Origin of the sequence: Amphritea sp., assembly GCF_016744155.1 — a bacterium.
In the GTDB taxonomy this organism is placed as follows: Bacteria; Pseudomonadota; Gammaproteobacteria; order Pseudomonadales; family Balneatricaceae; genus Amphritea.
Genome location: NZ_JADGEW010000005.1, coordinates 1 through 57,671, shown reverse-complemented (window position 1 = coordinate 57,671; position 57,671 = coordinate 1). Strand labels below are relative to the sequence as shown.

General features: G+C 45.9%; 53 protein-coding genes, 1 tRNA gene and 1 riboswitch (1 of these 55 running past the window's edge). Of the genes, 24 read left to right on the top strand and 30 right to left on the bottom strand.

Annotated elements, in window-relative coordinates:
* From cobO to QZZ54_RS06090, 7 genes are all read right to left on the bottom strand, one after another.
* A protein-coding gene (gene cobO, locus QZZ54_RS06120) for a cob(I)yrinic acid a,c-diamide adenosyltransferase (protein ID WP_290700295.1) crosses the window boundary here: on the bottom strand, positions 1-396 show its 5' portion. It extends 246 nt beyond the left edge of the window; 396 of the gene's 642 nt are visible here — the first part of the coding sequence; it begins with the start codon at positions 394-396; the stop codon falls past the left edge of the window.
* Positions 393-971, bottom strand: coding sequence for a hypothetical protein (locus QZZ54_RS06115; RefSeq protein ID WP_290700292.1), 579 nt, complete (start codon positions 969-971; stop codon positions 393-395). The genes cobO and QZZ54_RS06115 overlap by 4 nt, the downstream gene beginning before the upstream one ends.
* A 21-nt stretch (positions 972-992) precedes the next feature.
* Positions 993-2,816 carry a TonB-dependent receptor gene (locus QZZ54_RS06110; RefSeq protein ID WP_290700289.1) on the bottom strand — a complete coding sequence of 608 codons (1,824 nt, stop codon included), beginning with the start codon at positions 2,814-2,816 and terminating at the stop codon, positions 993-995.
* Positions 2,817-2,980: 164 nt separating this feature from the next.
* Positions 2,981-3,210, bottom strand: a riboswitch (cobalamin riboswitch).
* 322 nt (positions 3,211-3,532) lie between these two features.
* Positions 3,533-3,910: a RidA family protein gene (locus QZZ54_RS06105; protein WP_290700286.1), complete on the bottom strand. Its 378-nt coding sequence runs from the start codon at positions 3,908-3,910 to the stop codon at positions 3,533-3,535.
* A gap of 178 nt (positions 3,911-4,088) precedes the next feature.
* Complete coding sequence (locus QZZ54_RS06100; protein WP_290700284.1) at positions 4,089-5,669, bottom strand: BCCT family transporter; 1,581 nt, start codon at positions 5,667-5,669, stop codon at positions 4,089-4,091.
* A gap of 102 nt (positions 5,670-5,771) precedes the next feature.
* Positions 5,772-6,758 carry a dipeptidase gene (locus QZZ54_RS06095; protein ID WP_290700282.1) on the bottom strand — a complete coding sequence of 329 codons (987 nt, stop codon included), beginning with the start codon at positions 6,756-6,758 and terminating at the stop codon, positions 5,772-5,774.
* Between the two features lie 36 nt (positions 6,759-6,794).
* On the bottom strand, positions 6,795-8,240 hold the full coding sequence (locus QZZ54_RS06090; RefSeq protein WP_290700279.1) for an aldehyde dehydrogenase family protein: 1,446 nt from the start codon (positions 8,238-8,240) through the stop codon (positions 6,795-6,797).
* Positions 8,241-8,374: 134 nt separating this feature from the next.
* On the opposite strand from QZZ54_RS06090, the gene QZZ54_RS06085 reads away from it, so the two are divergent.
* The 6 genes from QZZ54_RS06085 (at position 8,375) to QZZ54_RS06060 (ending at position 15,186) form a co-directional block, all read left to right on the top strand.
* Positions 8,375-9,277, top strand: a complete 903-nt coding sequence (locus QZZ54_RS06085) for a LysR family transcriptional regulator (protein ID WP_290700276.1) — start codon at positions 8,375-8,377, stop codon at positions 9,275-9,277.
* Between the two features lie 504 nt (positions 9,278-9,781).
* Positions 9,782-11,503, top strand: a complete 1,722-nt coding sequence (locus QZZ54_RS06080) for a hypothetical protein (RefSeq protein WP_290700274.1) — start codon at positions 9,782-9,784, stop codon at positions 11,501-11,503.
* A complete protein-coding gene (locus tag QZZ54_RS06075; RefSeq protein WP_290700272.1) occupies positions 11,503-12,252 on the top strand; it encodes a DUF3726 domain-containing protein in 750 nt (249 codons plus the stop codon). Before QZZ54_RS06080 ends, QZZ54_RS06075 begins: the two co-directional genes overlap by 1 nt.
* Before the next feature lie 266 nt (positions 12,253-12,518).
* Positions 12,519-13,367 (top strand): sulfite exporter TauE/SafE family protein, encoded by an 849-nt coding sequence (locus QZZ54_RS06070; RefSeq protein WP_290700270.1) that lies wholly within the window; start codon positions 12,519-12,521, stop codon positions 13,365-13,367.
* 58 nt (positions 13,368-13,425) lie between these two features.
* Positions 13,426-14,253 carry a DUF817 domain-containing protein gene (locus QZZ54_RS06065; protein WP_290700267.1) on the top strand — a complete coding sequence of 276 codons (828 nt, stop codon included), beginning with the start codon at positions 13,426-13,428 and terminating at the stop codon, positions 14,251-14,253.
* 288 nt (positions 14,254-14,541) lie between these two features.
* Positions 14,542-15,186, top strand: a complete 645-nt coding sequence (locus QZZ54_RS06060; protein WP_290700265.1) for a hypothetical protein — start codon at positions 14,542-14,544, stop codon at positions 15,184-15,186.
* A 124-nt stretch (positions 15,187-15,310) separates the two neighbouring features.
* Here QZZ54_RS06060 and QZZ54_RS06055 read toward each other — a convergent pair whose 3' ends face one another.
* The 3 genes from QZZ54_RS06055 to QZZ54_RS06045 form a co-directional block, all read right to left on the bottom strand.
* Positions 15,311-16,564, bottom strand: coding sequence for a glycine betaine/L-proline ABC transporter ATP-binding protein (locus QZZ54_RS06055; protein ID WP_290700262.1), 1,254 nt, complete (start codon positions 16,562-16,564; stop codon positions 15,311-15,313).
* Positions 16,557-17,456 carry a proline/glycine betaine ABC transporter permease gene (locus tag QZZ54_RS06050; protein WP_290700259.1) on the bottom strand — a complete coding sequence of 300 codons (900 nt, stop codon included), beginning with the start codon at positions 17,454-17,456 and terminating at the stop codon, positions 16,557-16,559. The genes QZZ54_RS06055 and QZZ54_RS06050 overlap by 8 nt, the downstream gene beginning before the upstream one ends.
* 91 nt (positions 17,457-17,547) lie before the next feature.
* The gene (locus tag QZZ54_RS06045) at positions 17,548-18,546 is read right to left on the bottom strand and encodes an ABC transporter substrate-binding protein (RefSeq protein ID WP_290700638.1); all 999 of its coding nucleotides are present in this window, start codon (positions 18,544-18,546) and stop codon (positions 17,548-17,550) included.
* Positions 18,547-18,721: 175 nt separating this feature from the next.
* On the opposite strand from QZZ54_RS06045, the gene QZZ54_RS06040 reads away from it, so the two are divergent.
* Positions 18,722-19,231, top strand: coding sequence for a MarR family winged helix-turn-helix transcriptional regulator (locus QZZ54_RS06040; RefSeq protein ID WP_290700257.1), 510 nt, complete (start codon positions 18,722-18,724; stop codon positions 19,229-19,231).
* Positions 19,232-19,260: 29 nt separating this feature from the next.
* Here the strand turns inward: QZZ54_RS06040 and QZZ54_RS06035 are convergent, their stop codons facing one another.
* Both QZZ54_RS06035 and trpE read right to left on the bottom strand, forming a co-directional pair.
* Complete coding sequence (locus QZZ54_RS06035; protein ID WP_290700255.1) at positions 19,261-20,280, bottom strand: GTP-binding protein; 1,020 nt, start codon at positions 20,278-20,280, stop codon at positions 19,261-19,263.
* 972 nt (positions 20,281-21,252) lie between these two features.
* Positions 21,253-22,737 carry an anthranilate synthase component I gene (gene trpE, locus QZZ54_RS06030; RefSeq protein WP_290700253.1) on the bottom strand — a complete coding sequence of 495 codons (1,485 nt, stop codon included), beginning with the start codon at positions 22,735-22,737 and terminating at the stop codon, positions 21,253-21,255.
* Between the two features lie 724 nt (positions 22,738-23,461).
* On the opposite strand from trpE, the gene nhaR reads away from it, so the two are divergent.
* Positions 23,462-24,376 carry a transcriptional activator NhaR gene (nhaR, locus tag QZZ54_RS06025; protein WP_290700251.1) on the top strand — a complete coding sequence of 305 codons (915 nt, stop codon included), beginning with the start codon at positions 23,462-23,464 and terminating at the stop codon, positions 24,374-24,376.
* Here the strand turns inward: nhaR and QZZ54_RS06020 are convergent, their stop codons facing one another.
* Entirely contained in the window at positions 24,377-25,066 is a 690-nt protein-coding gene (locus tag QZZ54_RS06020) for a phosphoglycolate phosphatase (protein WP_290700249.1), read from the bottom strand.
* A gap of 14 nt (positions 25,067-25,080) precedes the next feature.
* Positions 25,081-25,749, bottom strand: a complete 669-nt coding sequence (gene rpe / locus QZZ54_RS06015; RefSeq protein ID WP_290700247.1) for a ribulose-phosphate 3-epimerase — start codon at positions 25,747-25,749, stop codon at positions 25,081-25,083.
* Between the two features lie 116 nt (positions 25,750-25,865).
* On the opposite strand from rpe, the gene QZZ54_RS06010 reads away from it, so the two are divergent.
* Positions 25,866-26,927, top strand: coding sequence for a DUF3530 family protein (locus tag QZZ54_RS06010; RefSeq protein WP_290700245.1), 1,062 nt, complete (start codon positions 25,866-25,868; stop codon positions 26,925-26,927).
* 27 nt (positions 26,928-26,954) lie between these two features.
* On the opposite strand, the gene djlA is transcribed toward QZZ54_RS06010, so the two are convergent.
* Genes djlA through QZZ54_RS05995 form a run of 3 tightly spaced genes read right to left on the bottom strand, consistent with a single transcriptional unit; the run spans position 26,955 to position 29,534 of the window.
* Positions 26,955-27,800 carry a co-chaperone DjlA gene (gene djlA / locus QZZ54_RS06005; protein WP_290700243.1) on the bottom strand — a complete coding sequence of 282 codons (846 nt, stop codon included), beginning with the start codon at positions 27,798-27,800 and terminating at the stop codon, positions 26,955-26,957.
* Positions 27,790-28,482: an N-acetylmuramate alpha-1-phosphate uridylyltransferase MurU gene (gene murU, locus QZZ54_RS06000; RefSeq protein ID WP_290700241.1), complete on the bottom strand. Its 693-nt coding sequence runs from the start codon at positions 28,480-28,482 to the stop codon at positions 27,790-27,792. The genes djlA and murU overlap by 11 nt, the downstream gene beginning before the upstream one ends.
* Positions 28,482-29,534 carry a phosphotransferase gene (locus tag QZZ54_RS05995; RefSeq protein WP_290700238.1) on the bottom strand — a complete coding sequence of 351 codons (1,053 nt, stop codon included), beginning with the start codon at positions 29,532-29,534 and terminating at the stop codon, positions 28,482-28,484. The genes murU and QZZ54_RS05995 overlap by 1 nt, the downstream gene beginning before the upstream one ends.
* Before the next feature lie 132 nt (positions 29,535-29,666).
* Between QZZ54_RS05995 and QZZ54_RS05990 the strand changes: the two genes are divergently transcribed.
* Genes QZZ54_RS05990 through QZZ54_RS05950 form a run of 9 tightly spaced genes read left to right on the top strand, consistent with a single transcriptional unit; the run spans position 29,667 to position 38,812 of the window.
* Positions 29,667-32,297 carry an LPS-assembly protein LptD gene (locus tag QZZ54_RS05990; protein WP_290700234.1) on the top strand — a complete coding sequence of 877 codons (2,631 nt, stop codon included), beginning with the start codon at positions 29,667-29,669 and terminating at the stop codon, positions 32,295-32,297.
* Complete coding sequence (locus QZZ54_RS05985) at positions 32,287-33,579, top strand: peptidylprolyl isomerase (protein ID WP_290700231.1); 1,293 nt, start codon at positions 32,287-32,289, stop codon at positions 33,577-33,579. The genes QZZ54_RS05990 and QZZ54_RS05985 overlap by 11 nt, the downstream gene beginning before the upstream one ends.
* A gap of 5 nt (positions 33,580-33,584) precedes the next feature.
* Complete coding sequence (gene pdxA / locus QZZ54_RS05980) at positions 33,585-34,592, top strand: 4-hydroxythreonine-4-phosphate dehydrogenase PdxA (protein ID WP_366645158.1); 1,008 nt, start codon at positions 33,585-33,587, stop codon at positions 34,590-34,592.
* Entirely contained in the window at positions 34,585-35,391 is an 807-nt protein-coding gene (gene rsmA / locus QZZ54_RS05975) for a 16S rRNA (adenine(1518)-N(6)/adenine(1519)-N(6))-dimethyltransferase RsmA (RefSeq protein WP_290700228.1), read from the top strand. The genes pdxA and rsmA overlap by 8 nt, the downstream gene beginning before the upstream one ends.
* Positions 35,392-35,402: 11 nt before the next feature.
* Entirely contained in the window at positions 35,403-35,789 is a 387-nt protein-coding gene (apaG, locus tag QZZ54_RS05970; RefSeq protein ID WP_290700225.1) for a Co2+/Mg2+ efflux protein ApaG, read from the top strand.
* 10 nt (positions 35,790-35,799) lie between these two features.
* The gene (locus tag QZZ54_RS05965; protein WP_290700223.1) at positions 35,800-36,621 is read left to right on the top strand and encodes a symmetrical bis(5'-nucleosyl)-tetraphosphatase; all 822 of its coding nucleotides are present in this window, start codon (positions 35,800-35,802) and stop codon (positions 36,619-36,621) included.
* A complete protein-coding gene (gene glpE / locus QZZ54_RS05960; protein ID WP_290700221.1) occupies positions 36,621-36,941 on the top strand; it encodes a thiosulfate sulfurtransferase GlpE in 321 nt (106 codons plus the stop codon). Before QZZ54_RS05965 ends, glpE begins: the two co-directional genes overlap by 1 nt.
* Positions 36,942-36,944: 3 nt before the next feature.
* On the top strand, positions 36,945-38,075 hold the full coding sequence (locus QZZ54_RS05955) for a hypothetical protein (protein WP_290700219.1): 1,131 nt from the start codon (positions 36,945-36,947) through the stop codon (positions 38,073-38,075).
* A complete protein-coding gene (locus tag QZZ54_RS05950; protein WP_290700217.1) occupies positions 38,072-38,812 on the top strand; it encodes a pteridine reductase in 741 nt (246 codons plus the stop codon). The genes QZZ54_RS05955 and QZZ54_RS05950 overlap by 4 nt, the downstream gene beginning before the upstream one ends.
* A gap of 25 nt (positions 38,813-38,837) precedes the next feature.
* Here QZZ54_RS05950 and QZZ54_RS05945 read toward each other — a convergent pair whose 3' ends face one another.
* Genes QZZ54_RS05945 through QZZ54_RS05925 form a run of 5 tightly spaced genes read right to left on the bottom strand, consistent with a single transcriptional unit; the run spans position 38,838 to position 42,614 of the window.
* Complete coding sequence (locus QZZ54_RS05945; protein ID WP_290700214.1) at positions 38,838-40,730, bottom strand: M48 family metallopeptidase; 1,893 nt, start codon at positions 40,728-40,730, stop codon at positions 38,838-38,840.
* Positions 40,731-40,748: 18 nt separating this feature from the next.
* On the bottom strand, positions 40,749-41,345 hold the full coding sequence (locus tag QZZ54_RS05940; protein ID WP_290700211.1) for a LemA family protein: 597 nt from the start codon (positions 41,343-41,345) through the stop codon (positions 40,749-40,751).
* Positions 41,346-41,382: 37 nt separating this feature from the next.
* Positions 41,383-41,892, bottom strand: coding sequence for a 2-amino-4-hydroxy-6-hydroxymethyldihydropteridine diphosphokinase (gene folK / locus QZZ54_RS05935; RefSeq protein WP_290700208.1), 510 nt, complete (start codon positions 41,890-41,892; stop codon positions 41,383-41,385).
* Positions 41,892-42,248: a dihydroneopterin aldolase gene (gene folB, locus QZZ54_RS05930; protein ID WP_290700205.1), complete on the bottom strand. Its 357-nt coding sequence runs from the start codon at positions 42,246-42,248 to the stop codon at positions 41,892-41,894. Before folB ends, folK begins: the two co-directional genes overlap by 1 nt.
* 51 nt (positions 42,249-42,299) lie before the next feature.
* Positions 42,300-42,614, bottom strand: a complete 315-nt coding sequence (locus QZZ54_RS05925; protein WP_290700203.1) for a hypothetical protein — start codon at positions 42,612-42,614, stop codon at positions 42,300-42,302.
* 105 nt (positions 42,615-42,719) lie between these two features.
* Here QZZ54_RS05925 and plsY point away from each other — a divergent pair, with 105 nt between their 5' ends.
* On the top strand, positions 42,720-43,310 hold the full coding sequence (gene plsY, locus QZZ54_RS05920) for a glycerol-3-phosphate 1-O-acyltransferase PlsY (RefSeq protein ID WP_290700201.1): 591 nt from the start codon (positions 42,720-42,722) through the stop codon (positions 43,308-43,310).
* A 12-nt stretch (positions 43,311-43,322) separates the two neighbouring features.
* Here plsY and tsaD read toward each other — a convergent pair whose 3' ends face one another.
* Entirely contained in the window at positions 43,323-44,357 is a 1,035-nt protein-coding gene (gene tsaD, locus QZZ54_RS05915) for a tRNA (adenosine(37)-N6)-threonylcarbamoyltransferase complex transferase subunit TsaD (RefSeq protein ID WP_290700198.1), read from the bottom strand.
* A 216-nt stretch (positions 44,358-44,573) separates the two neighbouring features.
* On the opposite strand from tsaD, the gene rpsU reads away from it, so the two are divergent.
* From rpsU to QZZ54_RS05890, 5 genes are all read left to right on the top strand, one after another.
* Positions 44,574-44,789, top strand: coding sequence for a 30S ribosomal protein S21 (gene rpsU / locus QZZ54_RS05910; protein WP_019622914.1), 216 nt, complete (start codon positions 44,574-44,576; stop codon positions 44,787-44,789).
* A 46-nt stretch (positions 44,790-44,835) separates the two neighbouring features.
* Entirely contained in the window at positions 44,836-45,285 is a 450-nt protein-coding gene (locus QZZ54_RS05905) for a GatB/YqeY domain-containing protein (RefSeq protein WP_290700185.1), read from the top strand.
* Between the two features lie 42 nt (positions 45,286-45,327).
* Entirely contained in the window at positions 45,328-47,274 is a 1,947-nt protein-coding gene (gene dnaG, locus QZZ54_RS05900; protein WP_290700182.1) for a DNA primase, read from the top strand.
* A 218-nt stretch (positions 47,275-47,492) separates the two neighbouring features.
* A complete protein-coding gene (rpoD, locus tag QZZ54_RS05895; protein ID WP_290700179.1) occupies positions 47,493-49,313 on the top strand; it encodes an RNA polymerase sigma factor RpoD in 1,821 nt (606 codons plus the stop codon).
* A 146-nt stretch (positions 49,314-49,459) separates the two neighbouring features.
* Positions 49,460-49,536, top strand: a tRNA-Ile gene (locus QZZ54_RS05890).
* 546 nt (positions 49,537-50,082) lie between these two features.
* On the opposite strand, the gene QZZ54_RS05885 is transcribed toward QZZ54_RS05890, so the two are convergent.
* The 7 genes from QZZ54_RS05885 to QZZ54_RS05855 all read right to left on the bottom strand — a co-directional run bounded on the left by QZZ54_RS05885 (position 50,083) and on the right by QZZ54_RS05855 (position 57,657).
* A complete protein-coding gene (locus QZZ54_RS05885) occupies positions 50,083-51,804 on the bottom strand; it encodes a nucleoside-diphosphate sugar epimerase/dehydratase (RefSeq protein ID WP_290700176.1) in 1,722 nt (573 codons plus the stop codon).
* 227 nt (positions 51,805-52,031) lie between these two features.
* The gene (locus QZZ54_RS05880) at positions 52,032-52,580 is read right to left on the bottom strand and encodes a sugar transferase (protein ID WP_290700173.1); all 549 of its coding nucleotides are present in this window, start codon (positions 52,578-52,580) and stop codon (positions 52,032-52,034) included.
* 1 nt (position 52,581) lies between these two features.
* A complete protein-coding gene (locus QZZ54_RS05875) occupies positions 52,582-53,532 on the bottom strand; it encodes an SDR family oxidoreductase (protein ID WP_290700170.1) in 951 nt (316 codons plus the stop codon).
* Positions 53,529-54,299: a glycosyltransferase gene (locus tag QZZ54_RS05870; RefSeq protein ID WP_290700168.1), complete on the bottom strand. Its 771-nt coding sequence runs from the start codon at positions 54,297-54,299 to the stop codon at positions 53,529-53,531. Before QZZ54_RS05870 ends, QZZ54_RS05875 begins: the two co-directional genes overlap by 4 nt.
* A 160-nt stretch (positions 54,300-54,459) precedes the next feature.
* Positions 54,460-55,236 carry a glycosyltransferase family 2 protein gene (locus tag QZZ54_RS05865; protein ID WP_290700165.1) on the bottom strand — a complete coding sequence of 259 codons (777 nt, stop codon included), beginning with the start codon at positions 55,234-55,236 and terminating at the stop codon, positions 54,460-54,462.
* Positions 55,233-56,243 carry a glycosyltransferase family 2 protein gene (locus QZZ54_RS05860; protein WP_290700162.1) on the bottom strand — a complete coding sequence of 337 codons (1,011 nt, stop codon included), beginning with the start codon at positions 56,241-56,243 and terminating at the stop codon, positions 55,233-55,235. The genes QZZ54_RS05865 and QZZ54_RS05860 overlap by 4 nt, the downstream gene beginning before the upstream one ends.
* Positions 56,236-57,657, bottom strand: coding sequence for a hypothetical protein (locus QZZ54_RS05855; RefSeq protein WP_290700158.1), 1,422 nt, complete (start codon positions 57,655-57,657; stop codon positions 56,236-56,238). The genes QZZ54_RS05860 and QZZ54_RS05855 overlap by 8 nt, the downstream gene beginning before the upstream one ends.
* Positions 57,658-57,671: the final 14 nt, after the last annotated feature.

Here is a 57,671-nt window from a genome sequence, read left to right as displayed (position 1 = left end):
GAGTTCTTCAGATTGCTTCCATGCTTTAGTTGCAGCGGCAATATCACGTTCTTTATCTTGTGTTTCCCAGGTGAATCCTTCACCCATCACGTAATACTGTACTTCGGGGAAGCGTCTGAAAAATGCTTCTTCGCCTGTACTGAAAGCGCCTTTAATGAATTGCACAACACCAACCTGCATATTGTGACCTAACGCCCGCGCGACCATACCAAAGGCAGAACTACTCTTACCTTTACCGTTACCAGTATGAACAAGGCATACACCGCGGTCCTGATCAGCACGAGCGATAGATTGATCTATCACCTCTTTTTTACGTTTCATACGTGCCTGATAACGCATTTCTCGTTGTTGCTCTTCAGACTGCTCAGATGAGCCTGGCAAGTTTTTATCACTCATAGCGTTTCAGTTCCGGAGTGACGAGTACGGTTAAACCAGCTCAAGAACAAGTGTGCAGCAATAGCACAACCTACATAGAAAAAGACCGCTTCAAATTGCGAAGGCGAGTATTTAATTAAACGATTAACCATTTCAGCCATAGTCGGATCAGAATATCGGCCAGAGTAAAAGTAAAAGCTGCCACTGGAGATAAGCTGACAGACAGCAGTACCAACCATCAAACTACTGAAAAGCGTTAGTAAACTACTCCAGCGTTCCTGGTGATGCTTCGCATACCAACGCCCTGCCCACCACATCGACGCATAAGCTGGGACAAGCATAATATAAGTAGGTGTTACGCAAAACGAGCTAACACCACCAAAAGTGATCGCAGCTAAATCAAGACAAAACGCTTCCAGAATCAGCAACGGAAAAGCCCACAAAGGTTTAAGGTAAATACCTGCCAAGAAAAAAACAGCCCAGGAAGCACTCGGCAAATGCTCGATAGATGCGAAGTGATGGCCACGGGTAATCGCCATCAATAAAATCAAAAATGTACCGATCATCAACTGTGACCGTTGTGAAATATTCATCATGGCAAGTATCTCTTGTTCACGTTATTGAGGCTGATAAGCCAGTGTAAATAAGGCGGTTAAGCCAGACTGGTTATAACCGCTAACTGTTTGGTACTGTTTTTCTAGTAAGTTTCCAAGCTTTGTCCGCACTTGCCATGCAGCGGCTAACTGATAAGCAGCACGCAGATCTACAGTCCCGAAGCCTTCTAAAGAGTCGGTATTACTGTCGTTGGTGTAACGGCGACCTTCAGCATGTAATGTTGCACCTAACGCCAGCGCACCAAAGTCACGGTCGATATTTATATTCGCGATTCTATCGGCGCGACGCTTTAAGCGATTACCTTTATTTACACCTGAACGGTTTTCAGGATCAATGAAAGAGACATTTCCATTTAAAGACCACTGCTGCCATTGATAATCAGCACTGAGTTCCAGACCACGGATGCGGGCTGAATTAATATTGCTAGGTTTCCATGTATAAGAACCAGGAGCAATCGGTGCCCAGGCAATCATATTTTCAAAGGATGTTTGGTAAATCGAAGTCTGCCAGTTAACCCCTTTGCGCTTCCCTTTTAGACTGAGTTCATATGTATCAGACTCTTCTGGTATCAACTCAGTATTGCCACTACCCGGGTAATACAGATCATTGAAAGAAGGGGCTTTAAAAGCCGTGCCGTATGACGCGATAACATTAACATTATCGTTAAGTGGAATACCCCAGGCGAATCCGCCTGTCGTATGTGAGCCAAATTGCTCGTTATCATCAACACGTACACTGAATTGCAAATCAGACGTGCCCAGTGCTAATTGATATTGGGCAAAACCTGCCCAGTTACTGCGCTCAGTCTCAGCATAAGTATTGTTCGAATCAACCTGATCTTTGAGGTAATCCAAACCAAAAATAAGCTGATTATCATCACTGACAAGCACATCATTTTGAAGACTAAAAGAATCACGTATTGTTTCAAAACGGCTTTTGAAAACGTTACCGGTAAATGATGTGCTTTGGTTCAGACTACGACCTGCCGACAGGTCAACAAGCCAGCTGTCAGACACAACAATTGTGCCACTAGCAGCTAGCACCTTAATTAGCTTATCGCCACGATCGGGACTTGTTGCGTAAGTACCATCAAACTCGTTTGCGGAATCGGTGATGGTGAAAAGCCCTTCAAGTTCATGACCACCATCAAAGCGCTGCCCTACTCTCAGCAGCAAACCCTTATTATAGTAACCGTCATCGTCGTCATCACCCGAGGTTTTCGCATCAAATCCCTCAGTGTCAATACCTGATGCTGCTACATTGAACCAACGGTTCTGATCCCCACCCTGTAAACCAATTTTTGCTATTGAGGTACTGTCTGATCCTGCTGAAATAGTAAAGGAAGGTGTAAGCTTACCAGCACCACGTCGAGTGAAAATTTGAATAACACCACCGGCAGCATCAGAACCATACAAAGAGGAACGTGGGCCACGAACAATTTCGATACGGTCAACCTGACTAAGGTTAAGCTCCTGAACATTTACTTGCCCTTGCGTAGCTGAGCCGATACGGATGCCATCAATCAAAATCAACAGATCTTTAGTTGATGTGCCGCGTAGGTAAACACTACTCGCTTTACCAATACCACCACTGTTGGTGATCACGACACCTGGCGTTTTCTGCAATATATCAGCCACAGTAATTGCCTGTGAACGTTCAATATCTTTTCGTGTAATCAAGGTAACTGAAGCCAACGTTTCATCTACCGACTGAGCAGTACGAGAAGCAGTTACAAATACTTTATTGAGGGTCGTTGTTTGCTGAGCTACAACCAAAGAGGAATAACAACACGCCGCTGCTAGAATGGCGCTGGATAATTTTTTCATGAGTCAGATGGTGTCCTGTACGTGCCCGCCGCACGTCAATTAGATTAACGGCACTAACAAGCAGGAATGAACAGAAACACGAAAACCGCAAGACATGAACTAGCTAACAAGCCAGAACGAAAACCACAGGAATGTGCTGCCGTTGCATTAGCCCTCCGCTATGCCGACTGAATAGTGTTTGAGGCCGGTCTCCGGACTTTCGAGTGGAAAGAATCCCAACATTACGCCTTCCCATGTATGACACAGTGGCTTTTGTAATGTCTTAACTCGATTACCGTTGCGGGGGCAGTGTAGGCATTGCCTGTTTAAGCATTCTTGCTAAAAAACAGTACGCACCAACTTCCCGTTTAAAATCCTATTTTACAACAGGATTACCAAAAACTGAGTGCATTCTAGGGAGATGAGACGGGGGGGTCAATATCAACAGCCATGAATAAAATTAACGATCAATCACGCTCTATTCATCTGCAACCATTATCAATGGCTTATAAAAAAAACTTACTTAAAAGGAGATGCAAATAGTCATTATAAATAACTAAGAAACCTATATTTGATCCACAAAAAAAGGCGCACCGGTTAACCAATGCGCCAACAGCCTATCGGCAAGGGACAATCTGGGATAAAACGCTAAAGCCAGAACGCTGTTTCTAGCAAGGACAACGAAGTTTTCCGTCTAGCCACTAGCAGTAGCGTAGCGACGTTCTAGCTACTCCCGCTTAGCGAGGCACTGCCGCATAGGCAACAACTTCACACAGCATCTCTTCACGGGCCAGACCGGCAACAATCATCGCCGCACGGTTCGGGTATGGTGCTTCAAAGTAGTCAGCGTAAACTTTGTTGAATACTGGTAACTGGCTTCGATCAGTCACATAGATCAGTACCTGGGTTACATCAGCCATGGTCAGCTCAGCCGCTTCAATGGTGTGCTTAAAGTTTTCCATCGTCTGACGTGCCTGCGCCTCAATGCCACCTTCAACAACCTGGCCTTCAGCATTAATAGGAATCTGCGCAGTAGACAGCTGACCGTTAGCGATAACAGCCCATTCCAGTGGCGCCTTAGAGGCGAACAGTTCAGTCTTTACAGCTTGTTTCATAGTAATTCACTTTTATAAAAGATAGAGATCCGAAGCCCGAACGCTACGCTTGTCCGACGTTGCCGGAGTCAACTTGTCCGTTAAAAGCAGAAACCCGCCCCCTGCGCCTGTCCGTTTTTTCGGACCTCGGACAAACGCAGTGAGCGGACAAGTGAAACGATCGGACTTCAGTTATTAATTAAAGCCCCTGCTCGTCGGCCATCTTGCGAGCGATCTGCGGTGCCGTCCAAAGCGATGGTAGCAACACCAAAGAGACAGGGACCGCCGTCACTACAATGAACGATTGCAGCGCAGAGATACCGCCGGAGCCGATAGAGATCAACAGTGCAGCAACGACACCCATCATGATGCCCCAGAACACACGAATAGACGGTTGTGGATGATCGGTACCGGTCATAACCATCGATACTGCGTAGGTCATGGAGTCACCGGTAGTGGCTACAAAGATTGTCGTCAGGATTAAAAACAGAACCGAAATCATGAAGCCCATCGGTAGCTGTTCAGTAATTGCCAACAGTGCTGCTGGTAGATTAAAACCGGTGAACGGTTCAGAGATTACGCCTGGATTAGCCAGTTCGTATGCCAGACCGCTACCACCTACAATAGTGAACCAGAAGCAAGTGATAATCGGTGCAACAACAGAGATCAGCAGTATCATTTCACGGATCGTACGACCTTTAGAAATACGCGCAACGAACATCGCCATCAGTGGACCGTAACCCAGGAACCAACCCCAGAAGAATACTGTCCACCAGTCCAACCAGCCAGGGCTAGCACGGAACGTTGCCATCGGAATGAACTGATCTAAGTAGATGCCGAACGAATGCAGGTAGCCGTCAATAATAAACGCGGTAGGCCCAAAGATCAGAATGAAAGCCATCAGGACAACCGCCAGAATTACGTTGGCACGGCTGAGAATCTGAATCCCTTTGGTAACACCACTAACCGCAGAGATGGTATAGATACAGATCAAGCCGACCAATATCATTACCTGAGTCATATAGGTGTTAGGAATACCAAAGAGTTTTTCCAGACCGAAGCTCACCTGCAGGCCAAGGAAACCGATCGGCCCCACCGTACCCGCAACTACTGCCAGTACACAGCTTGAGTCAACGATAGCACCCAATGGGCCGGTCATAACTTTGTCACCAAACACCGGGTACAGCAGCGTACGGGGCTTCAGCGGCAGACCTTTTTCATAGTGCAGGTACATGTACACGATACCGGTCAGACTACCCAGAATCGCCCAGGCTAGAAAGCCCCAGTGCATGAAGCTCTGTGCCAGCGCGTTGTAAGCGGCATCAACAGAACCTGCTTCAGTACCCGAGAATAATGGCGGTGCTGAAGTGAAGTGTGCCATCGGCTCAGCCGCAGCCCAGAACACGCCACCACCGGCAAGCAGGGTACACATGATTACTGAGATCCACTGGAAGGTTGGCATCTCCGGTGACTTAACACCACCCAGAACCACAGAACCAGTACGACCAATAGTCAGAAACAGACCGATCACAAAGGTCAGTAGTAATAGCACCTGCCAGTAGGCGCCAAAATATTTAGTTGAGGTAGCAAATGCGCTATTAACCCAGCCAGACATCATGTCGATATCGTACAGAGCCAATGCGGCGAACAGCACCAGTACTCCACCACTAATAAAGAATACCGGCAGGTCGACACCTGCTAGAAATTTGTTATTGGCCATAGAGGCCTCGGGTGTTGCTGTCTGTTGCCGGGCAACAGCAGCCTGTGTTGTATTACTCATTATAGTCTCCTGACGGATCTTTATATTTATTAGTTATCAGGTAAAGCAATGGCTCAGACTGAACTCTCAACGGACTGAGCCATATAGGTTATAAAAACAAGGTTATTGCGGCTTTAGCCCTTCATCGAGAAAGTTAAGCCAGTTCAGACCCATGATCTTAGCCACGTCTTCATTGCTGAAGCCTCGCGCCTGAAGACCATTAGTCAGATTCGGGAAGTCACGGCTATCGCGGAACCAGGACAACGGACGTGGCCAGTCGGCATTCGCCTTAGAGCCCTCGCCGTAGTCCATGGCTTTTGACCAGCGACCATTTCGCATCCACTCCAGAATTGACAGTGGCTGCTCCTGGCACAGGTCAGTACCGATGCCGATCTGCTCAATACCCATCAGATCAGCGGTACCGGCAACCATGTCGCAGAAATCGTCCAACGTGCAATCCGGGCCGTTCTTAAGGTGGAACGGATACAGACTGAAGCCCAGCAGACCACCGGATTCACCCAGCGCCTTCAGTACCTTGTCGGACTTATTGCGCTTGGCTTCGTGGAAGCTTAGTGGGTTAGCATGGGAGATCACTATCGGACGCTCAGAAATATCTATCGCATCTAAAGTGCTGCGCTCGCCGCTATGGCTCATATCGATAATCATGCCGACCCGGTTCATCTCTTTGATCGCCTGGCGACCAAAGCGAGTGACACCACTGTCTTCCGCTTCGTAGCAACCGCAGGCCAACAGGCTCTGGTTGTTGTAGGTCAGCTGCATGATCATCAGGTTTAGCTCACGCATCACCTCGACCATACCGATATCATCTTCAATCGGAGAACAGTTCTGAGCGCCGAACATGATGCCCACTTTGCCCAGCTGCTTTGCCAGACGGATATCTGCTGCGCTTCTGACCGGCATGATCAGATCGCTGTTCATTTCAAAGTGACGATTCCACTCGGAAATACGCATCAGAGTTTCACGAATTTGTTCGTGGTAAACGATGGTGGCATGCACCATCGTTACGCCACCTTCGCGTAGCTGTTCGAAGATCTTGCGGTTCCAGTTGGAATACTGGAGCCCGTCAATTACGATCATTTCGTTATGCATAGCAATACCTCCTGGCCTAAGCTCGTAAATAAAGCGTTAAGCGCTGATGTAGGTTGTCTTCACAACGGTGTAAAACTCTTTGGCGTAAGTTCCCTGTTCCCGTGGGCCAAAGCTGGAATCCTTACGGCCACCAAATGGAACGTGATAATCGGTACCTGCAGTTGCCAGGTTAATCATCACACAACCCGTCTTGGCGTTACGTTTAAAGTCAGACGCATATTTCAGTGACTGCGTGCAAATACCCCCGGTCAAACCGAAGTTGGTATCATTCAGAGTCGCCAGCGCTTCTTCATAATCCTTAACCTTGATAATGCAGGCGATCGGCGCAAAAGCTTCTTCACGGTTAATGGTCATAGCGTTAGTGGTTTCGGTGAATAACGCAGGCTGCATGTAGTAGCCTTCGGTCTCTTCAGTCAGTACATCGCCACCGTAAACCAGCTTGCCACCTTCGGTTTTAGCCGTTTCCAGGTAGCGTAGGTTCTGCTCCATCTGGCGGGCATCAGCAACGGCACCGATATGTACACCCGCTTTCAGTGGGTGGCCCACAACCAGCTTCTTCATCCGCTCAACCATCGCCTCAACGAAACGGTCGTGGATACCTTCAGTAACGATCAGTCGGGAAGATGCCGTACACTTCTGCCCTGTACCACCAAACGCGCCACCCACGGCACACTCAACAGCGTTATCCAGATCTGCATCATCGAGAACGACCAGCGCATTCTTACTGCCCATTTCTAATTGACACTTCACCAGGTTAACCGCCGTTGCCACGGCAACCTTACGACCCGTTTCTAAAGATCCGGTGAAGGTCAGAGCATTGATACCACGAGAGTTGATCAGCACATCGCCAACTTCCGCACCCGGCCCCATGACCAGATTTAAAGTGCCGGCAGGCAGTCCCTGACGGGAGATAATTTCAGTCAAAGCCCAGGCAGACGCAGGCACCTGATTAGCAGGTTTCCAAACGACAGCGTTACCAAACGCCAGCGCCGGAGCAATCTTCCAGGCACCGGTTGCCGTTGGGAAGTTCCACGGCGTGATGATACCGACAACACCTACCGGCTCGCGGCGAGTTTCAATTTCGATACCCGGGCGAACAGAATCAGCAGTTTCACCCATCTGACGCAGAACTTCCGCGGCGTAGTAATGGAAAAACTGACCGGAGCGATAAGTTTCACCCGCGCCTTCAGCCTGAGTCTTACCCTCTTCACGAGCGAGGAGTTCTCCCAGTTCATCTTTACGGGCGATCAACTCATCACCGATGGCCATTAATACTGAGTAGCGCTGTTCCAGACCACTTTTTTGCCACTCTAGCTGGCCAACTGCTGCTGCAGCAATCGCCGCTTCAGTCTGAGCTTTATCAGCCTGAGCATACTGGCCGATCACATCGCTGATATCGGCGGGGCTAATATTTGCCACGTAGCCTTTGTTACCTTCGACCCACTCACCTGCAATGTAATTACGAAAAACTGAATCAGACATTTTTGATCTCCTGCATGTATATGGATCAATCATAGGGCCTGTGCTTTAATAAAAATAATTAATAAATAATATTCCGCGATAAGGTTTTCTTATCGGGAATTTGTAACCGTTACTAAATCATCACAGGAGGCTTTATGCTGCCGGAATTCAAGATTGCCCAATTGCGTCACTTTGTCTGGGTTTCTGAGCTGAAAGGATTTCATGCTGCAGCGGAGAAAGCCCACCGCACCCAACCGGCAATCTCGCTGTCGATTCGTGACTTGGAGAACAAGCTGGGTGAGTCGCTCTTTGAAAAGCGCAACGCTAAGACCGCCAAGACAGAGCTGACCCCTTTCGGACAGTATTTTCTGCCCAAGGCAAAGGAGCTGATTGAACACCACGATCGTATATCCCAGGATATGACCCTGTTAGCGGAACACAAAACCGGCCATCTGCGACTCGCATCTGTACCTTCTATTGCCAGTCAGGTATTACCTGAACTGTTGCTTGAATTTGTTAACGACACGCCTGAATTGCACATCAGCTTCTTTGATGATAATTCCGATGCGGTCTACAAGATGGTAGAAAACCAACAGGTCGATTTCGGTATCGCTCATCTGTTCCACGAACAGGAACATAGTGACAAAACCTTTATCCCGATCTGGGAAGATCAGATCGGCGTAGTCTGCCCAAAAGATCACCCGCTGGCTGAACATAAAGAGTTACATTGGAAAGAACTGCGTAACTACCGGCTAATAAGTAACGGTACCTCCCGCCTGCTGGAAGACAGTGAAGCCAGACCTCTACTGGGCCACTCCCAGTTTTATATCTCAAATATGATCTCGTTGATTGCGATGCTTGAAGCGGGCTTTGGTGTGACCACTTTACCCCGCTATGCGGTACCCAAAGACAGCGAAACGCTGTGCTTTATTCCATTAAGTACGCCAAGAGTGGTGCGCCGCATCGGAATTGTTAAGCTCACTAATAAGTCATTAACACCACCGGCCCAAGCACTGGTCGACTTTATTCTGGCGCGTAACAATCCAGCAAAAACATAAAATTTTTAACCTCCGCGGCGATTTACAACAGGGCTGGAGACATAGAAAAAATAATAGGTTGAGCTATTTTGATAAGTTTCTCTTATTAAGCGATATAACCTTCTGATTTGTGCGCGATCAGCTTTCTGCCCCATGATAAGTGGCATACCGGAAGGCTGGCTGTTCAGATTCTGATCTATCCGCAGAACTGAGCCATACTTATCTACTATGTTGATAAGACAGCCTGACCCTTCCTCGTATAGCTCTGCATATAACCATTACAAACGAAACCAGCAGAGCAAATAAAAAAGAGGTTTCGAACACATCTATGCTGCTAATAAAAAAAACAAGATGTGCCGAGAAAGTATGGAAACGTTATAAGCGAAGGCTGAGCGAGGCGAAAATAATCGAGAATGCGGAGTTTACTGCTGTAAACAGGCACTTTTAGACTATTTTTAACGAAGTTCAGGCAAGCGCAATAGTTTCCACTCAGTCTCGAATCGCTATTTAACGAGGAAAACAATAATGACCACGCCAGCTGCTATACAAGCTGCCCTGAGAGGCGACAACGCACTACCATTGCGCCCGATCAACCAGGTCATGGACCTGGAACGACTGGGCGCTATCCATCAGAGTCGACTTAGTTTTATGCGTACTCTGGTGCGTCGGATTATGCGCGAGCGCTGGCAGATTGAACCAGCCCGTTTTGAACTGGATGAGCTGGGCTACGGTACTGTCGTCTACGAGATCACTACACCTAATAAGCTTTACAGCTTTGTACTGTTCTCCGATTATCTCTCGCCGGATGAGCGTAACGACCGAGTAATCGCCACCAAGTGGGACCTGACAATGGCCCTGGTGGACGGCGAAGTTGATGAAATCTATCTGGAAAAACTGCGTCAGAATGTGCCTAAACAGGAAGCAGGCCGGGTCGATGCCCGGGTCTTTGTTCTATCCCGTGCCAACCGTAGCGCCCGTAACTTTGATTATGTAGTCGATCAGTTGGCCAACGGCAAACAGCCGGATGTGGCGCAGATCGCTAAAGTAGGTTACCTATACCGCACCACCGCCGTATATGGCAGCGGAAAACTGGGCATGGCCGACTGGGAAAAAGTGGCTAGCCGCCATGCCGATTTTGCCCGCCCTTTTTCGGCTGAGATGTTTGTTTGCCTGATGCTGCGAAACTTCAGCCTGCTGCAGGCGGAACATATCGCACAGCACAAGACACCCGAAAGCTATAATCCGATGCAGCCTGACATTAAGCGTTTCTTCGGCATCGGTAATTCCACCGGCCTAGGTATGGCGCCATACCTGATCAACCACCCATTACTGATTAATCAGTGGGTCGAGATGCGTGAACTGGCACTGGCTCGAGTCCGTGTTCTCGGCAACATCAATCACCGTATTCAGCAACAGTTCCCTGAGCTGCTGGAGCGCTGCGCAGTGCACACCGCAGAAACGGTTACCGAAGATGAATGGCAAACAGCCAACAATCAGCAGGTACTGAAAGACCTGGACGCGATTCGCGAACATACCCGAAACGGCTTCGATAGCTGGGAAGCACTGCTTCAGTGGAGCGAAATCAATTGCTCGCTGCAAGGCCAGGAAATGTTAGTTTCGGTGATGTTAGAACTCTATCCAGAGTTGGTCGACGACCTGGAAGACTATCATTCCGCAGAAGAGTTTCAGGATCTTGATCCGGTAATGCCGCTGCAAGAGCTGAAACAGGTTATCGAGAACCGCTATCAATGGGCCCTGGGGTTCGATTTCGCCGCTGAAGGTGCCAAGGATACTTTCTGGTACCGTTCGGAAGAGAAGATGGAGCCCCGTCTGGGCGATATCCGCGACGAGAATGGTAAAGATAAAGAGATGGCATTGGGTGTCGCTTACGCAGTGCGTAGATGCTACGACCAGCTGTCTGAATATATGACTGAGCACCCTGAACATAGCACTGCCCGCTTTATGGTTGCACAACCTAAACTGCGCGGTATCGTACGCCGTATTCAGAGCATGAACCGCTGCATCTACGGCGACATTCAGGCTAATCTGCTGGACCGCGAGATCCTACCGATGCACCTGTTACGTGCCAAACTGGCATTCTTCGGTGTCGGTAAGTTTGATCCACGTTCCAAGCTATGGGTCCGTAACACAATGTTCCAGGGCGCGCCGCTGCTGGAAGATATCGGTAGAACATTCAACGACGACTGGTTTATGCCACTGGCACCACAGCAGGAAGGAGAATTCTGATGCATGTTTCTATGATCGAACTGAAAGCTGCCCTGCGCCGCTGCTTTGAAGCCACCGGTTACTATGTTGGTAACTATGAAGATGCCGCCAATATGATTCTGTGGCTGGAAAAGCACGGTCTCAATGGACTGACTGAATTGCAGCGGGCACTACCCTACATCAGTGAAGACAGCACTAAGCCGCTGAGCACAGTCATCTATGAAGACAGTACTTCGGCGATTATCGATAGTAATGGCCGCAGCGCACTCAATTGTATCGCCGCCTCCGTCGACCTGGCTCACGCCAAGGCACTTGAAAACGGTATCGCTACAGTAACGGTGCATAACTGCCATAATCGAATGTTTATCCTTAAAGCGCTAACCGATTGTGGTCGCCGTGGTATCAGCGTTGCTGCCTACTGGCAGAACGGTAGCCAGACGGTAACCGAGCACACCGCCGCGATCAAAGCAGGTGAGCGTTACCCTAGCTACAGTGAAGCGATGACGACTCTGACTTCTAATCAAGAAGACAAGCAGGCGTTGACCATTATCTGTAGCTCCCGGGTCGACCTAACCTCTTCCTTGCAGCGTTCGAAGGGCAATCGCAATGCCAGCTACATCAGTGCTGAACAGGTTGAGTTAAACAAGGAACACAGTGTTGATCACGGCATCGATATCGATGAAGACCTGTGGGCCCGGATCAATAAAATCGGTGAAGGGGTGCTGGTTGAAAACAGTGACCGTTCACGACAGGGAGCCGGTGGTCGCTGAATTAACACTCTGCTTCGCTAAAAATTAGGTGCTATCGATACTATAGAGGTGTAACGATATCACTTGATACAAACGACCCTGCTTCTGATTTGCACCAATCGGAAGCGGGGTCTTTTTTTATTACTAAATCACAGTGCAGAAACCCTCCTGAGCTAGAACAACCAGACGTCGCTGCGGACTCACTTCGCGAAAACTCAATGCCCAGCATTCATAGTAGAGAACGTTATAATCTGAATTTCTCCTCGCTTCATTAATAACAGCAAGCTATGCTGCTGGTTCTTTCTAGCAAGGAAAACCTAGTTTTCCATCTAACGACTAGCTGGAGCCTAAGGCTCTGTTCTAGCGACTCTATTTTCGATATGGATACGATGCTTTATACCTTTCCCGAACTGACAGCGCTGTTGATTGTGACCTGCGGAATTGTGCTGCAAACCTGGTTTGGTATCGGTTTTGGTTTGGTGGCAGCGCCGCTGCTGTTCCTGATTAATCCTTCTTATGTACCCGGTCCGATTCTGATTTTAGGGACCAGCCTATCTGTATTAGTCGTTTCGCGGATAACGCTGATGAGTAACCAGGGTGAGCTGAACTGGCGCAGAATAGCGCCGGCAATCATCGCCCGCTTACCCGGCGCATGGCTAGGTGCACTGCTCCTGGTCTCTATTCCAGCCTGGAGCCTGAGTCTGCTGTTCGGTGCCTCACTGCTATTAGCGGTACTACTGACCTGGAAAGTATTCAAAGTACAGACCTCAAAAATCAGCCTGATAATTGGTGGTTTCTTCTCCGGATTAATCGGTACCGCAACATCTGTCGGTGGCCCGCCCATGGCGCTGGTGTATCAGGAACAAAACCGCATCACCATCCGTAACGAACTGGCCGCCTTCTTTTTAATCGGCACACCCTTCTCCATACTTGCCCTCATGCATCAGGGCAACATCGATACCGAAATAGCGATGCTAAGCCTTAAGATGCTACCCGGCGTACTTATCGGTTTCTGGCTGGCCCATAAAGTAGATGGCAAGATTCGCGCCGAAAGCGCCAAGCCGGTACTCTTAACCGTCTCAGCTGTCTCGGCAATTTTTGTTATCTATAAAGGAATTTCAGGCTGGCTTGGATAAGTTGCTAGACGCGGCTTCGCCGCTTGCTCGATAAAAACAAAAAGAGATACGTCTATTGATGATAAAAGCATTTATTCATGAACTATGGCTTTTTGGTCTAAAGCAAGCGAACGCCTGTATCTTTGGCGGTTTCCTACTGGCAGTAATGATCACAACCAGTTTCTGGTATCCGTTAGACAGTATTCATCGCTATGACTTCATCTTTTTATCAGCCATCGCTTTCCAGGGATTTCTTTTAGTCTTCAAATTTGAAACCGGCCGAGAGAGCATCGTGATTATTGTTTTTCATCTCGTTGCCACGGTCATGGAGCTATTCAAAACATCTGACGCAATTGGTTCATGGACCTATCCTGAAGAGTATTTCTTTGGTATCGGCAACGTGCCTCTGTTCACTGGATTTATGTATAGTGCGGTAGGTAGTTACATCGCCCGGGTATGGCGAATATTTGAATTTGAGTACTCCTACTACCCCTCTAGACTGGCTACTATTGTGCTGGTTAGCTTAATTTACGCGAATTTCTTTACCCATCACTATATATGGGACCTGAGATGGTTACTTTTAGCTGCCACCGTACTTCTTTTTTACAAGACAGATATCTACTTCAGAGTTATAAATACACACCGTAAAATGCCAATCCTGCTCGGTTGGTTTCTGGTGGCTTTATTCATCTGGTTTGCTGAGAACATTGCCACCTATACCAACGTATGGATCTATCCAAATCAGACAGTTGAGTGGCAGATGGTATCAATAGCAAAACTCAGCTCTTGGTTCTTACTGATGCTTCTGAGTTTCGTCTTAGTTTCAATCATTAACAATATCCAAATACGGAAAACCGGAACTAAGAAAGCGGCAATAGCTGTATCAATAAATGATGCCAATCATTAAACAAAAAATCCGCCTAGCGGCGGTTTTTTAATGGTCTTTCTAGCTGGAAGAGCCGTTTAAACCTTCTCGTATCTTATATACTGTTCATCCGACTTATATCAATTGTCAGATCGACGGTCTTTTGGCACTATCAATAAAATAAGGAAACGTGCTCAACGTCACGACTAATCAATAAGTTACTCATTATCAGGGACGAGAATGTAGCAGCTGTCGCTTTTATCTCAAATTCACTGATGCCCTTTGAAATCCTTGTGACCTTGCAAGGGCTAGCATTTAATGGATGTAAATATGAATCAAATTAAAAAACTTATTCTTGGAATTTTTACCTTATCGACATTGTTGCTAAGCGGGTGCAATTCCGTAAAAAACGTACCAATTAACTACAACCTCAATTCCAATTCTGATAAAGGTGTTCTATTGACCTCTTTGACATACCACGGAGGTTATTCGGGTTACTCCATGAGATACAGAAAGGTTGGTAGCAAAGACTGGAGTAAATTGAAGATAGGTTCTGGCACTTCGATGATCCCCCCAGGAATGCTGGATTGGGATATTGAAAAGCCAGGGTTAAGGGGTAACTTATTTGCTGTTGAACTAGAGAAAGGGGACTATGAGTTTTCATCATGGTCAGTATCTAGTGGCCCTGCATTGGTACTCCCAGTTAATACATTTAGTATTAAATTTAAGATACTACCAGCACAGGCACTCTATATTGGAAACTTCCATTTTTTAAGAGAGTCGAGCATCGGTGCAACTGTCACTGGGGTTAATGTTAGCTATAACGATGAATTAAAAAGAGATATACCTCTTATTAATAAGAAGTACTCCTCTATCGATCCTTTAATTATCAAAGCAAATACTCAAGGTTTTTCATCTATAAATAGACTAGGGGATGGCAACTCAACATCAATATTTTTGCCTATAATTCAATAAAGAAATAGAACCTCAAAAAAAACCGCCTTACGGCGGTTTTTAAAATGCTTTTCGAGCAAGAAAAACGAAGTTTTCCGTCTAGCAACGAGCAAGTCGCGAAGCGACGTTCTAGCTACTTATTTAGCTATCCCGCCTTCCTCTCAGTCTCTTCCACTGACTCAGAAGAATCTGCAGTTTCATTACCCAGCACCTCAGCAAGCGTGCTTCTAGAAAGCATACCCGTAAACTCTCCATCTTCATCCACTACAGGCAATGAATACTCAGAGTTCAGAGTCTCGGGGATAACGGTTTCCAGTACGGCATCGGGCGAGATTGAATCCAGATCTTCACAGCATTCGGAAGTCATCTCAGCATTGTTATCTTCAGCATAGGCATCTTCTAATGCCTCTTCTGTAACGACTCCTTGATAGCCATCATCATTGATGTAATAACCGTAGTCCTCTTTGAAGCCGCGCATCTGTTTCAGCGCTTCTTCGATAGTATCTGCAGTAATCCGATAAGCCGGATCTTTCATAACCGTTTCTACCGTCAGTGCCCGGGCGCGGTTTACATCGCGAACGAAAGCTTCGACATAGTCAGTCGCTGGATTCAACAGAATTTCTTCCGGCTCGCCCTGCTGTACCATTTCACCATCTTTCAGAATCGCGATGCGGTCACCGATACGCAGTGCTTCATCTAGATCATGAGTAATGAAGATAATGGTCTTTTGCAGTTTTTGTTGCAGTTCAATTAATTGATCCTGCATCTCTGAGCGAATCAATGGATCCAAAGCAGAAAAGGCTTCATCCATTAGCAGAATTTCTGCATCAGTACACAGTGCGCGGGCCAGGCCTACGCGCTGTTGCTGTCCACCGGATAGTTGTGCAGGGTACTGTTCTTCATAACCTGCCAGACCAACGGTTTCCAGCCACTCTTTAGCTTTCGCGGTGCTCTCGCTTTTGCTTACACCCTGAATTGACAGACCATAAGCAACGTTATCCACAACTGTTTTGTGGGGCAGAAGACCAAAGCGTTGGAAAACCATCGACATTTTATGACGACGAAACTGCTCAAGTTCTTTAGGCCCAAGCTTCATCACATCGGTGCCTTCCATTTCGATCACCCCCTCGGTGGGATCGATAAGGCGATTAAAGTGACGAATCAATGTCGATTTGCCAGAGCCAGAAAGCCCCATAATCACAAAGATCTCGCCCTTATTGATGGTCATATTGATATCTTTCAGGCCAAGGGTATGACCGGTAGCCGCAAGAATCTCATCCTTGCTTTTACCCTCATGAACCAGCGGCATATACTTCTTTGGGTTTTTGCCAAAGAGTTTGTATAAACCTTCTATCTTAATTAGCGCAGTTGGCTGTGTTTCGATCTTAGCCTCAGCCATTGTCCAGACCCTCCATATGTTGCTGGCTGCGTTTCGCATAAGCCTGCGATACCCGGTCGAAGATAATTGCCAGAGCAACAATCGCCAGGCCATTCAACAGACCCAGAGTAAAGTACTGATTTGTGATAGATTTCAGTACCGGTTGACCCAACCCTTTAACACCGATCATCGAGGCGATTACCACCATCGATAGGGCCATCATAATGGTCTGGTTGATACCGGCCATAATTGTAGGCATCGCCAAAGGTAACTGTACGCCCATCAACCGCTGCACTGAATTTGCACCGTAGGCGGTTGCAGCTTCCAGTACATCTTTATCTACCAAACGTATACCTAGGTTGGTCAGTCGTATGACCGGCGGTATAGCGTAGATGATTACCGCAATAACACCCGGAATTTTACCTATCCCCAGCAACATAACGACAGGTATCAGATAAACGAATGCGGGCATGGTCTGCATAATATCGAGCATCGGCGTGACGGTTGACTGAACCCGGTCGGACCGGGCCATCGCAATACCAATGGGAACCCCGAGCGCTATGGCCATCATGGTACACACCAGAATGATACTCATGGTGCGCATGGTATCGTCCCACATGCCGAAGTAACCGATCATAAAGAATGAAACCACGACCCCTAGAACGAGTTTCCAGGACCGGCTGGCTATCCATGCCAAACCTGCTATAACGGCTATAACTAAAAACCATGGACTCGCCAGTAGTAACTTCTCAAACCACACCAGAAACGCAAGCAGCGGATCAAACAACGCTTCAATTGTTTCACCGTACTCCCGGGAGAAATCCCGATAAATACCATCAAGGCCTTTACGGATATCCCGCAACTCACCCCGGCTCAGCTGAGGAATCTCACTCAACCAGCTTGTTTCAGCCATACAACACCTCTTTAAAACAACCTGTTTAATAACAACAAAGCCCGGTTACCTAATGATAACCGGGCTGTTGATCAGGCTGTGTAAACTAAACTCACTGCAATGCAGCTTTAACTTTCGCGGCTACTTCAGGGCTAACCCAGGCAGTCCAGCTTGATTCATACTCTGTCAGGAAATGCTCCGCAGCAACTTCACCGTCAGCCTGATTATCTTCCATCCAGGCCAGCAGACCGTTCATCTGATTATTGGTAAATGAACGATTTGCTACATAGTCATATGCGGTTGGCGACTTAGCAGCAAAGGTTTCAGTCGTTACTGTCTGCACGATTGAAGGTGGATACATAGTCGTCTTTGGATCCTGACAGTCTTCAGACGAGGTGCAATTAACAAACTCATCTTTATCAACACCGGAACCGAAGTCCACTTTCACCATTTTGTACTTACCCAGAACGGCTGTTGGTGCCCAGTAGTAGCCAAACCAAGCTTCTTCACGAGTAAAGGCTTTAGCGATAGAACCCGCAAGACCAGCACCTGAACCTGGATCGATCATCTCAAAACCAGAATCTTCCAGTTTCATTGCGTTAAACAGGTTACCTGCAGAGATCTGACAGTTCCAGCCAGCAGGACAGCCGTAGAATGCATAACGGTCTGGATCTTCAGGATGGGTAAACAACTTAGCGTGTTTCTTTACACCTTCGATAGTAGCCAGCTCAGGATACTTATTTACCAAAAACTCAGGTACCCAGAAGCCTTCTTCGCCGCCATCAGACAGGGAGTTACCGGCATAACGCAAGCGTTTCTCAGCAACACCTTTATCCAGCGCATCCTTCATGGAGTTACTCCACATTTCAGGCGCTATATCCGGCTCACCTTTTTCAATCATGGCTGTACCAGTCGGCATTGTATCGCCAGGCACCAGTTCAGCTTCACAACCATAGCCGTGTTCCAGAATAAAACGGTCGACGTTAGCAATCAGAGTGGCTGAACTCCAGTTCATATCGGCAATCGTCACTTTGCCACAATCATCAGCTGCCTGTGTAAATGAGCTTGCCAGTAAAAACGGTGCCGCAGCTAATAATGCTGTTTTAGCCATTCGCTTCATGTTGCCTCCAGTCCTGCTTAGGAAATTTATATTTTTAATTATTTAAATTTTTAGCGTTGATCTAATCATCTTACAGCCCTAATATTTAGAGTTCAAACTATTACAGCACTAATATTTTAGATTATGCTTACTTAATCCCGACTGAAGTAACTAACTGATAACAAATATGAATAACACACCATACTGGCAAGAAATACTTATCTCCCTGCGACGTATTATCAGGGCAACTGATTTGCAGTCTAAACGAGTCGTAAAGGCCTGTAGCCTGACAATCCCTCAGGTAATGGTGTTACGTTCAATTAAAACCTTAGGTGATGTAACCGTAAAAAGAGTGTCCGACGAGGTGTCCCTGAGCCAGGCAACAGTGACAACTATTTTGAATCGTTTGGAAGATCGAAAATTGGTAGAGCGGGTACGCAGCACCAGCGATAGAAGGATAGTAAATGCTCGTCTGACAGCGGAAGGGGATACCGTACTTGAAAGCGCCCCACCCTTGCTACATGAGGCCTTTATTGATCGATTGGATAACCTGGAGAATTGGGAACAAACTCAGATCCTGTCATCCTTGCAGCATATCGCCAGCATGATGGATGCCGAAGGTCTGGATGCAGCACCACTGCTGGACATTGCAGCACCATCAAACCAGTCCTGCAACACTAAAGATAAACAAGCCTAGACTTTAAAGCAGGCGCTTAATTTAAGGATTTAGAGACGTATGCTGTGCTTCAGTAGCTGAGTTTCCAGATCCAGCCAACTCTCCGGTTTCTGGCCGATGACTTCAAGACGACTATCCATTACTTCGTCGAGCGCCTGGACCTTAAGTACTGAATCAGCCAGATTATACGCAAAAACACCTTCATCACTAATCATTACCGCCTTCAGTCGCTCGACATCCAGTCCCATAAACAAGCTTTCCATGGCGCTACAGCTGAACTCGAATTCTGGACTAAATACCCAGCCACTACTGAAAAAACCCTCACCTTGATTATCCTTACGCAGATAACCGCACTCGGGAAAGCAGTCAGGCTCTTGCATTGCAGTCATATGATTATGCCCTTCCTGACTGCGTCCCTCTTTTATCACTGCACTTATATCAGTACTTATTTCTATTTTATGTCTAGAAGGAGCAATCAACCACTCAGGTTCAAGTTTACCGTTACTACAATTCGTGACCGCAGCATCGCAATCCAGCGTCATCAGGTATTCAGATAACCGCTCAGCTTCGGCTCCCTGATAAAGATCAGTCTTATGGGCGACCACCAGATCAGCAATCTTAATCTGCTGATTAAAGGTCTCATGCTCGGTATAACGTGAATCTTCTAACTTGCGGGCATCTACCAGCGTAACCGTAGTGCAAAGATCCAACACATCGGCATACTCTGGCTGCTGTAGTGTCGCGATCACTTCTTTAGGATGCCCCAATCCAGTAGGTTCGATCAGTAAACGATCAGGACGGGCTTGGCGAATCAACTGATTCAACGCAATTTGCATAGGCACACCGGCGGTGCAACACATACAGCCACCAGGCACCTCTTTTATAAAGACTCCCGGCACCTCACTTTCATTATTCATCAGTCCCGCGTCTATACCCACTTCACCAAACTCATTCACCAACACCGCCCAGCGTTCATTGTCAGGCTTATTAGCGAGAAGGTACTGAATCGCGGTGGTTTTACCGACACCGAGAAACCCGGTAATTATATTGGTAGGAATCTGACTAAACATAGGAAAGGTCTGCGACTGGCTAATTTGTTATAATATAACAAATTAATACTTTTTCGTCACAACTATAAAGCCGGTAGCAATAAAATAGGGCAATTTTAATATCCAGATACACACAGTGAGTGCTTGGTACGAAGACATCATAATGAAGCGATTCTAAACTAAATCTATATCTAACTGATGTAGATAAGGGAATTACGAACTCGTTGAGCCAAAAGCCAATCTGTATGCCTTTTGAAGGTTTTAAGAACCACCAGCCTCAAAAACTTGAAGCGCTATATAAAGCATACAGAGAGCAAATAGTTTCTCAGCGACGGCTACCACAGCTCCCGCTTAGGGATACAATTAGCTTGCCGGAAAAAACCGATCTTTATCTCTTCATCACTAAACTTAACATATGATCGAAGTACGCTAAAATCGAAAACTGAACGTTTATCCATCATTACAGAAGCAGCAATACCACATCCACCTGATTGTGCGTTTCCCAACCCAACACCCTCTTGCCAGGCGCTATATTGAGATCTGTTTGACGCACACCCAGCCATTAAAACAGCTACAAAGAGTATGCCTAAAGTTCTCATCTTCTTTACCTCTACATAAAGATGAGCACCCCCCCACTGTTATGGCGTTCCCTGAAAATACCTAAATACCACTCCCTGATACATTCAATCTATGCCCCAAGCCATGACACAACTAAAGTTTACGAGTAGCGAAAACAGATGAAAAGAAAACCACTACCCAAGTTGGGTTTTCTTATAAATCAGATAGTTAGGAACGAAACATTGTTTCAGTAAATATTAATCTCATACAAAACAAGTGTTTATAAAACACTAACAAGAACCTAATCTGGAAAGAAAAAAACAAAATGGGTACACCTCTAGAAATAGAACCATGTCTGAAGAAAATATTATGAACCCTGATAACAAACAATAAAAAAACCTCCAAAAGGAGGTTTTCTATCGATCAAAACAGCAATCAGAGATTGTCTAACCCTTGTTCGACCATGGCCACAGCCTTAAAGATAGCCCGACCCTTATTCATAGTTTCATCCCACTCGGAGGTAGGCACAGAATCAGCAACAATACCGGCGCCTGCTTGTATATGCAGCTGACCGTTTTCAATCACAGCGGTACGAATCGCTATAGCCGTATCCATATTACCGTTCCATGATAGATAACCAACAGCACCACCATAGATACCGCGCTTTACCGGTTCCAATTCATCTATGATTTCCATGGCCCGCACCTTAGGCGCTCCACTCAAAGTGCCGGCAGGCAGGGTAGCACGCAATACATCCATAACCGATACATCCGGTTTCAGATGGCCTATCACGTTAGAAACGATATGCATTACGTGTGAATAACGTTCTACAGCCATCTGAGTGGTCAGTTCAACTTTGCCAATCTCCGCAACACGACCTACATCATTACGTCCCAGGTCGATCAGCATTAAGTGTTCAGCGATCTCTTTAGGATCAGCCAGCAGGTCTTGTTCTAACGCTTTGTCCTCGGCCTCGGTTTCTCCCCGTGGACGAGTTCCGGCAATTGGCCGCACCGTGACTAATCTATCTTCTACCCGTGCAAGAATCTCAGGAGATGATCCCACTACATGATGGTCTCCCAGATGCAAAACATACATGTATGGCGAAGGATTAAGACAACGCAGTGCGCGATAAAGATCCAGAGGGCTGCTGGTAAAAGGGATAGTCATTCGTTGAGATATAACGGTCTGCATCACATCACCGGCGAGTATGTACTCTTTGATGCGATCAACTGAATCCTTATATTGCTGCTCACCGAAACTGGACTTAAATTCTGATTCAGAAACTTCACGGCGCTCTGTCGGTTGGGTATCTTGGTGAGGCACAGAAAAACGTAAGCGACTTACCAGCTCATCCAGCCTCAACTCAGCTTCACCTAAAGCATCTTCTACTGCTGGGTCTGCATGACTGATCAATATCAGTTTGCCACTGAGGTTATCAAACACTACGACTTCATCGGATACCATCAGTAAAATATCAGGTGTGCCAATTACATCTTCTGGAACACTCTCTGCCAGTCTTTTTTCCACATAACGAACACAGTCATAGCCAAAATAACCCACCAGCCCGCCGTTAAAACGAGGCAGGCCCGGTAATTCCGCCGCCCGATAACGGGCCTGGAATTGCTCAACAAACTCAAGAGGGTCAGAAACCTCTGCTTGCTCAACAACTTCACCGTCAGTTTCTACCCGAATGCTATGGCCAAATACTTTAAGAACGGTTCTGCAAGGCAGACCGATAATGGAATACCGCCCCCACTTCTCACCGCCCTCAACTGACTCCAGCAGATAACTATAGGGCTGGTTTGCCAGCTTCATATAAGTGGACAAAGGGGTATCCAGATCCGCTAATACTTCACGAACAACAGGGATACGGTTGAAGTTTTGAGCTGATAACTCTGCAAATTGTTCAGGATTCATGGTTTGTACTCGTCGCTATCCTGAGGTTTGATCAACAGGATATTTGAAATATATTCCGTATGCTTTTTCAAAGCAGGCCGGATGTAATAACTGATATGCGGGGCTCAGTTACGCCATCGCCAACGCTCACCGCCATAACGGGTAAGCAGAATTATCTCAATGGGGGCTAGCAAATCTGACACAGTGTTTCCAGACAATCGTTAATTCAGAGTCTCAACTTTATAGCAGCCTCACCCCTGAATCAACTGAGACAAGAGCACCAGAGTAACTTTATTAATCCAACTAAATGCTGTGAGGATGCAAATGAGTCCAGCCGACTCTATGCGGGCAAGGAAATAGGCAGCGTGCGAAATAAAAAGATAGCCGAAAGCTATATCTCGCTTTCTCATTTGAGAAACACAGCCCACGCCTGTTTACTAAAAAACAGGCAAAAAAAACCGGCCTTGGGAGCCGGGATAATGTTTGGATGAGAGTCCACTTACTTTAAGGCATGAGGAAAACCTTACAACTTGCTTACAACAACTTACTTAACAACTTTTTACAATCTTAACCTTTACATCCTTGCTAACAACTCGCTTACCCTGACCTGTTAGGGGAGAACCAGAGAGGTCATGACAAACTCGATAAGTCACAGTATAGTCGAGTAAATCATAAATAAAATACGAATTTACTATAAAGATAGTAAGATTTTTACGAAGTAATTTTCTTAATAACTGGCACTCCTATGAATTTCAAACATCTGCGTTACTTTCTTGTAGCTGCTCAGGAAGGCAGTATTAACCGGGCCAGCGAGAAACTTCATCTAACCCCTCAAACGATCAGTGGCCAGATAAAATTACTCGAACAGGAGCTGGGAGCCCCTCTATTTAAAAAACGCGGGCGAAACCTGAAGTTAACTAAAGCCGGACAGCATGCACTTAACTATGCTGAGGATATATTTCTATTAGGAGATGAACTAAAACAGAGTATCCATAACCCGGCTACCCTCAAGCAACAGCGCTTTAACATTGGCATTGCCGATGTACTGCCAAAATTAATTACTTATCATCTTTTAGAGCCAGCTTTAAAGCAGAGTGACCCCAGCCGGTTAATCTGCGAAGAAGGGCCACTACCCAGCCTTTTGGCTGATCTGGCAACCCAAAAGCTGGATCTGGTACTGGCTGACCGTCCCTTAGATGCTAGTTTTCATATTCGTGGTTATAACCATCTCTTAGGCGAATGTGGTCTTAGTTTCTTTGCCACTCCGGACGTTGCGGCAACTTACCGGGCAAACTTCCCAGCGTCTCTTGAAGGCGCTCCGATGCTCATGCCTTCAGCCGAAACTGAACGGGGAATAGGCCTTAAACGTTGGTTTGAGCGTCACAAAATCCGACCAGATATTCAGGTAGAGTGTGCCGATACGGCATTGATTGAAGCCTTTGGACTTTCCGGTGCCGGTATTTTTTGTGCGCCAACGGTTATAGCCCAACAGATGACCCGCCAATATGGCGTTGAAGTTATCGGTCGTATGGATGATATACGGGAAAGGTTTTATGCCATATCACTGGAACGCAGGGTCAGTCATCCCGGAGTACTTGCGGTATGTAACTCAGCCAGAACGGCTCTTTTCGATGAACTGGATGAAGCTGTAAATAACTGATCAGTTAATCAGCTCTGCCAGGTTATCAACAATCAGATCTGGAGCATAACGGGCAACCGGTTCGCCATGATTATAACCATAGGTAACAGCGACCACTTTACAGCCTGCTGCCTGGGCCGCTTCAATATCGCTGCGGGAGTCACCCACCATTAAGGTTTTTTCAGGGCCGACACCCGCCTTTTCCATCGCATACAGCAAAGGTAAAGGATGTGGCTTTTTCTCAGTCAGACTATCACCACCTAAGATGATTGGAAAATAGTCATTAAGGCCAAAGTCATCCATCAGCGTTTCAGTAAAGCTGATCGGTTTATTAGTAATCAGCCCCATCTCTACCTGTGCTGACTGCAAAGCAGTCAACAGCTCAATAGCACCTGAATATAGTTTGCTTTTTTCTGAACAACAGGCGCTATAGTGCTGTAAGAATAGTGGAAACGCCCGATCAAACAGTGCAAGTGCAAGCTCAGGCTCACTTCCCACAGGAGAGTCGAGGCCGACCAGAGCACGTTTCACTAGCATCTGAGCGCCATTGCCGACCCAGTTACGTACTCTGTCTTCACCCGCTTCCGGCATCCCCATAGCGGTCAGCATCCGATCAACAGCTAGCGCCAGATCAGGGACACTGTCCAGCAGAGTACCGTCAAGGTCAAAGAGAACCAGCTGGGGTAACTCCCCCTTAAATAGCGATTTCAATGCCGCTATCTTGTTCAGACTGTAGCCAACTCAGCACGCATCTTATCGATAGTCGCTTGGTAGTCATCCGTATTAAATATTGCTGAGCCCGCGACGAAGGTATCTGCACCCGCCGCAGCAATCTCAGCAATATTGGCCACTGTAACTCCACCGTCAACCTCTAGACGGATATCGTAGCCACTCTGATCAATTAACTTACGGGCCTGCTTCAGTTTATCCAGGGTCGCCGGAATAAACTTTTGACCGCCAAAACCCGGATTTACTGACATCAGCAGAATCATATCAACTTTATCCATTACGTAATCCAGATAGCTCAATGGCGTTGCCGGATTAAACACCAATCCAGACTTGCAGCCACCCTCGCGAATCATCTGCAATGAACGATCGATATGTTCAGAACCCTCAGGATGAAAAGTAATAATACTGGCGCCAGCTTCAATAAAGTCACCGATCAGACGGTCCACTGGCTTCACCATCAGGTGCACATCAATCGGCGCTTCAATGCCATGATTACGCAATGCTTTACATACCATAGGACCGATCGTCAGGTTAGGTACATAGTGATTATCCATTACATCGAAATGTACGTAGTCAGCACCGGCGGCAAGGACGTTATCTACCTCTTCACCCAGACGGGCAAAATCTGCAGATAGAATAGATGGAGCAATCTTATAATCAGCCATTAGCATAACTCGGAAAGTAATAGAGAGAGAAGAATCCGGCTATTGTACTTTCCCCGCTTTGAAACTCAACCAGCTTTGTTCTTGCTAATATCTGCTGGCTCTTTAATAATCGAAACATGAAACTGATTAAGCCACTGATTTTTACACTTTTTTTAAGCTCTGTAACCGCACTGCCTGCAGCAGAGGATACCGCTGTAGAAAATTCAGTACCCGCCTCAGATAGCATTGAAAACAGTGAGGCTGATACTACACCTGCGCGCGCCATGCCTGATCCTGCGCAACAACGCCAGACAGACCTGGCTAAAGCACAAGATTCTGAGACAGCAGTAATATGGCTGGAACTCAACGATCAAAAACAGCTGGCCCTACTGCAGAAAGCAGCAAGTCCATCACCTGTCGGTAGCATTCTAATCTTTCCTGACAGAGATACCGGCGCAGACTGGCCATCAATAGTGCGTCCTCTTCGCACTCAAATGACTGAATACGACTGGAACACCCTGAGCCTAACCTTGCCAGAACAACCTGCTAAGGCTATCCCAGAGCGCACACTCCCGGTCCTGCAGGAGAGAAGTCAGATTCAAACGACAACTGAGGGTGCTGAAGAGCCGCCAGAATCACCGGTTGAAGATACAATTTCAACTCCGGAAACAACGTCAACAAATGCCTCTGAGGAAATCAATGATTCTGACTACAACAAACTAGTTACCGAGCTGGGGCAGCTAGCCTCTGACCAGCTCAAGAATCTGGATGGAAACTTGACCGTCATACTCGGGATTGGTGAAGGAGCGACCTGGGCCATGCACTACTTTTCTCAGGATGAAAACCAAAAGGATCGTTATTTAGTATTGCTTGATCCGGTTCAACCTATAGACAGCTCAGCGCCAAAGTTGATTGAGATGCTCTCTGAAACCAAGGCCCCAGTACTGGATCTATGGTTTAACAGCAATCAAGTTAAGCAGCAGCAAGCAGCACTACGCAAGCGCACTATTCGCCGAAGTGGCAATAACGGCTATCAGCAAATACGTCTGAATCAGCGCACTAATGACCCGCGGAGAGAACCTCTATGGCTTACCCGACAGCTGCGAGGCATTTTAAAAAACCGGATTATCGATAGACAGGCAGAAAAATCACCCGCAATGCCTAAAGTTGAGCCGATGGAACTCGCCCCTGGAAGCTGATTTCTTTTATACCACTCACTCGAACCATTAATGCTTTTTACGAGCGGTTTTAATGCGATCGTACGCGCCCTGAATCTCCTGAGTTTTTTCCTTTGCTAGCTGCATCATCTCTTCTGGAAGGCCTTTAGCAACTAATTTATCCGGATGATGCTGACTCATCAGGCGGCGATAGGCTTTTTTCAATTCAGCATCTGAGGCAGATTCTTTTACACCTAGAACCCCGTAAGATTCTGTCAGCAGCTGTTGCTCGGAGACAAAACCTCCCTGATGCGACTGGTAACTGTGTTGCTGGTATGAGAATTGCGATTGCATACGCGCCATCAACGCGGCCATTTCGGCTTGTGACATCTGTAACAAACCACAGACTTCACGAATAATAATTGTCTCAGCCTCGCTCACCTGGCCATCAGCCATTGCCGCTTGCAACTGAATTTCGACAAACATCAACTTCAGAGGGATACGAAAGCGGATCAAAGCTCTCAGTGGTCGCATCACTTCAGCTATATCAAAATCATTCTCCTTGCCTAGCGAGAACAGCTCCATCGCCTCTTTGCGGCGTTCTTCGCTCAACCCCATCCGGTTCATAACTTCCCGGGCGTACTGGATCTCTTCCTGACTGACCCGGCCGTCAGCTTTAGCCAGCTTCCCCATCACAGTGAAGGTCGCCTTAAAAAAGGCATCCTGAGGGTTCAAGGCTTGCCCCAGCGCATTTTTCAGTGCGGCTGAGATTGCCACACCTATACCCGCACCGAATAACAGCCCGACAAGTCCGCCGCTGAAGAGTCCGATTAAACCACCAATCACAAGCAACGTTCGATTGCGTCGAATTAACTGACCCAGACTAAAACCTGCTTTTTCACTTTTAAATGCCATCTATCCGACCTTTCTCAATATCTTCACTGACCTCCTGAAGCCGTTCAGGAGTGCCTATATCCCGCCAATAGCCGGAAAAAAATTCACCGCTTACCTGCCCCGACTGCATCGCACTGCGTAACAACGGCGCCAGTGGGAATTTACCGGCTGAGCAGCTATCAAACAATACTGGTGACAGCACACTAACACCACTAAATGTCAGACAATCATCGCCATTCTCGAAAACATGATTCTCCTGCAGCTGAAAATCACCTCCCGGATTATGCTCAGGATTTGGCACCAATACCAGATGGGCCAACCAATCTTCTGGGATATTGTGATTCAGCAACCGCTCAAACGGATAGTTAGTGAACACATCACCATTGATTAAGATAAAGGGAGAACCATCTTCACTCAGCTGCGGCAAAGCCTTGAATATCCCGCCTCCGGTTTCCAGAGGTTCAGCCTCCGCAGACCAGGTAACCTTTGCGCCAAAGCGTGAGCCATCACCAACATAGGCCTCGAGTTTCTCACCCAGCCAAGCATGATTGATTACCACTTCTGTGATACCCGCCTTCACCAAGCGTTCAATGTGATATTGAATCAGCGGTTTACCGGCTACCGGTAGCAATGGTTTCGGAGTTTCCAGAGTAAGTGGCCTCATGCGGGTTCCCAACCCCGCAGCCAGAATCATCGCCCGCATTAACTAAACCACCGATCCAGCAACTTATTATCAAACTGATCATTTGCATACATAGCAGGTACAACAACCTCCTGCAGCCAGGCGGAAAACGTGACTAAACTACCATAGCGGGCCGCTACCCGAATAATGTAATTCAAGGTTCGGGGAATATCTGCAAGATAACCTGGTTTACCATCCCTAAGTAAGAGTCGGGCAAAAATACCCGCCGCTTTCAGGTGACGCTGAGCCCCCATCAGATCAAACCAACGATAAAAGGTCTCACGATCATATTCTGCCAGCAAGCCATCATTGACCAATAGCTCACCAAACTGATCAACCCAGCCGTAAACTCGCATGTCAGGCCACTCGATATAACAATCTCGCAACAACGAAGCCAGGTCGTAGGTAATAGGCCCGATAACCGCATCTTGAAAATCGATAACGCCGGGAGTATTTTCTCCATCCACCAATAAGTTACGCGAATGATAATCCCGGTGAACGCAAACCTGGGGCTGTTCCAGCGCGGAATTAATCAAAAACTCAGAGACTTCGTTAAACATATGCTTAACACCAGGGCCAATAGAGATACCTAGCAAGTCGGTCACCAACCAATCACGGAACAGATCCATCTCCCGCTGAAGCAAAGCGCTGTCATAGGTCGGTAAAGGATGATCAGCAATATTATGACATTGCTGCAACCGGGTTAGTGCACTGAAAGCCCTTCCATAAAGCTCATCCGCACTATCATCACTCAACTCATTCAGATAAAGATCATCACCCAGATCAGATAACAACATGTATCCCTGCTCTAAATCGACCGCATGGATAATAGGCGCATGAATTTCAAGAGGCTCCCAAGCACGGGCAATGCATACGAATGGATGACTATTCTCTTTCTCCGGAGGAGCATCCATCAGAATCCAGCTCATCCCATGGCTTTTTAATCGAAAATAACGCCGGAAACTGGCATCTCCCGAGACAGGAACACACTGCCAGTCGGTAGCCAGATCGATGTTCAGCGTCTTAAAAGTATGCTCTACCCAGTGTTTAAGACCGGCCAACCGCTGTCCCATATTTATCAATCCCCTAGCGTTGTTATAGCTGAATGTTTTATCATGCCACCCTCTATGAGGTATGTTACTCGAATCAAGGTTTAGCGATAAGAGAAATAGATGTTTTTCTTCTCCGCCTAATGGACTATCTGAATGCCGTTCTCAAGACGTTCTTCCTACACACTGACACTGGCGGTCATCGCCACAATGCCTGCGATCCTGCACGCGGCCAATTTGGATTCAGATATCCAAAATGCGCTATGGACCTGCACAATGGAAAATGGCCAGGACTGGCAATGTGATAACCCTGATAAGGGAAATAACCAACTATCGGAAGCTGCGGCACAAAATGCCACCAGCGGCACTGATAAAATACAGCCTGCAGAATATGCTTCCGTCAAACCTATTCAACAGATTGACGGTGCTTGGGTATGCGAAACAAATGCCTCCGGCGGCTGGTCCTGCCTTGATAATCAGGCAATTTCAGCATCATCGGTCACGGCAAAACCAGTTACTGCATCTGACGTTCAGACAACAACAGGACTCAACACCCTTTCAGCTCCTATAAAGAGTCCGGTTGAAACAGCCAACCTCGCAGATAAACGATACGCCAATCTGGACTGGTACCCAATAGCCGAAGCATCAAAAGCTTGCCATGGTGTATATATTGAACCTGAGACTCAAAGCGATACCGGACAAGGCTCATCTGTAAGCCCGGACAAATTAAAAATCGATGCGGATCGCTCGGAGACCCAATTGGGCGGTCTGACCCGCCTCGAAGGGAATGTTGAGTTACGTCAACAAGGTCGCTATCTGCGTAGCGACTCAGCTGAATTTGATCAGATATCCAATCAGGTCAACATGATCGGCAATGTACAATTCAGAGAACCTGGAATGTTATTGCGGGGCACCCAAGCGCAAACCAATGCAATAACCGGTGAGACCGTTGTTAGTCGTGCCGACTATGTAGTACATGCACAATCCCTGCGGGGTGATGCTCACCGAATCATCCGCATGCAGGACAATAGATTGAGGATGGAACAAAGTACTTATACTACCTGCCCGCCCAACGATGAAAGCTGGGAATTAGCAGCAGATTCTCTGGTACTGGACCCCAATCGTGGTTTCGGTACCGCGCGCCACGCCACCCTTAAAATTGCTGACACACCGGTTTTCTATTTCCCCTATCTGGAATTTCCGATTGATGATCAGCGCCACTCTGGCTTCCTGCTTCCATCATTCGGCCATTCAAATGAGGACGGCCTTGAGATTGCTATACCCTATTATTTCAATCTGGCACCGAACTACGATGACACCCTGACACCCAAGGTATTTACTAAACGCGGCCTATTACTTGAAAATGAGTTCCGTTACCTAAACGACTATGGCCAACAGGCTCTCAGCACCGGTCTGTTAATTAAGGATGATCAAACTAAACGAGACCGCTGGGCTGTTGGTGTAGACCATACAGGACACCAGGAAGGCTGGAGCACTCTGGTCGATTACAACGCTATCAGCGATGATAAATACTTCGATGATCTGGGATCTAGTCTAAAGGTCGACCGCTCCAACCATCTGGATCAACAGGCTCAGGCAACTTACAGCGAAGATAACTGGTCTGCCACACTCAAAGCCCACAGTTATCAAACTATTAATAACAGTAAGTCCCCCTATCAGCGAATACCGCAATTACAGGTGGAAGGACGCCACATTTATAACCGATCACAGGAGTTTGTCCTCAGCTACCTCGCTGATGCGACTCAATTTGATCGTAATATCGATGATCTCGCAGGTATTGACCGGGTGACTGGTACTCGACTCCACCTGCAACCATCTCTCAGCATGCCTACAGTCTGGAGTTGGGGTTACATGACACCAAAGGCAACAGCCTGGCTTAGTCAGTATAATCTGGAAGATCAAGTTGCCGGACAAGACGACAACATCAACCGTACAGCAGGTTTATTTAGCGTTGATTCAGGCTTGATTTTCGAACGCCAGGCCGACAATTACACTCAAACACTGGAGCCTCGACTATTTGCACTCTACAGCGAGGACGTGGACCAGCAAGGCATTCCTGACTTTGATACTGCCGAGACTGATTTCAGCTATCAAAGCTTATTCCAGGAAAATCGTTTTACCGGGCTAGATAAGATTGGAGACAACCAACAGCTGTCGCTTGGTATCAGTTCGGCGTTCTATCGAAGCGATGGTAGCGAAAAAGCCCGACTGGGATTGGCACAAGCCTATTACTTTGCTGACCGTAGCGTGCAACTTAACGGCGATACCAGTGTCGATACTGAGTCACTATCTAACTTTGCCGCGGAAGCTAGCTGGAGCCCCTACTCGGATCTACAGCTATCAATTGACACTGAGTTAGATAAGCAATCACTCGACCCATTGGAAAATAATTTAAAAATCCGCTATCTTCCGGCACCCAACAAAGCGATCAGCTTTAGTTATCGCTACCGGGAAAACCTGCGAAATCAGGCAGCCTTTTCCTTTATCTGGCCTCTATCGCCAGAATGGAGCGCAATGGGCCTGTGGCAGAAAGATTTAGAAAACTCACAAACACCTGAAGCGCTGCTTGGACTAGAATATGCCAGCTGTTGCTGGAAAGTTCGGGTTGCTGCACGACAGTGGATAGAGGATGATAGCGATGGTCAGGAAGACACCGCTCTATTCCTGCAATTTGTCCTGAAAGGGCTAGGTAAGGCTGGCAATGACAGTGCCGCCCTAGAAGATATTTTTGGCTTTAAAGAACGTGAAGAGAATAATGACTACTAAGCTCATAAATAAACTCAAGCCAGGCTTGGCTGCCCTCTTACTGGGGTTTAGCGTCTCGGCCAGCGCCGTAGGTACTCCTATTGACCGCATCATAGCCATCGTCAATGATGATATTGTGTTGCAAAGCGAACTAAGTAATCGGGAAGCGATAATCAAAGCCCGTCTCAGCGCTCAGGGACGCAGCTTGCCTGATGAAAAGATACTCCAGGATCAAGTCCTCGACCGTCTGATACTGGACAATATTCAACTGCAGATCGGCAAAGAGCGGGGAATCAGAATCAGCGACAGCGAACTGAACACCTCAATGGAGCGGATAGCAGCAGGCTCAAACCTGACTTTAGAGCAGTTCCGTGAAGCCCTGATCGCAGAAGGCCAGGACTACGCTCAGGCCCGACAACAGATTCGCAACGAGATGCTGATCCAACGAATTCAGCAACGTATCGTCAACAGCCGCATCAATGTTTCCCAACAAGAGATCAATAACTACCTTGATTCTGAACAGGGACAACAGCTAAGTGCTGAGAGCTACAACCTTTCTCAGATACTGATTGCCGTACCACTGCAGGCGACGGCTAAGATGATCCAGTCAGCCCAGCAGCAAGCTGAAGAAATATCTGAGCAGCTAATAAACGGTGCTAATTTCGCTGAAACGGCGATTTCACGCTCCAAAGGGCCAAACGCTTTAAAAGGCGGGGCAATAGGCTGGCGACAACTCAATGAAATGCCTGAAGAGTTCGCATCAGCTGCCAAAAAACTCAAAACTGGCGAATTTAGTGAGCCTTTGCGAAGCCCGAGCGGTTTCCATATTCTTAAAGTCCTCGGAAAAAAGGGCGGTAGTGTTCAGCTGGTCAAACAGGTAAAAGTTCGACACATCCTACTGAGTCCAAATGAAATTCGTTCTCCAGCTCAGACCCGTCGTGAGATCGAGTCAATTTACCAGCAGCTTAAAGAAAACGTGCCTTTTGATGAGTTAGCTAAACAATTCAGTGATGACGCTGGCAGCGGCTCATTAGGCGGCGACCTGGGTTGGGCACAGGCTGGACAGATGGTGCCTGAGTTTGAACAAGTCATGTTTAATACTCCTAAAGGTAAACTCAGCTCCCCTTTTGAATCCCGCTTTGGTTGGCATATTCTCAAAGTAGAAGATGACCGAGAGCAGGACATGAGTGATGAGATGCAGACAAATCAGGCCCGGTCAACGATACGACAACGTAAGTTCAATGAAGAACTGCAAAACTGGTTGCGTGAAATTCGCTCCCAGGCTTACATCGAGCTTAAGTAAGCCTGATGCAACCCTATCGATTGGCCCTAACCCCGGGAGAGCCTGCCGGAATCGGGCCTGACCTCTGTATTCAGATCGCCCAGCAGGGACATGATCATCAGCTAGTTATCATTGCCGACCCGGTGATGATGCAGGCACGGGCTCAGCAACTCAACCTGCCCCTGACCCTGCTACCCTACTCTGCTGATGAGCCAATCCGTGCTACGCCTTCAGCTACCCTCTGGATAGAGCCGATTAACCTCGCTGAAGAAAGCACTTCTGGGCAGCTTAACCCAGCTAATGCGAACTATATTTTGGACACCCTTACCCGGGCAACCCTAGGTTGCCAGCAAAAAGAATTTGCCGCCTTAGTCACAGCCCCGGTACATAAAGGGGTGATCAACGATGCGGGGATTCCTTTCAGCGGGCATACTGAGTTTCTCGAACAGCTGACCGGCACAGAGAAAGTCGTGATGATGCTGGCAACCGAAGGGTTACGGGTCGCTTTAGCAACCACGCACCTACCGCTAGCTAAAGTCCCAGACGCCATCACTCAACCACTACTTGAAGAAGTTCTGTCAGTACTACGGCATGACCTGCAAGAAAGCTTTGGGCTTAAGAATCCCAGAATTTTGATTGCAGGACTCAACCCCCATGCCGGAGAAGGTGGCCACATGGGCAGAGAAGAGATAGAGGTAATACAGCCCGTCATTAACCGGTTAAGACAGCAGGGGTTTAACCTTAGCGATCCTCTTCCTGCTGATACACTCTTTACTGACAAGTTCCTTAATACTGCTGATGCGGTGCTGGCCATGTATCATGATCAAGGACTTCCAGTACTAAAATATAAAGGTTTTGGTCGCGCTGTTAATATCACTCTGGGAATGCCTGTTATCCGCACCTCAGTTGACCATGGTACCGCTCTAGATCTTGCCGGAAGTGGCCAAGCCGATTGCGGCAGCTTACTAACCGCTATCAACTATGCTGCCGAAATGGCAAATAATCGTTACAACACCGGAACAACGAATGAGTAACAAGCCAACAGGCCACAAAGCACGTAAACGATTTGGTCAGAATTTCCTTCAAGATCAGGGTGTTATTCGACGTATTGTTCGGGCAATTGCCCCCCGCGAGACTCAACACCTGGTAGAGATAGGGCCAGGCCTGGGTGCGATTACTGAAGAATTACTGGAGCTTTGCCAGCGCCTGGATGTAGTAGAACTTGACCGTGACCTAATACCGATCCTGCGCACTAAATTTTTTAGCTACGAGGAAAAGTTCACTATTCATCAGGGCGACGCTCTGAAGTTTGATTTCAGCACCCTTCAACAACAGGATGAACAGCTACGAGTTGTCGGCAATCTACCCTATAACATATCTACTCCTCTCATCTTCCATCTTTTAAGCTACGCTGATCAGATCGAAGATATGCACTTTATGCTGCAAAAAGAGGTGGTAGACCGACTAGCTGCACAGCCAGGTGACAGCGCCTATGGCCGTCTGGGAATCATGGCTCAGTACTATTGCCATGTAGAGCCTCTATTTCTAGTACCTCCTCATGCATTCGATCCAGCACCTAAGGTTGATTCAGCAATTGTTCGCCTGATACCTTACAAAGAGTTACCACACCCTGTTCAGGATATCGAAAAACTGGCAACCGTTGTTCGTACAGCCTTTGGTCAACGCAGAAAAACTCTGCGTAACAATCTAAAGCCGCTGCTATCCGCAGATGAAATAGAAGCTCTTGGCATTGATCCCGGCCTACGGCCTGAACGACTTGCCCTGCAAGACTTTATCCAGATAAGTGATTATCTGAGCAGCAAACAACTATAAAACGAAGTGATATGATCTACTCAGAAACAGCTCACAATATCGCCATTAATGTAGAAACAGCCTATTTGCCGGATCAGTCTGACCCGGCAAAAAAACGCTATGTTTTTTCCTATCACATCACTATCACTAATCACGACCAGCAACCGGTTCAATTACTCCGTCGTCGCTGGCTGATCGTTGATGGTGATGAGAAAGCTCAGGAAGTTGAAGGCGAAGGCGTAATCGGCGAACAACCGGTAATTGAACCTCAGCAAAGCTATAGCTATACCAGCGGAACAGTTCTAAGCACCCGGGTAGGATGCATGCAAGGACACTATCAGATGCAAACAAACGATGGTCAGACCTTTAATGCTGATATTGAGCCGTTCACCCTGGCTCAACCGAACGCACTGCACTAAGGAGCATTGGATGGCAACCTATGCAATCGGGGATATTCAGGGCTGCTACGACGAACTTCGAGAGTTACTGAAAAAAGTCAATTTCAGCAAAAATGATAATCTATGGCTGGCTGGCGATCTGGTTAACCGAGGCCCTAAATCCTTAGAAACTCTTCGTTTCCTGCACTCCCTAAGAGATCAGGTAACCGTGGTACTAGGCAATCACGACCTACATCTGCTAGCCGTCTATAGCGGTGCAATGAAAGCCAAACGATCCGACACTTTTCATGACATTCTGGTCGCCCCAGATGCTGAAAAGCTGATGAAGTGGCTTCGCAACCAGCCCCTCCTGGCTACGGATGAACAGCTGGGATTCACAATGGTGCACGCTGGCATTCCGCCGCAATGGTCACTAAAAAAAGCGCACCGGCGCGCCCGCGAAGTTGAAACCGTATTACAAGGCACCTTAGCCAACGAGTTTTTCCGGCACATGTACGGTAACCAGCCTGCTTGCTGGTCTGGCGAACTGAAAGGCTGGGACCGCCTGAGAACAATCACTAACTATTTTACCCGAATGCGCTTTTGCGATAGCGAAGGTAAGATGGAGTTTTCCGCCAAAGGCACACTGGCCAGCCAGCCATCAGGCTTTATGCCTTGGTTTAACCATGAAGGAAAAGCACTAAAAAAGGGATATCTTGTCTTTGGCCACTGGGCTGCTCTGGAAGGAAAAGCAGACAGAGCTAACGTATTTGCTTTAGATACCGGTTGCGTCTGGGGTAATACGCTGACGGCCCTGCGACTGGATGACAAAGAACTGATTTCTGTAAAGAGTAATAAGAGGTATGGCAACTGATGGATAACTTCGAATGTATTAATATCGCTCAGGCTGAACAACTGATTGCAGAAGGCGCAGTTGTCGCTGATATTCGCGATCCGCAAAGTTATCAACAGAGCCATATAAACAATGCTATTCACCTGAGTAACGACTCACTACATGAGTTTATTCAGTCTGCAGATATGGATGTACCGTTGATTATATGCTGTTACCACGGTTTCAGCAGCCAGTCAGCTGCCGGCCTTTTAATCCAACAGGGATTTGATCAGGTTTACAGCCTTGATGGCGGTTTTGAGCTCTGGCAGGGCAGTCGACCTGATCAGTGTTCCAGCGACTGACCCATGCAAACTTTTCTGGTGGGAGGCGCCGTTCGGGATACTTTACTCGACTATCCTATCTATGACCGAGACTGGGTGGTCGTTGGCGCCACACCTGAAAAGATGCTTGAACAGGGATTTCGCCCCGTAGGAAAAGACTTTCCGGTCTTTATCCACCCTGACAGCGGTGAAGAGTACGCACTGGCTCGCACTGAGCGCAAATCAGGAAAGGGCTATACCGGCTTTCAGTATCACGCCAGCCCAGATGTCACACTGGAACAGGATCTGATTCGTCGTGACCTTACGATCAACGCTATGGCGATGGACGATCACAACACTGTGATCGACCCCTATGGCGGACAACAGGACCTCACTGCAAAGACCCTGAGGCACGTTTCTCCCGCTTTTTCTGAAGACCCCCTTCGCGTACTAAGAGTGGCCCGTTTTCTGGCCCGCTACATTTCAATGGGATTTAGTATTGCACCTGAAACTATGGCATTGATGCAGGAACTGGCCGCCGGAGATGAATTAGAACACCTGACAGCCGAACGTGTGTGGCAGGAGTTCCAACGCGCACTGGGCGAAGCATCACCCGAAGCCTTTCTCATAGCCCTGAATCAATGTAACGCACTGACTCTGCTCTTTCCCGAACTATGCGCGACAGCTAATGACTCGCAAACACTTGCAGCGATCAATAAAGCCGACGACACCAAAGTGCGCTTTGCTATTTTACTCCGCAGCGCCTTCACAGAAGACGCGCCCCATACCAGTCTGTATATCAAAAAAATCAAAACATTTTGCGAAAAACACAGAGTACCCAACGCTTATCGGGATTTGGCACTTCAGTTCTGCACCCAGGCTGACCACCTATGTCAGTTTTCTCAACTCGATGCGGCTGAACGCCTTTCTCTCATTACGGATTTAGGGCTCCTGCGCCGAAGTGAACACTTGCCACTGCTATTTCAAGGCTGCACACTGATCTGCGACGAAGAACTGACAGTAAGAGAGCAACTCCCTGAACTACTCAAAACATTACAGCAGATCAGTCCTCAACAACTGATGCAACAAGGCTACAAGGGGAAAGCGCTGGGAGAGGCAATAACTCAGGCGCAATTGCAAATTTGTCAGCAACAGATAGAAGAGGCTTGCGAATGAACACCCCCGTCGCCCTGATCACCGGAGCAGCCCGAAGAATCGGCGCCACGATAGCCCATCGGCTTTGGCTACAGGGCTACCGAGTGATTATCCACTGCAATCACTCAATCTCAGATGCCGAGCAACTGGTAGAACAACTCAATCGAGAAAGAGCAAATAGCGCCAAGATGATTCAGGCAGACCTCAACAGCACAGCGGAGGTTTCTCAACTTGCAGAACAGGCACAGGCTTGTTGGGGTCAGATAGATCTGTTGATCAATAACGCCTCCTCTTTCTACCCTACTCCCCTGCAAGAGAGCACTGAGAGGCAATGGGACGATCTAATCAACAGCAACCTTAAAGCAGCCTACTTTCTCTCGGCTCAACTGGCAGATACATTAAGGCAGCAGCAGGGAAGCATCATAAATCTGGTTGATATCCATGCGCAGCGTGCGCTTCCGGGTTACCCTATCTATTCAATAGCCAAGGCGGGCTTACAGATGATGACTATCAGCCTGGCGAAAGAGCTGGCACCTGAAGTGCGAGTCAATGGTGTTGCGCCTGGCCCGATTCTCTGGCCGGAAGAACAAGCAGCGGTTAGTCCTGAGGAACAAACAGCCATACTAGAAAAAACACTTTTGAAGCGCGCAGGCGCCCCGGAAGACATTGCTGAAACAGTATTGTTTTTAGCCCGCCAAAACTTTATTACCGGCCAGATTATTGCCGTTGATGGCGGCAAATCACTCTACAGCCACTAATACAATTCAAGCCATTAAACTGAGCTCAATCATCCAGGCCAATCAGAGGGCTTTCCATTATCGCAGCAATCGCTGTAATCAACTCCCGCTCAACCGGCAAGACCCTGCCATCGAGACGCACAACCTGCACCATCCCTTTCAATAATCGCTGGCGTAAAAACGGAGTAGCCGCTGCCAACTCAGTCACCGCTTTGGCTAAAGCCTCGCGATTACACTTCTCTTCAGCAACAAGCTTAAGCGTATACAACCCGGCAACCCCGGCACCACGGGTAAAGGCTTTTGTAGTAATTTCGTCAGAACTATTACCGTGGTAAGCAAGCATAGAGATAACCAACGCATAAGGCTCTTTAAGTGCATCTAGAGACTTATTCCTATTCTCCCGTTTACGCACCGCGCCAAAATGCGCATCACAATAACGACTAACTAGCTGATACAACACCCACTCAAACAGATCTATCTGCTGATCAGCCTGAACAACCTGTAATAACAGTCGCTTGAACGCCTTATACTGATTAGCGGACTGGGCCTTCAGCGCGGGCAGAGACAACTCGATTAACTGAAGGTACTCTTCACGGGCCAGGCTTGAGAACATCGACTGACAATTAGTCAGCCGCTCAGCCAATCCTTTATCCTGTACAGTAATAAGCTGTAACTGTTTTTCTCTTACGCTACTATCGCCATCCAGCAACAATCCCAACAACACCACCCGAGCATCATAGGGATCACGCGCCAAGCCATACAGATCAGTCTCAACAACCGTCGACTGTTTTTGGTTAACATCCTCAGCTGACGCATAATCCATCAGCTCGACACCTGCCAATGTGCCAATTAAACGATCAATCACTTCCTGTTTAGGTTTGCCCCGATCGAGGTTAATTTCAGGTTCTTCCGGAAGCGGTTCCGGCTCCAGATATTCACCATCCCAACGAGGTTCTATCTTACGAATCCGCACATTCAAGGGAGGATGAGTCGACCAGAGCCAGTTTGGCATCACAGCAGAAAAAAATAGATGCCCGGCTTCCTGACAATCCGGATGATTGAGATGCCCTTGAAACCGGCTACCCCCGATAACTTTCAACGCCCCACCTATCCCTTCCGGGTTACGGGTAAATTGCACCGCCGATGCATCCGCAAGAAATTCACGCTGACGGCTAATAGCCGCTTTCAGCATATTACCCAGTAAGACCCCACACCAACCAATTGCCATTAGCCCCAGCCCTAATAGCACCAAGTAACCACGACTAGAATTACGTGATTTAGTAGAATCGACCCACCAGCTGGTTCTGCTACTAGCAAACATTCGCCCCAATTCGCCAAAAAAAACCATGCCATGCAACATAATCAACAGTCGCATATTAAGGCGCATATCACCGTTTAATATGTGGCTGAACTCATGTGCTATAACGCCCTGCAACTGGTCTCGATTAAGTCCGTCAAGGGTTCCCTTAGTCACGCAGATTGCAGCATCTGTCAACCCAAGTCCGGCCGCAAACGCGTTAATTCCAGCTTCATGACGCATCACATAAACAGGTGGCACAGGCACACCGGCAGCCAGCGCCATCTCCTCAACCACATTCAGTAAACGTCGTTCACCAGCACCTGCCGTCGAATGAAGTATCTGTTCGCCGCCAAATTGCTCGGCAACGGCTCCTCCACCTTGTTTTACATCCAGCCATTTCAGCCAGGCAGCGAAGATCAACAGCAGACTAATCGCTGCCGCCACAATAAAAATACGCTCCCAACTAAGGTAATCAAGAAACACACGATCTGGCAGAGACAAGGGGTCATCATTTACCCAGAGATACCAGGCAAACAACAGATTAATCAGACACACCATTGCCAGATTAAGAAGAATAAAGAGTAGCAACAGCGTGCGACTACTCTTGCGGGCCTGATCCTGAGCCGCATAAAAGTTCATTTATAGAACCTATTGTGATTAAAAACTAACTTTTGGTGCAGCCTGCAGCTGCTCTTTATCGGCAAATTCTAGTAAAGATGCATCTTTAACATGACCAAAAGTCCCTGCCAGAATCACCGGAGGAAAAGTCTGCTTATAACTATTGTATTCAGTGACAGCATCATTAAATGCCTGTCGGGCGAATGATACGCGGTTTTCAGTTGAGGTCAGCTCTTCGCTTAGCTGGCGCATATTGGCATCAGCCTTAAGATCAGGATAATCCTCAACCACAATACTCAACTTACCTAATGCACCTTGTAACCCACCCTCTGCTTTAGCCAGCTGCCCAAGTGCCTGGGCGCTTTCAGGATTTGCAGCAGCAGCTTTAAGCCCCGCCAGCGCTTCGTTACGAGCAGCGATAACCGCTTCTAATGTGCCTCGTTCATGCTCAAGATAAGCCTTAGCCGTTTCAACCAAATTCGGAATCAGGTCATAGCGTCGTTTCAACTGCACATCGATCTGTGCAAAGCTATTCTGAAATCGATTTTTAAGCGTCACCAGGCGGTTATAGATCGCCACAACATAAAAGACTAATGCTGCTACAACAACTAAAAAAATGAGTGATCCAGTCCCCATATTAAACTCCTTTATTCATTCAGGCTGGCATCGTTACTCAGGCAGAAAGATCTTTCTCATGCCAGATAAACGGTACCGGGTGTAATAACTGTTTCTCTTTATCGTAATCCAGCCACAGTTGCTGATAAGTCTCTGCCAGAATCGGATGGCGCTCTTTCGGCGCAAGTTCTGCTAATGGCCACAGAACAAACGCATTCACCGTAATTTCTTCACGAGGGAGAGTAACCCCCTCCACTTCACCAATCAGGGCGTCGTAAGTAAGGATATCAATATCCAGCGTACGACCACTAAACTTAGGCGACGTTCGGCAACGACCATTTTCGTCCTCTATCTGTTTCAACTTCCTACTTAGCTCGCCGACCGACAACTCCGTTTTAAAAGAAGCAACCAAGTTATAGAAACTGTCTCCGTCAAATCCAACGGGCTCACTTTCATAAACTGAAGAAAGCTCCAACTTGTCAAACTGCGCATCCAGCGCATCAAGACAACTTTCAATATAGAATTCACGCTCGGTATTACTACCGATACTGACAAATACCTGAGCCATCAGAAACGTTCTCCCCGTTCAATAATTACACCCACATCTATGGCGGTAGGTACTGCACCGGGCTTACCCAGTTTCAGTTTCAACCAACGCACACCAAATTCGCTCAATACAATCTGCGCAATCTCTTCAGCCATGGTTTCTACCAACATAAACTCACTGGTCTCAATAAAGCTTATGAGTCGATCAGATACCGTTTTATAGTTTAGGGTACTGTCGATATCTTCTGATGCGGCAGCCGCTTGAATATCAGTTGCCATCTGAATATCCAGACATACTGTCTGACGAATCTCTCGTTCCCAGTCGTAGATACCGATAACGGTCTCTACCTTTAAACCCTCAATGTACACAATATCCAAAACAAAACCCTTACAACACTACAATTAATTTCAAACGTCCATTCGCGAGGATCAGAAAACCGTTTTAAGCTCTCTCTGCGAGCGGGTCCAACCCGTTTTAATAATCATCTGACCTGAAACCTGAACCATCATATAGCGGCCATCACGTTGCCAGATAAGCCGGCGTGTTGAGCAATAGTCCCGCTTCAGTTTAATAATACGATTGCAGGTTCTTTTGCTGCTGACCCGCATCACTTCCCTACCCCACTGAGCATAGAGAAGACTGATATTATCACCAGCACCAACTCGACTACCATCATCCATTCTAAAGCCAGCTATACTATTTTCAGCCAGTAATAACAGCATCAAAACTATACATTTATTCATCCCTGAACTCCTTAAACGCACCCAATAGCTTTCATCCTGAGCCTAAGTACGCTATATAAAATGTCTTAGCAATTTAAATACAACTCCATAACCACGGTAAAGAATATGATCGCAGCGGACGCCTTCACAACGCTGACCGTAATGTTAGCGGCATACTTGCTGGGATCCATTCCCACGGCAATTCTAGTTTGCCACTCTATGGGGATAGGCGACCCCCGTCAACAGGGCTCAGGCAACCCTGGTGCAACTAATGTATTACGGATGGGAAACCGACCAGCAGCACTCCTAACGCTCACGGGTGATCTCAGTAAAGGGATGCTGGCAGTATGGATTGCCCAGAGGCTTGATTTGGGGCTATTCAACCAGGCTCTAGTCGGCATCTCGGCATTGATAGGCCATGTGTGGTCAATTTTTCTGCGTTTTGGGGGAGGTAAAGGTGTCGCTACAATGCTAGGTAGCTGTCTGCTTCTTGACTATCGACTGGGCCTTGCGCTCTGCGCTATCTGGCTTTCTCTCCTTGCAGTTCGCAGAACGTCTTCGCTGGCAGCGGTTGGCATGGCATTGGTCAGCCCTATTATCAGCTGGCAATTAACGCCACAAGTTTTGCTTCCGATTATAATAATGAGCTGCCTGCTTCTGGCAACCCATCATCAGAATATTCGAAAGTTATTGAAAGGCAGCGAAAGCCCCCTTTGAGTATAAGAAAGACTATGACCGAGTTATAGGTTCCAGGGTATCCATCGGCCAGCGCGGCTGACATTGAATAGAAAGGTCACTGCTTTGCCCGGCCATCAAGCGTTGACAACCCGCATACGCAATCATCGCACCGTTATCTGTACAGAAACGCGGGCGGGCATAGAATAACTGGGCGCGCTCTTTCTTCACCATTTCTTCCAGTCGATCACGTAAGCGTTGATTCGCACTGACGCCGCCAGCAATGACTAACTGCTTGAAACCGGTTTGCTGTAGTGCACGACGACATTTAATAGCCAGTGTATCAACTACGGCTTCTTCAAACGCCGCAGCAATATCACAACGATCCGTTTCCGAAAGCACCCCATCCACTCTGTACTTGTTCGAAGTATTCAGGGTAAAGGTCTTCAGACCACTGAAACTAAAATCAACACCAGGGCGATCGGTCATTGGCCGCGGAAAACGAAACCGCTTTCGATCGCCCTTTTCCGCAAGACGAGCGACTTCTGGTCCACCGGGATAATCGAGCCCCAGCATTTTCGCCGCTTTATCAAAAGCCTCACCGGCGGCATCGTCCAATGATTCGCCGAGCACAGTATATTCACCAATACCCTCTACCTGAACCAACTGAGTATGACCACCTGACACTAACAACGCGACAAAAGGAAATTCCGGAGGGTGCTCTTCAAGCATCGGAGCTAACAAGTGTCCCTCCATATGATGAACCCCTATGGCAGGAACTCCCCAGGCCAGAGCCATCGCCCTGCCGGTAGAGGCTCCCACCATAAGAGCGCCAATCAAACCAGGGCCAGCAGTATAAGCGACTGCATCTATCTGATCCGCCGTTGTCCCTGAAGATTCCAACACCTCGTTCACCAAGGGTAATAGCTTACGAACATGATCCCGGGAGGCCAGTTCTGGCACTACACCACCATATTCTGCATGGATCGCCACTTGACTATAAAGTGCATCACCCACTAACCCTGCCTCGCTATCATAGATAGCCACACCGGTTTCATCACAGGAGGTTTCGATTCCTAACACACGCATCAGTTACTGCTCTCACTACAAATACAGATAAAAGCCAGCGATTCAAGTCACTGGGTTATTGAAAAGAGCGCCATTATCCTTCAATTTAACAATCATTTCATCGTATTTAGGCTTTACACTGCAGTTCCATAAGAATAAAATACCGGCCCTTATTGGCAGCTGAGTCTAAACTCAGTGGAACAGACATCAAATTTTCTTAGAAGGAAAGGTATTTATATGCCAGCAGTTAAAGTTAAAGAAAACGAGCCATTTGACGTAGCTCTTCGTCGTTTCAAGCGCTCTTGCGAAAAAGCCGGTGTTCTGGCTGAAGTACGTCGTCGTGAATTCTACGAGAAGCCGACCTCTATCCGTAAGCGCAAGGCTGCTGCAGCTGTTAAGCGTCACCTGAAGAAAGTTCAGCGTGAAAACCAGCGTCGCGTTCGTCTGTACTAAGATCTTCACCACGCATTAAACAGCAATACACTGCCAGGAGATCGGAATGTCTGAACTGAAGCAACGCGTCAGTGATGAGATGAAAGTAGCAATGCGCGCTAAAGATAAGCCGCGCTTAGCAACTATCCGAATGATTCTGTCAGAGCTTAAACGCATCGAAATTGATGAACGTATTGAACTGGATGATGCGCGAGTTCTCGCAACGCTGGATAAAATGCAAAAACAGCGACGCGATTCGATCGAGCAGTTTAGCGCTGCCGGTCGTGATGATCTGGCCGATATTGAGCAACAGGAACTTCTTGTCATCAAGGAGTTCCTGCCTCAACAGCTAACAGAAGCCGAACTTACCGCTATTGTTAATACCGCCGTAACCGACTCTGGTGCACAAGGTATGCAAGACATGGGCAAAGTAATGGCACTGGTCAAACCTCAGGTACAAGGCCGCGCCGACATGGGTGCTATCAGCCAACTCGTCAAAAACTGCCTAAATAGTTAAAATAACTGCTGGACCCTCATAATCAGCAGGTAGCTATTCATTATGGCCGGACGTATTCCGCAAGCCTTTATCGATGATATTCTCGCACGCGTCAATGTTCTTGATATTGTTGAGGCACGAGTGAAGCTCAAGCGGACTGGTAAAAACTATTCCGGTCTTTGTCCGTTCCACAAAGAAAAATCCCCCTCTTTTACCGTTAATAATGAAAAACAGTTTTATTACTGCTTTGGCTGTGGTGCTGGAGGTAATTCGCTTGGCTTTTTGATGGAACATGACCGCCTCAGCTTTCCCGAGGCCGTTGAAGAGTTAGCCAAATTAGCTGGCGTCGAGTTACCTAAAACCCAGGGACCTGTTGATCATCAGCGTGAGCAGCGCATCAAGGATATCTACGCAATTCTTGAAGAAGCCTCTGAATATTATCAACAGCAGTTACGTGAGCACTCCACTAAAGAGACCGCGGTCAACTACCTGAAAAATCGAGGCCTTACCGGCCAGTTCGCCGCACGATTTGGTATCGGTTACGCTCCTCCCGGCTGGGATAATCTGTTAAAAAAACTCGCCAGCGATAAAGACACAAAGCTGCGCTTAGAGTTGGCCGGCATGCTCATTAACAAAGAGGATTCGGAGCGCTATTACGATCGGTTCAGGGAGCGCATCATGTTCCCTATCCGAGACATGCGCGGGCGTGTTATCGCCTTTGGCGGCAGAGTACTAGGCGACGAAAAACCAAAATACCTAAATTCACCCGAAACAGACACCTTCCATAAAAGCCGAGAACTCTATGGCTTGTATGAAGCACGCAAATTCAACCAAAGCCTTACCCGACTGATTATTGTTGAAGGCTACATGGATGTCGTTGGACTCGCTCAGTACGGCATTGGCTATGCTGTCGCAACACTTGGCACAGCGACAACAGCCCAGCATCTGGAACGACTATTAAAAATGGTACCAGAGGTAATTTTCTGCTTTGACGGCGACCAAGCCGGTCGCAAAGCCGCTAAGCGGGCGCTGGACACCACCATGCCGGTAATTACTGACGGCAAACAAGCTAGATTCCTCTTCCTCCCGGACGGTGAAGACCCGGATAGCCTGGTCAGACAAGAGGGCTGCGAAAAATTCGAGCAGCGCATCACGGAAGCACTACCACTATCCGACTTCTTCTTTAAAAGCCTTGAAGAGGGAGCTGACATGAGCTCACTGGACGGCCGCGCCAGATTCAGTAATGAAGCACTCCCACTGATTGATCAGATGCAGCCAGGCATACTAAAGCAGATGATGCAGGAAAAAATTGCTGAACTTACCGGACTCAGCCTGGAACAACTGATCAGCGTTAACAATCTGCAGGAAGCGACCAGCCCTCCGACTATTGCAGAGCATAACTACTACCCTGAAGAGCCCGCATACCAAGAAGATGGTTACTTCGATTATCAGGCTGAACAAACCCATCAGGATTACGGCAACAGCAAACAGAAAAATAGCTTTAACAAAAGTGATCGCAAATTCGGTAAGGGCAATAAAAAATCCCGCCCCGCCCCACCCGGCGGCTCCGCCGTGCATTTCAACCCAAGCACCAAAGCTGTTTCCATATTACTTCACCTGCCGACTCTGGCTCCCCATTGCGGTGATCTTGAAACACTATCAGGCTCTGACGATGATGCTGAACAGCTTCTCTACCAGCTGAGCCGCTATCTGCAGGATAACCCTGGCGTATCCCCAGGTATCCTAGCCGTGGATTGGCAGGATAACGAACAATTAAGACCGCTGATTCACCAACTCAACGAGATCGCTCACCAAGCCCCCATTATCGATTCAAGCAACGCACAACAAGTCTTAACTGACTGCCTGAACCGACTACAGGAACGCCACCTTGACAGAAGAATCCTGCTACTCAAATCCCAACCGCACCTCAATGCTGAAGACAAACAACAGCTAAATAAACTAATCATGCAGCAAGCCAGCAGCCGATTAAGAAAAACGCCTGAAAAATAACCAGCTTACCATTGAAATTTCTTAATTCACCCCCACTTACTCAGCTACAGAGCAGGCTAAAACGGTATTTTCATATTTCTTTCCCAGTACATTGAAATATAGTCTATTTTTATAGATGAAATATCGGTATAAGGACCTGCAGTCTGTAGAATTCAGTACCCACAATCGCTATAATGTCGGGCTAATTTTTCCACTTTCGTCATCATTGAAGGGCAACTATGTCAGATACCTCCCAGCAGCAGTCACGCCTCAAGGAACTGATCGCACGGGGTAAGGAGCAAGGCTACCTTACTTATGCTGAAGTTAATGACCATCTGCCACAAGATATTGCCGATCCGGATCAAGTCGAAGACATCATTCGTATGATCAACGATATGGGCATTTCGGTCACCGAAGTTGCCCCTGATGCAGAAACCCTGCTGATGACAGAAGGCGACTCTGCAGAAGTTGAAGCCGATGAAGAGGCCGTTGCCGCACTGGCTGCTGTCGAATCAGACGCCGGACGAACGACAGACCCTGTCCGCATGTATATGCGTGAAATGGGTACTGTTGAGCTTCTGACACGCCAGGGTGAAATCGAAATCGCTAAGCGAATCGAAGAAGGTCTGCGCGAAGTCATGTCTGGCTTAGCCGCTTTCCCAGGATCTGTAGAAGCGATTCTTACAGCCTACGACGTAACCATCGAGGAAGAAGGTCGCCTGAGCGATATTTTCAGCGGTTATATCGACCCTTCTGACGGCACAGAGATTCCATCAGCCGCTGCACAAGCAGAAGCTGCTGCAGCTAAGGCCGAAAGCGATGACGATGAAGAAGAGAAAGAGCGCGGTCCTGATCCAGAGGAAGCCAAGCGCCGCTTTGAACTTATCCGTAACGCCTATAAGATATACCTGAAAGCTGTTGAGAAAGACGGTCGCAGTAGTAAAACTGCAGCTAAAGCCTTCGTTGAGCTTGCAGAAGTATTTTCACCGATTAAATTGGCTCCACGCTATTACGACATGCTGGTTACCAATGTTCGCAGCTCAATTGAAAACATCCGTAAGCAAGAGCGGATGATCATGCAGATCTGTACTCAACGCGCCAAGATGCCGCGTCGTCAGTTCATCAAAGAGTTCCCGGGCAACGAAACCAACAGTGAATGGCTCGATGCACTGATCAACTCTGATTCCGAGTATGCGCGCATACTTAAGCGCCACGAAATCGAACTTCGCAGAGCTCAGAAAAAGCTGGTTCAGTCGGAACATGATATCCACCTGACTCTGAACGAGATAAAAGAAGTTAACCGTCGCATGTCGATCGGTGAAGCTCGTGCTCGCCGCGCTAAGAAAGAGATGGTTGAAGCCAACCTGCGTCTGGTTATCTCTATCGCTAAGAAGTACACCAACCGAGGCTTGCAATTCCTTGATCTAATTCAAGAAGGCAACATCGGTCTGATGAAAGCGGTGGATAAGTTTGAATACCGTCGCGGTTATAAGTTCTCCACCTATGCAACCTGGTGGATTCGTCAGGCGATCACTCGTTCAATTGCCGACCAGGCACGTACTATCCGTATTCCAGTACATATGATCGAGACGATCAATAAGCTGAACCGAATCTCTCGTCAAATGCTTCAGGAGATGGGCCGTGAGCCGTCTCCAGAAGAGTTGGCAGAGCGCATGGACATGCCTGAAGATAAGATTCGCAAGGTACTGAAGATCGCTAAAGAACCGATCTCTATGGAAACACCCATCGGTGACGATGAAGACTCCAGCCTGGGCGATTTTATCGAAGATATTACTATCGACTCCCCAGTTGACTCTGCGACAGGTGAAGGCCTGCGTGAAGCGACTAAGGAAGTACTGGCAGGATTGACAGCTCGTGAAGCTAAAGTTTTGCGTATGCGGTTCGGTATTAACATGAACACTGACCACACCTTGGAAGAAGTTGGTAAACAGTTCGATGTAACCCGTGAGCGTATTCGTCAGATCGAAGCCAAGGCACTCCGCAAGCTTCGTCACCCAAGCCGTTCAGACCATTTGCGCAGCTTCTTAGACGAACATTAAAATCTTTTAAATCAGACCGTTGCGCCCATAATATCCTGTGGTATTATGGGCGTCCTCTCCAAGAGAGTGGCTTCTTTCCTCGGTAAAAAAGCAAAGCGAACAAGCTTTGATATTTATACTGACACCGTAGAAGTCATATCACATGGGGGCCTTTAGCTCAGTTGGTTAGAGCATCCGACTCATAATCGGCAGGTCGCAGGTTCAAGTCCCGCAAGGCCCACCACCCCTTCAGATCAAACAAGATTCACCTGCAATAGAAATAGACCTGTCACAGGCTCAAGTCTCGCAAGGCCCACCACCTTTATACAAATGCATCCGACTCACTCTTTATATGAACTGAGCAGGTCGCAGGTTCAAGTCCCACCACCCCTCTAAATCAAACAAGACTCACCTGCAATAGGGATAGACCTGTCACAGACTCAAGTCTCGCAAGGCCCACACCTTTATACAAATGCATCCGACTCATTCTCTATAAGAGCTAAGCGGGCCGCAGGTTCAAGCCCCCAAGCCACACCCTTATAAAAATATATCCAACTCATTCTCTATGAGAACTGAGCAGGACGCAGGTTCAATACCCGCAAGACTCCCCCTGTACAAGTACCTATTCTAAAAGCGTTCTCTTTCTCAATTAGCAGGAGAAAAGGCTTAGCTATAGTGACGGAACGGGCTCTAATTTAAATACCCATCAAACTTTAACTAGAAGCATTTTATGAATCAGTAACACCAAGGAAAACCCTACAGCCTGGCAATGAACCAAAAGAAGCGGCAGCTAAGAAATAGAAGAAGATGACTGCTGATACATGGGATCTTTGATTTCATGCTGCGGGTTATAGCCATTAACTGTCTCAAGAAGTATTGATCTAACCTTCTCATAATCAAAGTTATTCAGGGCACACTCCATCTGCTCGATAATTAATTTTAGCAGAACCCAGTCAACCATCACTTCTTCAGCACACATAATCATAGGGTGATCAGTTTTCTGAACATTGTCACCTATGAGCAACTCTTCGTAGAGCTTCTCACCATCACGTATACCTGTGTAAATAATCTCAATATCACCATCTGGATAATTGACATCACGCACTGACAGACCGGTCAGATTAATCATCTGCCTGGCAAGGTTTTTTATTTTAACCGGCTCCCCCATATCCAAAACAAACACATCACCAGAACACCCCATTGATCCAGCCTGTATAACAAGAGAAGAAGCTTCAGGAATCGTCATGAAATACCGGGTTATTTCAGGATCAGTAACCGTAACAGGCCCCCCTTCACTTATTTGTTGACGGAACAGTGGAATTACGGATCCAGAAGACCCCAGCACATTACCAAAGCGAACCATCGCGAAGCGGATATCACTGTCCTGTTCACGCTTGCTTAATGCTTGCAAAACAAGCTCAGCAAAACGCTTACTTGCACCCATAACATTGGTTGGTCGTACCGCTTTATCCGTGGATATCAGCACAAAGTTTTTAACCTGACACTTAATTGCTGCTTCTGCTGCATTCCAAGTCCCTACAAGGTTATTGCGCACTCCAGCAATCATATTACTCTCTACTAAAGGTACATGCTTATATGCGGCCGCATGGTAAACAGTATCAATACTATACTGCTGCATTACCTTAATCAGATGAGCTAAATCAAGAACAGAGCCGAGCACAGGAATAACGCGGACACCAGACCCAGCAAGCTTAGTTATTTCTCGCTCTATACTATATAGACCAAACTCGGATTGTTCGAAAAACACAAGACAGCGAGGTTTCTGCTTAATAATCTGACGACAGAGCTCAGAACCGATAGACCCACCTGCTCCTGTAACCAACACTGCCTGATCATGAATACAGGCATCAAGCAATGCTTTATCGGGTTGAACCTCTTCACGCCCAAGCAGATCGGCAATATCAACCTCACGAACATCACTCATACTGATCTTACCACCAGCAATATCAGATAAGGCTGGAAGTGTCAGAGCTCGTATATGGAGCTCATTAAGCGAATCAATAACTTCTTTTCGTCTACGCCTTGAAGAAGAAGGGATAGCCAACAAAACAGAATCAATATCAAAGCGCTCGACTAACGCAGGAATATCTACAGACTTATAAATTCGAACCCCGTTAATGTCCATTCCTGAGAGAGAGTTGTCATCGTCTATAAACGCAATAGCAGAAAACTCGTTGGAATGATAAAGCGCTGTTGCCAGCTGACGCCCCGCAGAGCCAGCACCATAAATAAGCACACGCTCAGTAGAGAGTTTTGCGTTACCTTCACCACCAGGAAATTGATGCAATATAAGCCAGCGCGCAATCATACGACTACCACCGATGACTAAAATAGAGACAATCCAGAAAATCAAAATAACCGAGCGAGGGGTATTATACTCAAGCCCCAGCAAGTAAGTAGCTACAGCCCAAATTAATAAGGATAGAGTCACCGCCTTTACAACAGTCCAAAGTGCACGATAACCTATGTATCGTATAACCGCCCTATACATTCCCATCCTAATAAAAATAGGAATGAAGATAATAGGGGCAAGTATATATGCAGGCCAATGAACAAAATTATTAGCTGTCCAATCACCATAACGAAGCGCATAACTGAGCCAGCAGCATATCGGCAATAAAACCAGATCCAATAAGACAAATATGGTTTTTTTAAGCTTACGCTTAGAATCAAGCAACTTCTGAAGCAAAGTTAAACCCCAATCTATAAACTAGAAAATCACTGAATTCTATCGCCAGAACCATGTCCTAGCACTGTCAGGAACAGATACCTAAAATAATCCTTTAACGACATAGACACTATCATTTTTTTGTCAAATTTTGCTAACAACTCAGGAGTCGACATATCAATTTTATTAACCTGAGCCATTCCAGTAATACCTGGACGAGCGTCATAAACACCTAATTTATCCCGCTCGATGATCAACTCTTTCTGAGTAAGCAATCCCGGGCGCGGGCCCACCAAGCTCATCTCACCTTTCAAAACATTCCATAGTTGCGGAAGCTCATCCAACTTCGTTCGACGAAGAAAGTTTCCAAACTTGGTAATTGAGGAACGACTAGCCAAATGCGTTGCAACAGATACAGTATTCAACTTCATGGTCCGGAACTTAATTAAGACAAAAGGCTTTTGAAAGCGCCCCAGTCTTTCTTGACGAAAAAGAGGAGAACCAGTATCAAACAAACCAATAATATAAATAAGCAATAACACAGGGAAACCGAAAAAAAGTCCCAGTAATGCAAAAAAAACATCTAGCATACGTAGCATATTACTCTTCACCCTTTAAAAAATAGTCAGCTGTCGCCTTAATTCCTTGTTCGACCGAGAATGGCGGTTGCCAATTTAATAATTCTTGCGACTTACTGCCATCAAGTTGTAACGACCCTACCAAACGGTCGATATAGGCACCTTTACCTGTAACAAAACCTGCAACACGAAATACAAAAATAGGAACGGGTATCAATCGAATAGGTCTATCCATACTTTTACGTAATAAAATTAACAACTCTGCAAGCGACAAATCCCTTCGATCTGAAAGCAAAAACGTTTGATTTGCCGCAGCTGGATGATCAATACACGTTAAAATAAAATCAACCAAATTGCCTACGTAAATCATACTTCGAAAGTTATGCACAGCGCCAAAAGGCAACGGAAAACCCGTATTTGCTAATTTCAATAAGTTATAAAAATTCGCCTTTACTCCCGGACCATAAACAAGTGGAGGTCGTAGTATAACGACTTCCATGCCTGTATCACGTGATATTTTGCGCAAACCATCTTCGGCCTCCTTTTTAGAAATAGAATATGGGTCTTCTGGCGCGAGAGCAGAGTACTCAGTGAAGGCTGGTAAATAACTAGTAGATTCACCATTAACTTTTATTGAGCTAATGAATATAAAACGCTTAATACCTGAAGCTGCAGCTTGTTGGGCTAAAAATAGGGTTCCGTAAACATTCACTTTACGAAATTCATCAAGAGGATTGATACTGCTTTCGTTCATTACATGAACACGGGCAGCACAATGAATAGCGACATCACATTTATGAGCATCTAGATTGAACTGAGATTCTGAAGAAAGATTTTCTGTATAAATATAATCATGACTCTTTTGTTTATTTTTGTCGCGACCAATTGTAATTAATTCAGCACCTCTATTAACCAATTCAGATAGTAGGGCGCTACCTAGAAAACCCGTAGATCCAGTTAACAAAATTTTCATTTCATTATTCCAAATGTACTTTTAAACAAGAATCTAAAAAGACTAGAAAAATACCATCTAAAATGCTTTGAAAAAATATTTCGATTTTTATAGCCACCTTGATGAGTAGCTATAATATCTCTCAAATAAACAACATCCTGAAAAAATACTCTCTTAGCTCTATAACAGATATCTACATCTTCGAAATACATGAAATATTTTTCATCGAACCCACCTAATTTCTCATAAAGACCAGCATCAAAAACTAAGAATGAACCTGCAGCCCAATCGACTATTGAACCATCTTCCAAATCAGCTTTATCGTACGGATCAGTGAAAGACTTACCTTTTAAAACATTAAAAAAGGAAAGAAATGTTGGGAACTTTCTGATCGAATATTCCATAATGGAAAATTCATCATCAAAGAAAAGATTAATTGAGTAGATTTGACTAGATTGGCCACTAATGCGAGAAAACAGATCATTAATCATTTTTGCAGATATATTTAGATCAGGATTACATACAACAAAGCAATCATTATCACTCATACCAAGATCACGAGAAACTTTAAAATTAATATTATTATTAGAACCAAATCCCAAGCACAAATCAGAAGAATTGTATTCAAAATTATTGGATGAACAATATTTACTCAACCTCTGACTTGATAGATTATCCCGAATAATGACAGTCACATTAGAAAGAGAGTTAATTTCTTTCAGATTCAAATTATCAATTATATCATCATCATTCCCATGAGAAACAATAGAGATGTACATATGATCCATTATCGTAAACCTTAATAAAAAGCACCAACAGAAACACTAGTATTTATATATAAAAACCGCTTCAATCATCACATGATTACTTAAACATATGGATAATCAAACTGTGTTAAGAAAAATATAACTCGAAAACTCTCTAAACAATTCTCAAGTCTTTAAATTTTCAATCTTTAAGAATAGACTTGATTTTATGTATAATATAATACACTGGCAACAATAACTTCACTGATAAAAATTTATTTGCTAAAGACAAAAACATTACTAACTCCATACTTCTCATAGCAGAACGATTTGAGGAAAGCCCATCCCCTTCATTAGCCACATGTCCGAGTATGGTCAATTTTTCTTTTAATTGATAGATATTGATTTTAGGCTTTAACATAATCGAAGTCCAAAGCTCAAGGTCTTCCATATGAGTCATTGATTCATTAAACCGATAATCAGTATTATTCTTTACAATAACACAAGGAGTGCAAATTAAATTCTTAACCAGATTCACAAAAGGGAAAAACATATTTAACTTAACAAATGATAGAGCAGAAGCCTTATTTACCACTGAACTTTCATGACTAAATGAATGGAATAGAAAATCAATTGAATTATTGGCTAGCAGCGGTTCAATTATAGCTAATTTATTCTCATGAAATCGGTCATCCGAGTCGAGAAAGGCAATATAGTCTCCTGAACTAAGGCTAACCCCCAAATTTCGAGACTTAGATACACCCTGATTAAGAGAGTTTTTTACTACCTTGAAAGTAAACTCACCAGAATAATTTGAAATAAACAATTCAACTAGTTTAAAAGAACAATCATCACTGGCATCATCAATTACTATTATCTCAACATCAAATCCATGTTTTATTTGATTTACAACACTATCTAATGCTCGAACAATAGATTTTTCTGAATTATACAGAGGGATAATTATAGAAATTTTCATTTGAACAACCGAACAAATCTTGATAATAATTTATTATAATTGAAAACCTTAAATAAAATAGCGGCAAAGACACATAAAAAATTCTTAAAACTATCAAAAGACTGTTTCATAACAACGAAGTCAATGTCAATGTTATTAGAAGTTACAATACCATTTATGATACTATTCCTTTCAATCACGACATGATCTTTAAACTTCAAAAAACAATAATTGTCATGTAATCGTTTACTAACTTTCTTGTTAACATCAGTTCTAGAAATATAGTCATCCATCACCAAAAAAAAGTCCTTAGAAGAAACTCTTGTTTTTAAACGCCTAAATGAGAAACTATTTTTTGAAAGTCGATACTTAATGAGATGTTTTGTAATTACACCAATGGAATTTAATTCTGCAAAACGAAGCCAAATATCAACATCAGCGGCTGTCTTATAATTACGACCATCCCATTGCCCAATAACATCCGTATATACTTTTGTTTTAGCCATAGCCGTTGGGCAAATTAAAAAATTATCATTTTTCAAATTTGAGAAAATCAGTTCGATAAAAGACAGCTTAAAAAACCCATCAGTATGCATAAACTCTTTTGGAATCTTAATATTCCCAGTTACCCTTCCGCTTCCATCAATAACACACCCTCCAGTAAATACAGCACTGATATCGTGTTCCAAAAGAGCCAATACTTCCTCTTCTACTATAGTTGGCATATAAACATCGTCACTATGATAGATAGCAGAGAAATCACCTTTCATATGTTCAATACATTTAGAGAAGTTTGCTTCACCTCCTATATTTTTTTCATTATAGAAGACCTCAATATTAGTATATTTTTCCTCATATTTTCGTAGTATACAGACACTTTTATCAGTAGATGCATTATCAAATACTTGAATAATAATATTCTTATAAGTTTGATTTACAAGACTATCCAAAGTCTGTGATAAAGTAGTTTCGTTGTTGTAATTTGGGATACAAATACAAACTAGTGGAGCTTCAATCAAACTATCCATTTCTCTTTATCCAGACATATAGCATTAATAAAAAATACAATCCAAATACAAACAAAACACTCATCAAGTAAAAGACATCTCCAGAAAAATCATATAAAGCTAAAGACAAAGAAAATGGCATAGAAAAAACAATAGCATAGAAAAAACTACTAATTTTTATACAAACTTTCACTATTTTATTCATACGAAACAACATTACTATAAAAGCAAGAGCGCTAGCAAAAAGCAAAGACGAAGGTACATATAATTCATAATTACCGGAATCAACAGAAATAATTAAGAAAACAACTGCGGTAATACCGCCCGTGACATGTGAATAAATTAACTCTTTAGTTTTTAATTTTGCATGAGCAATATTGGCTAATATATTTGATGACATTGTAAAGAAAGCAATCCAAGCTCCAAATATTGTATATACATAGGAGCCAACGTATTTTTCATCAACAAGAATAGCAACTAAAAACAAAGCTTGAAATGATAAAAATATAGCCAGGAAAAAGTAAATAGGGACTATCAAGTTAATCACCTTCGATATCATAACTGAAAACTCAAGATCATTATCCATACTTTTATAAATTTTCGGATATAGATATTGCATGGTTAAAGATTCAAAAGAAGAAGAAACAGCCATAGCAACAACTAACCCTACACCCAAAAAACCGAGAAATTCAGATCCCAAATATTTCTCAACTAAAATTCCATATGATTGGGTTTGAAGCCAAAAAAACAATACGCCTATTGAAAGAGGAAATGAGAATTTATAAATATAAGAAAAACTGGAAAGATTAATCATTTTAACAGCATTAGCAAAAGAAAAGTTATACTGTACTTTCTTAACGAAATATACATAAGAACCAATAGCAGATATTCCAAAGGCAATGCCTTGGCCTAAAAACCAATAAACAGCTTTAGCCTCAAATACAATAACAAGTGCATAAGCAATAATTAAATAGAGCAATTGGGAAATTAAAGTAAACAAAACAAATGGAAGCCGTTTTCCGAGCATATTAAGCATAGGAATCAAAGTTTGATTGCATGAATTAAAATAAACAAACACTGCAACACAAATTGACATATGAAATAAATCGAAACCTCTACCAACGCCAAGATAAAACAAAAGCCAAACAACTAACACTGAAAAAAAAGAAATAAACAACAAATAAATATTATATAAAAAGAGAACATTCAACAACTTCGATTCATCAAACCACCGATGAGTTTTTCTATTAATATACTGCCCTATGGGATTAACAAGGAAAAGCCCAAAAAAACCTGTTACACTTGTTATTAAATAAAAATTACCCATCTCAGCTGCATCTAGCAGTTGCGTTGCAACTTTTATGATAGCAAGTGCAATAACAACCTGAAAAACTCGGCCTATTGCTAAAACCTTCAACTCAGTATTAATTATCATTATCACCTAGGACT

What these genes read in the sequence shown, in the direction of transcription:
- QZZ54_RS06115 (WP_290700292.1), bottom strand. Translation starts at nt 971, where the DNA reads ATGATGAATATTTCACAACGGTCACAGTTGATGATCGGTACATTTTTG.
- QZZ54_RS06110 (WP_290700289.1), bottom strand. Translation starts at nt 2,816, where the DNA reads ATGAAAAAATTATCCAGCGCCATTCTAGCAGCGGCGTGTTGTTATTCC.
- QZZ54_RS06105 (WP_290700286.1), bottom strand. Translation starts at nt 3,910, where the DNA reads ATGAAACAAGCTGTAAAGACTGAACTGTTCGCCTCTAAGGCGCCACTG.
- QZZ54_RS06100 (WP_290700284.1), bottom strand. Translation starts at nt 5,669, where the DNA reads ATGAGTAATACAACACAGGCTGCTGTTGCCCGGCAACAGACAGCAACA.
- QZZ54_RS06095 (WP_290700282.1), bottom strand. Translation starts at nt 6,758, where the DNA reads ATGCATAACGAAATGATCGTAATTGACGGGCTCCAGTATTCCAACTGG.
- QZZ54_RS06090 (WP_290700279.1), bottom strand. Translation starts at nt 8,240, where the DNA reads ATGTCTGATTCAGTTTTTCGTAATTACATTGCAGGTGAGTGGGTCGAA.
- QZZ54_RS06085 (WP_290700276.1), top strand. Translation starts at nt 8,375, where the DNA reads ATGCTGCCGGAATTCAAGATTGCCCAATTGCGTCACTTTGTCTGGGTT.
- QZZ54_RS06080 (WP_290700274.1), top strand. Translation starts at nt 9,782, where the DNA reads ATGACCACGCCAGCTGCTATACAAGCTGCCCTGAGAGGCGACAACGCA.
- QZZ54_RS06075 (WP_290700272.1), top strand. Translation starts at nt 11,503, where the DNA reads ATGCATGTTTCTATGATCGAACTGAAAGCTGCCCTGCGCCGCTGCTTT.
- QZZ54_RS06070 (WP_290700270.1), top strand. Translation starts at nt 12,519, where the DNA reads ATGCTGCTGGTTCTTTCTAGCAAGGAAAACCTAGTTTTCCATCTAACG.
- QZZ54_RS06065 (WP_290700267.1), top strand. Translation starts at nt 13,426, where the DNA reads ATGATAAAAGCATTTATTCATGAACTATGGCTTTTTGGTCTAAAGCAA.
- QZZ54_RS06060 (WP_290700265.1), top strand. Translation starts at nt 14,542, where the DNA reads ATGAATCAAATTAAAAAACTTATTCTTGGAATTTTTACCTTATCGACA.
- QZZ54_RS06055 (WP_290700262.1), bottom strand. Translation starts at nt 16,564, where the DNA reads ATGGCTGAGGCTAAGATCGAAACACAGCCAACTGCGCTAATTAAGATA.
- QZZ54_RS06050 (WP_290700259.1), bottom strand. Translation starts at nt 17,456, where the DNA reads ATGGCTGAAACAAGCTGGTTGAGTGAGATTCCTCAGCTGAGCCGGGGT.
- QZZ54_RS06045 (WP_290700638.1), bottom strand. Translation starts at nt 18,546, where the DNA reads ATGGCTAAAACAGCATTATTAGCTGCGGCACCGTTTTTACTGGCAAGC.
- QZZ54_RS06040 (WP_290700257.1), top strand. Translation starts at nt 18,722, where the DNA reads ATGAATAACACACCATACTGGCAAGAAATACTTATCTCCCTGCGACGT.
- QZZ54_RS06035 (WP_290700255.1), bottom strand. Translation starts at nt 20,280, where the DNA reads ATGTTTAGTCAGATTCCTACCAATATAATTACCGGGTTTCTCGGTGTC.
- trpE (WP_290700253.1), bottom strand. Translation starts at nt 22,737, where the DNA reads ATGAATCCTGAACAATTTGCAGAGTTATCAGCTCAAAACTTCAACCGT.
- nhaR (WP_290700251.1), top strand. Translation starts at nt 23,462, where the DNA reads ATGAATTTCAAACATCTGCGTTACTTTCTTGTAGCTGCTCAGGAAGGC.
- rpe (WP_290700247.1), bottom strand. Translation starts at nt 25,749, where the DNA reads ATGGCTGATTATAAGATTGCTCCATCTATTCTATCTGCAGATTTTGCC.
- QZZ54_RS06010 (WP_290700245.1), top strand. Translation starts at nt 25,866, where the DNA reads ATGAAACTGATTAAGCCACTGATTTTTACACTTTTTTTAAGCTCTGTA.
- djlA (WP_290700243.1), bottom strand. Translation starts at nt 27,800, where the DNA reads ATGGCATTTAAAAGTGAAAAAGCAGGTTTTAGTCTGGGTCAGTTAATT.
- murU (WP_290700241.1), bottom strand. Translation starts at nt 28,482, where the DNA reads ATGCGGGCGATGATTCTGGCTGCGGGGTTGGGAACCCGCATGAGGCCA.
- QZZ54_RS05995 (WP_290700238.1), bottom strand. Translation starts at nt 29,534, where the DNA reads ATGGGACAGCGGTTGGCCGGTCTTAAACACTGGGTAGAGCATACTTTT.
- QZZ54_RS05990 (WP_290700234.1), top strand. Translation starts at nt 29,667, where the DNA reads ATGCCGTTCTCAAGACGTTCTTCCTACACACTGACACTGGCGGTCATC.
- QZZ54_RS05985 (WP_290700231.1), top strand. Translation starts at nt 32,287, where the DNA reads ATGACTACTAAGCTCATAAATAAACTCAAGCCAGGCTTGGCTGCCCTC.
- pdxA (WP_366645158.1), top strand. Translation starts at nt 33,585, where the DNA reads ATGCAACCCTATCGATTGGCCCTAACCCCGGGAGAGCCTGCCGGAATC.
- rsmA (WP_290700228.1), top strand. Translation starts at nt 34,585, where the DNA reads ATGAGTAACAAGCCAACAGGCCACAAAGCACGTAAACGATTTGGTCAG.
- apaG (WP_290700225.1), top strand. Translation starts at nt 35,403, where the DNA reads ATGATCTACTCAGAAACAGCTCACAATATCGCCATTAATGTAGAAACA.
- QZZ54_RS05965 (WP_290700223.1), top strand. Translation starts at nt 35,800, where the DNA reads ATGGCAACCTATGCAATCGGGGATATTCAGGGCTGCTACGACGAACTT.
- glpE (WP_290700221.1), top strand. Translation starts at nt 36,621, where the DNA reads ATGGATAACTTCGAATGTATTAATATCGCTCAGGCTGAACAACTGATT.
- QZZ54_RS05955 (WP_290700219.1), top strand. Translation starts at nt 36,945, where the DNA reads ATGCAAACTTTTCTGGTGGGAGGCGCCGTTCGGGATACTTTACTCGAC.
- QZZ54_RS05950 (WP_290700217.1), top strand. Translation starts at nt 38,072, where the DNA reads ATGAACACCCCCGTCGCCCTGATCACCGGAGCAGCCCGAAGAATCGGC.
- QZZ54_RS05945 (WP_290700214.1), bottom strand. Translation starts at nt 40,730, where the DNA reads ATGAACTTTTATGCGGCTCAGGATCAGGCCCGCAAGAGTAGTCGCACG.
- QZZ54_RS05940 (WP_290700211.1), bottom strand. Translation starts at nt 41,345, where the DNA reads ATGGGGACTGGATCACTCATTTTTTTAGTTGTTGTAGCAGCATTAGTC.
- folK (WP_290700208.1), bottom strand. Translation starts at nt 41,892, where the DNA reads ATGGCTCAGGTATTTGTCAGTATCGGTAGTAATACCGAGCGTGAATTC.
- QZZ54_RS05925 (WP_290700203.1), bottom strand. Translation starts at nt 42,614, where the DNA reads ATGAATAAATGTATAGTTTTGATGCTGTTATTACTGGCTGAAAATAGT.
- plsY (WP_290700201.1), top strand. Translation starts at nt 42,720, where the DNA reads ATGATCGCAGCGGACGCCTTCACAACGCTGACCGTAATGTTAGCGGCA.
- tsaD (WP_290700198.1), bottom strand. Translation starts at nt 44,357, where the DNA reads ATGCGTGTGTTAGGAATCGAAACCTCCTGTGATGAAACCGGTGTGGCT.
- rpsU (WP_019622914.1), top strand. Translation starts at nt 44,574, where the DNA reads ATGCCAGCAGTTAAAGTTAAAGAAAACGAGCCATTTGACGTAGCTCTT.
- QZZ54_RS05905 (WP_290700185.1), top strand. Translation starts at nt 44,836, where the DNA reads ATGTCTGAACTGAAGCAACGCGTCAGTGATGAGATGAAAGTAGCAATG.
- dnaG (WP_290700182.1), top strand. Translation starts at nt 45,328, where the DNA reads ATGGCCGGACGTATTCCGCAAGCCTTTATCGATGATATTCTCGCACGC.
- rpoD (WP_290700179.1), top strand. Translation starts at nt 47,493, where the DNA reads ATGTCAGATACCTCCCAGCAGCAGTCACGCCTCAAGGAACTGATCGCA.
- QZZ54_RS05885 (WP_290700176.1), bottom strand. Translation starts at nt 51,804, where the DNA reads ATGTATAGGGCGGTTATACGATACATAGGTTATCGTGCACTTTGGACT.
- QZZ54_RS05880 (WP_290700173.1), bottom strand. Translation starts at nt 52,580, where the DNA reads ATGCTACGTATGCTAGATGTTTTTTTTGCATTACTGGGACTTTTTTTC.
- QZZ54_RS05875 (WP_290700170.1), bottom strand. Translation starts at nt 53,532, where the DNA reads ATGAAAATTTTGTTAACTGGATCTACGGGTTTTCTAGGTAGCGCCCTA.
- QZZ54_RS05870 (WP_290700168.1), bottom strand. Translation starts at nt 54,299, where the DNA reads ATGGATCATATGTACATCTCTATTGTTTCTCATGGGAATGATGATGAT.
- QZZ54_RS05865 (WP_290700165.1), bottom strand. Translation starts at nt 55,236, where the DNA reads ATGAAAATTTCTATAATTATCCCTCTGTATAATTCAGAAAAATCTATT.
- QZZ54_RS05860 (WP_290700162.1), bottom strand. Translation starts at nt 56,243, where the DNA reads ATGGATAGTTTGATTGAAGCTCCACTAGTTTGTATTTGTATCCCAAAT.
- QZZ54_RS05855 (WP_290700158.1), bottom strand. Translation starts at nt 57,657, where the DNA reads ATGATAATTAATACTGAGTTGAAGGTTTTAGCAATAGGCCGAGTTTTT.